Here is a 57671-nt window from a genome sequence, read left to right as displayed (position 1 = left end):
GGGGCCGGGCGCGGGCGGCGGCAGATGGCCTGAGCCTGAACTTCGTGCAGGGTGACGCGCAGACCTTCCGGCTGGAGGAACGCTTCGGGCTGGCACTCGCGCCCTTTAATGCCCTGATGCACCTCTACACGCCGGGTGAACAATTGGCGGCGCTGCACAACATTCACGCGCATCTAGCACCGGGCGCAGCCTTTGTGTTCGACCTGTATTTGCCCCATTTTGGCAAAATGAACACGGTGCGCCACGAGGGTGAAACCTTTTACGCCGCAGACGGCTCGCGCACCGACGTATTTCTGGTGCAGCGGCACGACAAGCCCCGCCAGCACATCACCACCGAGTACCACGCCGATACGGCCCACACCGATGGACGCCTGACGCGGCGGCATTACACCCTGACCCAGCGGTATTACACCCGTTTTGAAATGGAATGGTTGTTGAGACACGCGGGATTTGAAGCCCCACGGGTGACTGGCAGCTTTCACGGCGGCCCGCTGGACACCCACAGTGAAGTGATGGTGTTTCAGACGCGGGCCATCTAACACATTTTTAATAAACAGTGGGTTAATTCAAAGTCTGTGTGAGATTTATAGGAATTTTCATACATATAGATGATGACTCGGCAAGTATTTGTGACACAACTGTGACACTCGTCGTGTTAACTTAAACGTATCAGCGCACTGAATACATAGCGGGCCGGGTGAAGCCCGTGCGCACGGAAGGCTGGCCTTACCTGGGGTCGGCCTTACCTTTTTGTGGGCTAGAGCGGGTGCGGCGGCCTACGCAAGCCGCCACACCTGTTCACATAGCCTAGAAAATGCGTGGGTTGGGGGCGTCATCCAACGTCGTTTCGGGGCTGGTTTCATCAGCCCAGACCTTCATGTGGGTCAGGCGAGCGCTGCCGAACGTGGTCGAGAAGGCCACGTCGCTGGCGTCGCGGCCCTGCGCGATCAGCACACGGCCTGCGCGGGGTTTATTATGGCGCGCATCGAAGGTGCGCCATTGGCCGTCCAAGAATGCCTCGAACCAGGCGTGGAAGTCCATCGGCACAGGGTCGGGCACAATGTCTATATCAGGCATGTAGCCGCAGACATAGCGGGCCGGAATATTCAGGGCACGGGCAAACGCCACGCCCATATGTGCGAAGTCGCGGCACACGGCGCGTTTGCTGTCGAGGGCCTGCTTGGCCGTAGTCGAGGAATTGCTGCCGTAGCCGTACACGCATTCATCTTGCAGGTAGTCGCTGATGGCCTGCACCTGCGCCCAGCCGCCCTGAATGTGACCGAACCGCTCCCACGCCTCGGCACTCACGAGGTCGCTGTCTACGTAACGGCTGGGGAGTAGATAGCCGATGGTGTCGTCGGGCAATTCTTCCACGTTCATTTTGCGGAGGGCAGGCAAAATGGGATCGGGGTAGCGGGTAATTTCGGCAATCAGGTCGTGACCGATGGTGAGGGTTCCCGGCTGGGCCAACATGCGCCACACCGTATTGCCGTGAGAATCGGTGTAGGTGTGGACGCCCTGCGCCGCGCCCAGCGCCCGCTGATCGATGATGCGCTGGCGGGTTCCAGTGGGATCGAGACGGTCTTGCGGCTGCACCACAAACAGCATAGGCGTAGGAAACGGCACGTCGAAGGTTAAGGAAAAGCCCGCGCGGACGCGGACAGGGTTTTCAAAGGGGGCGACTTCTGAGGTGTTGCCTAAGGAGGTATTTGCAGCGGAGGGGTGGGCCGGGTCGTGCGGTGCCATATGCCTATAGTGTGACGGTTTTTCAAGGGGACAAGGAGGGGAAGTCTACGCTTGCCTAACGTTGCCCAAATTCACGGCCCCGGCACGGCGGGTTAGCCTGCAACTATGAACCGCCTCGCCGCCGAATCCAGCCCGTATCTGCTGCAACACGCCGACAACCCGGTGAACTGGCAGCCCTGGGGCGAAGAAGCATTTGCCGAGGCGCGGGCGCGGGACATTCCTGTGCTGCTGAGCATCGGCTATTCCACCTGCCACTGGTGCCACGTGATGGCGCACGAGAGCTTTGAGGACGAGGCCACCGCCGCGTACATGAACGCCCATTTTGTGCCGATTAAAGTAGACCGCGAGGAGCGCCCGGACGTAGACGGCGTGTACATGGCGGCGACTCAGGCCATGACCGGACAGGGCGGCTGGCCCATGACCGTGTTCCTGACCCCCGATGCCGAACCCTTCTACGCGGGCACCTATTTTCCGCCACAAGACCGCTACGGCATGCCCAGCTTTGGCCGGGTCATGGCAAGTGTGGCAAACGCCTGGGCTACCCAGCGAGAGAAAATGCTGGCAAATGCTGAGGCGTTGGGCGATCATATCCGCGAAGCGAGCCGCCCGCGTGTGGCAGAAGGCGGGGAATGGCACCTGACGCCCGACTTTTTGGCGCAGGGCGTGGACAATTTGCGCCGGGCCTACGACAGCACACACGGCGGCTTCGGCGGCTCGCCGAAGTTTCCGGCCCCCACCACGCTGGACTTTTTGCTGGCGCAGAACAGCGGGCGCGACATGGCCCTGCACACCCTGAAAATGATGGGCCGGGGCGGGATTCATGACCAGTTGGGCGGCGGTTTTCACCGCTACAGCGTGGATGAACGCTGGCTGGTGCCGCACTTTGAGAAGATGCTGTACGACAACGTCCAACTGACCCGAACCCTCCTGCGGGCCTATCAGGTCAGCGGGGATGAGGAATTCGCACGGCTGGCACGCGGCACGCTGGAGTATCTGGAACGGGAAATGCTGGCCCCGGATGGAGGCTTTCACAGCGCACAGGACGCCGATACCGGGGGCGTGGAAGGCCTGACTTTTACGTGGACGCCGGAAGAAGTGAGGGCTGTACTGGGCGACGAGCCAGAAACCGACCTGATCTTGCGTTTTTACAACCTGACCGACGTAGGCAATTTTGAAGATCCGCACCGCCCCGACGCAGGCAAGCGCAACGTGCTGCATGTCCTCACGCCGTTGGACGCTTTGGCCCGCGATCTGGGCGAGCCGGAAGAAGGGCTGCGGACACGGGTAGATTCTGCCCGCGCCCGCCTGCACGCCGCCCGCCAACTACGCCCGCAACCCGGCACCGACGACAAGCGCCTGACCTCCTGGAATGGGCTGGCCCTGGCCGCCTTTGCCGACGCTGCCCGCATTCTGGGCAATCCACATTATCTGGACATTGCCCGCCAGAACGCCGACTTTGTGCACCGGGAGTTGCGCTTGCCCGACGGCACCTTGCGGCATACCTTCAAGGGCGGCGTGGCCCGCGTGGAAGGCCTGATGGAAGACCACGCCCTGTATGCGCTGGGGTTAGTGGCGCTGTTTCAGGCGGGCGGGGACACGGCGCATCTGCACTGGGCGCGGGAGCTCTGGGTCATCATCCGGCGGGAATTTTGGGATGAGGAAGCGGGCCTGTTCTACTCTACCGGAGGCAACGCCGAACGCCTGCTGACGCGCCAGGCACAGGCTTTCGACGCCGCCGTGCTGTCGGACAACGGGGCGGGAACGCTGCTGGCCGTGTGGATGCACCGCTATTTCGGAGACGAGGCCGACGAAGCGGTTGCCCGCCGGGTTGTGGAGCGTCACCACGCCGATTTGCTGGCCGCCACCGGGGGATTCGGAGGATTGTGGCAGGCAGCAGCCTTCCTGCTCGCGCCGCATCTGGAGATTGTCATTATCGGCACGCCCGCCGAACGTGCGCTGCTGGAGCGGGTGGTGGCCGCCCACGCCCTGCCTTACGCGGCACTGGCTTTTGCCGAGGCCGGAGCTGATCTGCCTGTGCTGCAAGATCGTCCGGGCGGCGGCATGGCGTATGTGTGCGTGGGCCATACCTGCGACCTGCCCACCGGTGACCCGGAGGTGCTGCGGCGTCAATTGGTGGGGCTGGATTGAGGGTGGAGTCGCGTGTAACCCCCCCCGTTGCTGGCGCAGCCATCTCCCCTTAAAGGTGGAGACTAAGCTCTTGCGCTCACCTTCAGGGGGGATGGCTGCGAAGCAGACTGGGAGTTGACCTAGCAAGTCAGTCCTGCCGCACCAATTCCCGCACTCCGTCCAATCCCGCCACGAACGCACGTTCGGCCATGCCCAGAAAGAACCCGGTTTCGATGACGCCGAGAGTGCCTTTCAGGGTGCGCTCCAGCGCCAGCACATCGCCGGAAGTGGGCAATTGCGCGTCGAAAATATAGTTGCCGTTATCGGTCAGATAAGGCTGTGCGCCGGGTTGCCGCAGCCGTCCGCCGGGGCAGAGCGTCCGCAATCGTTCAATGGTGGACAGGAAGCCGAAGCGGGCGATTTCGATGGGCAGGGGGGCTTTTTCGCCCAACCGCAACACGATTTTGGTGTGGTCGGCAATCACGATAAAGCGCCGCGCCTGCACTTCGGTCAGTTTCTCGCGCAGGAGTGCCCCGCCCAGCCCTTTGATCAGGTTGAGATCGGGGTCGATTTCGTCTGCCCCGTCTATGGCGATGTCGAGTGGACGCGGGTCTAGAGGTTCCACTGGAATCCCCACCTGCCGCGCCAGCACGTCGCTTGCTTCGCTGGTCGCCACGCCCACAATTCCGGTCAGTTCGCCCGACGCCAGCCGCCGCCCAATTTCTTCTATGGCGTATTTGGCCGTGCTGCCCGTGCCGAGGCCCACGCGCATACCGCTCTGTACCAATGCCGCCGCTCGCACCGCCGCTTCCCGTTTCAGAGCTTCCAGGCCCGTCAGTTCAGACATGGCGGGCCTGATCAGCTTCGATGGCGGCGGCCACCGCGTCGGCGTGGCCTTCCACTTTCACGGCCAGCCACGATTTCACCAGTTTGCCCTGTGGATCGATCACGAACGTCTGCCGCTTCACACCATCGCTGGTTTTGCCGTACAGCGTTTTGGGGCCATACGAGCCGATTTCTTTCATAAACGTGGCGTCCGGGTCGCTAAGCAGCGGGAAGGGCAGGCTGTATTTTTCGGCAAAGGCTGTGTGGCTGCCCGCATCGTCGCGGCTGAGGCCCAAAATGGCCGCGCCCACCGCCCGCAGCGGCGCAGAATCGCGGAAATCGCAGGCTTCTTTGGTGCAGCCGGGCGTGTCGTCCTTGGGGTACACGTACAGAACCACATATTTGCCCGCGTAGTCGGCCAGCGCGTACGTTTTGCCATCGGCACCGGGCAGCGCAAAGGCGGGAAAGACTTCGCCGGGTTGCAGGCGGGAAATTTCGGGGGTCTCGGGAGCGTCGGGCGTGGTCATGGCCGTAGCGTAGAGCATTTGGCAAAAAGTGGGAGCTTGGTTGGGCGGCGGGAAGGCGTCTAGGGATCAAGGGTCTAAGGAAGGGCGGAAGGGCAATCGCTTTGCCTACGCGCCGTTAGCCCTCGCCCACAGGAGGCGAGGGCGGCTGCGTTAGCAGCGGGGTGAGGGGTGTGAGCGTCAGCAATTGCCTTTCTTAGACTCTTACCCTTCGACCCTCGACCCTTAGACCTAGCCCCTCTCCCCCACTCTGGGCAAGTCATTTACCTTTCTTACCCTCTGCCGCGTAACATGGGCAGCGTGAAGCTCGCCCCGTACATTGACCATACTTTGCTTAAAGCCACCGCCACCGCCGAAGACATCCGCACCCTGTGCGCCGAGGCCCGCGAACACAACTTTTATGCCGTGTGCATCAACCCCGTCTATGTGCCGATGGCCGCCTCAGAACTGGCGGGCAGCGGCGTAAAAGTCGCCACCGTGTGCGGCTTTCCGCTGGGGGCCGTCAGCAGCGACCAGAAGGCGCTGGAAGCCCGCCTGAGTGCCGAAGCCGGGGCCGATGAAATCGATATGGTCATTCATATCGGCGCGGCGCTGGAAGACAACTGGGACGCCGTAGAAGCCGATGTGCGGGCCGTGCGGCGGGCCATTCCGGAGCAGGTGCTGAAAGTGATTATTGAAACCTGCTACCTGACCGACGACCAGAAACGCGGCGCTACCGAGGCCAGCGTGAAGGGCGGCGCGGATTTTGTGAAGACCAGTACTGGGTTTGGCACGGGCGGGGCTACCCCCGCCGACGTGCGCCTGATGCGCGACGTCATCGCGGGCCGCGCCCAGATCAAGGCGGCGGGCGGCGTGCGCTCTCCTGCCGACGCACTGGAAATGATCGAAGCAGGAGCTACCCGCCTTGGCACATCGGGCGGCGTGGCGTTGGTGGCAGGCGAAAAGACCGGCGCAGGATACTGAAGTGACCGTGCCAGAGGCAATCCCTCTTGAAATCATCCTTCCCGAAGTGATTCTGGCTTCGGGCAGCCCACGCCGCCGCGAATTGTTGAGGAATCTGGGCGTGACTTTCCGGGTGGTCGTCAGTGGCGAGCCGGAAGACAGCCCCGAAACCGATCCGGCGCGGCTGGCAGCAGAATTGGCGATGCTGAAAGCGGGAGCGGTGGCCGCCCTACATCCGGACGCCGTGATTATCGCCGCCGATACAGTGGTGGCCGTAAACGGGCAACTGCTGGGCAAGCCCGCCGACGCCACCGAGAATCGGGCGTTTCTGGAAGCCTTGTCGGGTCGCACGCATCAGGTTTTGACGGGTGTGGCGGTGCGGTCTGCATCCGGTCTAAACTGCGAGGTAGAGCGCACCGACGTGACCTTCCGGCCCCTGACCGCGCAGGAAATCGCCTATTACGCGGCCACAGGAGAGGGGCTGGACAAGGCGGGCGGCTACGGCATCCAGAGCGTAGGCATGGCGCTGGTGTCGGGCATTCAGGGCGACTATTCCAACGTGGTGGGCTTTCCGCTGACGCTGGTGACCCGGTTGCTGCGGGCGGCGGGCGTGCCCGTGTGGGGCCAACTGAATTCCGCTCATCTTGCTGCCGACTCTCTGCCCCAACCTGTCGGGGTGTCCTCGGCGTGACCCGTGTGGGCATTTTCCAAGCAACATGGGCCGTTTCACATTCAGGCGCGGCATGAAAGGCTGGCGTTCCGTGCTGCTGGTGTACGGCGGCCTGCTGCTGCTGAGCATGGTCGCGACCCGCTTTCAGGTGATCATGCCCACCGCTATTTCGGGTTCGGTGGCCCCGATTACGCGCATTGGCGTGGTGGCCGCCGATAATCTGCGCCGCGCCTATACCACTGTAGTCAACGAGCGCAATCTGGCGGGAGAAGTGGGCAGTCTCCGCAAGCAAAACGACGTGCTGCGGCAGCGCAACGAATTGCTGACGCGGGAAGTCTCGCGCCTGCGCCAGGTGATGCAGATCACGGCCACCCAAGCGCCCAACGCGCTCGGCATCGCACAGGTGGTGGCCGTAGACCCGAGTCCGCTCTTGGCCCGCATTACCCTCAACCGGGGCACCGACGATGGCGTGCGGGTGCGAATGCCCGTGACCGTTCCCGGCGGTCTGGTGGGCCAGGTGACGAGCGTCAGCAGCAACCGCGCCACGGTAGTCGCGCTGGTGGACCCCGAAAGCAGCGTGGGCGTGACCTTGCAGGGCAACCGGGGCGGGCGCGGAATGGCGGTGGGCGTCTCTCCAGATCGTCTGCGGGCGCAGTTTTCGCGCAGTGTACCCGTCAAGGTAGGGGACGTATTGGTGACCAGCAGTTTGGGCGGCGTGTACCCAGTGGGCATCCGGGTGGGTACCATCGAAAGCGTGCTGCCCCTCGGCCCCAACGACGTGAACCGCACCGTGACCGTGAAGCCCGCCATAGATGTGGGTGTCGTAGAGGACGTTACTATTCTGGAAGGGCTATGAGCGCCGCCGCCGTCTGGAGATGCCCACCCACACTGCAATTTTCAGCAGCGGTGGGCGCTACCATAAGACAGGTCTATGGTTGAGCTGCCTGTGATGTCCGCCGTGTTCGGCTGTGTTCGTGTGTGTGTTGTTCGTGTTCCTATCTCCCGCTGCCCCCTGACCGACTTTCCCGGTACCACACAGGTTTTTTACCTATGATAAGACGTTCCGGCAGAAATACCGGACTGGCTCCGCGTGGGCCGGGACGCTGGGTGGGCGTGGTGGTGTACGTGCTGCTGCTGCTGATCGTGCAGGGCGTGTTGTCGCGCTTGCTCGATCCCCTCCGCATTCCGGCCCCCGACCTATTTTTGCTGACTGGTGCGGCGTTGGCGTGGCGCTTGCCCCCGGTGCAGGCGGTGGTGGCAGGCTACGGTGTGGGCCTTATTCAGGACGTACTGGGCGGCGGGGCGCTGGGGCTGCACGCGGCGGGCGTAGGAGCCGGCGCGGTGTTGGTGCTGCTGGTACGGCGTTACGTGGGCGACTCAGGCATTTTTCAGGCACTGTTTACGGTGCTGGCGGCCACCACTGGGCAATGGCTGGCCTTCTTGTTCCTCACCTACTGGCTGCGCTCCGATTTGGTCACGGTGGACACCCTGCGCCAAACGGTGCCGCTGGCACTGCTGAGTACGCTGCTCATTTACCCGTTCTGGAACCGCCTCGTCACCTGGGGGATGGGCGAACGGCCCGGCCCAGAGGACGGGTTGTCATGAGTCGGGCGCGGGCAGGAGACGTGATTGACCGCCGCAACCGTATTCGCAAAAAGGCGGGCGGGGCCGCAGTTGGCACGGGCGGGCGGGGCGGCGCAGGACGCATCGGCACCAAAGCGCAGGTCAGTGGTGCGCCCGCCGTGCAGTGGGTGGCGTTTGGCCTCAGTCTGGCGCTGGCGGGGCTGGGCTTCCGGCTGTACCAGTTGCAGATTACGCAGCATAGCCAGTTTGCGGTTCAGGCCGACAGCAACTTTCAGCGCGACGAGGTGATTCCAGCCCTGCGCGGCGAAATCCGCACGCGGGACGGGGTACTCCTGGCGACCAACCGCCTCGCCGTAGACCTGATCTATACCGGACGGCGCGACCCCAAAGACCCCGAACAAGCGTTTCCGGCGTGGGACAAAATCGTGTATCTGGCGGGCATCCAGCCCGATGTGCTGAGCGGAGGCCAACCCCGCGAACCCGACCGCACCAAAGAAACGGAGACGGTTTTGGCCCGCAACATTCCGCAGGACAAGCTCTCGGCGCTGTACGAATACACGGTGCTGATTCCCAGCCTGGAACTACGCGAGCGTGTGGAACGGGTCTATCCTGAGAATAAGTTTGCGGCGCATGCACTGGGCTACGTGCTGGAAGCCAACGAGGAACAGGTCAAAGAAGGCGGCTACACCATAGGCGACCTGGTAGGCGTGTCGGGGCTGGAATACAGTCTTCAGCAGACCTTGCAGGGCAAAAACGGCCTGCGCCGCCGCGAGGTGACTGCCAACGGCAAACCCCAAACAGACCGGGTGCTGACTGCAGGCCAAAAAGGGCAAGACGTGACTCTGACCCTGGACAGCCGCCTGCAACGCGCCGCCGAGCAAGCCCTGCGCGAAGGTTTGGCCGACGTGAACGCGGGCCGCCTGAAGTATGCCCAGCCGCCCGAACCGCTGACACGCGGCGCCATTATTGCCATAGACCCACGCACCAACGAGGTCTTGGCGATGGCCAGCAGCCCCACCTTCGATCCCAACTGGTTTTCCCGCGTACCCAGCCCCGACAACGCGGCCAAAACAGCGGCCCTGCTGTCGAGCAGCCTTGACGCCGTGATGCAAAACCGCGTGGTGCAGACCTTTGACGCGGGTAGTGTGTTTAAGCCCGCCAGTACGCTGGCCTACATAGAACGCTGGGGCAACAAGACCTTCAATTGCCTGCCCAGCATCCGGTACGGCGGCCCGCGCTACAACTGGCACCGCAGCGGCAGCCTCGGCAACGTAGACGGACGGTTGGCGATCGCCTATTCGTGCAATACGTGGTACTACCAGGCCGCCATAGACGCCGACCCCATCACCTTTGCCAACTACCTGGGCAAGCGGGCCGGAGAGTTGGGCTATGGCCGACCCACCGGGCTGGAACTGGTGGGCGAAAAGAGCGGGTATCTGCCCACACCGCTTAATTTTTCCGACACGTATAGGACGGCCAACCTGCGGCGCAAGGCTGCCGGAGAAGAACCCCTGGTGTATTACCCCGGCCAATCTCTCAGCTTTGCCATCGGACAGGACAGCCTGCTGGTCACCCCCGCACAGGTCACGTCGGTGCTGAGCACGATTGTGAATGAAGGCAAGCGCCGCCCGCTGACGCTGGTGAAAGCTGTGGCTGGCAAGCCCTCCCCCCACCCGCTGCCCGAACAGGTGCCGGGAAAACAGGCCGACTTCCGGCTGGTCAAAGAAGGCATGAACATTACGACTGCCGGAACGACCCCCTGGGGCACGGCTCAGCATGTGCTGGGGCCGCAGTGGTTCCCAGTACGCACGGCAGGCAAAACCGGAACCGCCGAAAACGGCCAGAGCTTCCGCAAGGGCTACGCCTACACCAACGCCTGGTATGAGGGGTACGGCCCCATAGACAATCCCAATTTTATGGTCGTGGCTTTTTTCCAGAACGGCGGCGAAGGCTCCGGCCCGGCCCTGAACGCCACCGCCAAAATGTTCGCCACCCGCTGGTGCCTGACGCTGGATGAGCGCAATCACGCCACCGGGCCTCAGCAACCCTGCATGGGCGAACTGGACAACATGCATAAGGTGATGAAAATTCGGGCGCAGCGGGCCGCCGCCACCGCCGCGAAGGGAACGGCGGGACAGTAGTTGGGGGAATTGGCTGTTGGGTTTGAACGCAGAACAGTCTAAAGGTCAAGGGGCGAAGAACGGCCTAGGGCAAAAGCCAGAGCTTCTCCTCTCTCCTCAGTCCCTCGACCCATTGACGCCCTTCGCCCTCCTCACGCCAACGCCTACCCCAGCCGAGTCTCCAACAGGATTTCACTGCTGATGCTGGCCGCCACCGAGCAGTATTTTTCGTGGCTCAGGTGGGCGGCTTTGCTCAGCGCGTCGTCGGTTACACCCTCCCCGCTGGCAATGTGCCGAACCGTGATCGTGGTGTAGCGCTTGGGGTCGGTGTCGGCCCGCTCGCCTTCCACCTCAATTCGGTAACTCGCCAGTGGGGTGCGGCGCTTTTTCATGATTTCCACCACGTCGTAGGCGGTGCAGGTCGCCAGTGCGCCCAGCAGGGCTTCCATCGGGGACACGCCGATTTTGGTGGGGCTGTTGTCGATCAGAAGTTGGTGGCCGCTCTCGCTGACACCGAGGTAGCGTTGCTCGCCCAGCCAAGTCACGTTCAGGGTCTTCTTCATGACCCTAGGCTAGCGTCTAGGCGGCGTGGGGCAAAGTCAGCCAGCACGCCCCGCTGCTTACGACCTACACGCCTCAGAGCATTTCTCCGAATTACAGCGTCAGAAAAAGACTCCTGACGCTTCCATTCTCCCAGATACTCGTTAAATTCACTCTCTTCGTTCGGTCAACAGCAGACACCTCTTTTGACAACTGCTCTTAAGTACACCGCATTTAACATCTAGATAAACTTTGCCCCAAGAATCTTGAGCCCAGTCATGAGCGCGGCCCGGAGCTCAGTCACGGCGTTGTCACAACGACGCGGCATCAGAATCCCCTTCAACTTCCGCCACACCTCCTCAATGAGGTTCAGAAAGGGCGCATAGGGTGGAAGATACCGAAGGAACAGCCCCTGCTGTTCCCAAGACGCGCGTTGTTCCCTGAGTTTCGCGCTCCTGTGAAAGGGCGCGTTGTCCAGGACGACGACCGTGAGCTGGTTCGGGTCACCAACCGAGGCCAAGGTATTCAGATATGCGATCACCTGATCCCCGTTGCAGCTGCCTTCCAGTTCGCGAACTTCCAGCACTTCTTCGCAGGCGTGCAGGCTGTAGGTGCCGATGAGGTTGATTCGTCCAGAGGATCCCCACCGAGTGGGGATTTCAAACTGCTGCCCAGAACCTCGCTTAAACCACGTCGCCCCCACCGACAACATCAGAGAAAGTCCGGTCTGGTCGAGATATTTCAGGGTGAGTTTGCTGTCCAGTGCCCCCTTTTTAAGATCTCCAAAGAAGCCTGATGTGGTGCGATAATTTCAGGATCGAGCGTCTGAGCGGGTGAATATCGGGCGCGTTTCCAGCGGTATCCCAGACGTTGCAGGTGATTGGCCAATGCACGAGGTCGAATTCCCACCCCAAACTGCTGTGCGAGAGCCTCGCACAGCAGTGGAGCATTCCAGAAGCGCTGTTCTCGCAGTTGCTTGTGAAGAAACTGCTCCATCTCTGGCGTCACTTTCGAGGGCTGTCCAGGTGGACACTCATCGGCCAATCCGGGAATGCCGCGCTCCTCGAAACGGGTGAAATCATGGTGGATGGCCTGATGGTTCCGGCCAAAATGCGCGGAGAGTTGTGGAATGCTCCAGCCCTGTCGATGCAGCCGAAGGATGCTGGCCCGCAGGCGAACCTTCGGGTGGGTGTGTGGACTGATCTCCAGTTCCCGAAGCAGCTCATCAGCGTCTTCGGAAATGTCAATGCGGCGAGCAGGACGAGCCATGCTTAAGTCTACATGTTAAATGCGCTGTACTTAATAGGAATATGCGTCGTCTTCCCCGTTATCCTCATCGGGCATGGGCAGGCGCACGCGGAAGGTAGCGCCGCCGCCGGGCGTGTTCAGCACGTCTATTGTGCCGCCGTGCGACGTGACCACCTGCTGCGCGATGGTGAGACCCAGCCCCGCCGAACCCGCCTCTTTGCCCCGGTAAAACTTGTCGAAAATACGCGGCTTAATGGCGTCGGGCACGCCGGGGCCTTTGTCGACCACACGCACCTCGATTTCTCCAGCGCGGGGAACGACGGTCAGGCTGACCAGATCGGCGGAACCCGACACGCGCACGGCGTTGCTGACCAGATTCACGAAGACCTGGGTCAGGCGGCCCGGATCGCCCACGATTTCAACGTCAGGCACCTCGGCCCGCACGCCAAAATCTCGGCCCACTTGCCGCAGCAGGGTGCCCAGATTCATAAAGTGCATCTCTATGTTTTGCACCAGTTCGCCCCGCGACAGTTGCAACAGGTCGTTGACGAGGCGGGTCATATTTTCGGCCACCCGCTGGGCATCTTGCAGCACCTGGCTGCCGCCTGCCTCGCGTTCGGCACGGCGCAGATACCCCAGGAGGGCGGTCAGGGGTGTGCGGAGTTCGTGGCTGGTTTCGGCCAAAAAGGTTTTTTGAAGATTCAGCGCCTCTTCCAGTTGCCGCGCCTGCACTTCCAGGCGCTGGCTTTGGCGTTCGGCGGTGTTCCGCAGGCGTTCTACCTCCAGTAGTCGGGCCTGCAACGACTGGTTCAGTTCATGAACCGCCTGCTCGGCGCGGGCACGGGAATCGCGGGCCTCGACCTCGGCAATGGCGCGGCGCACACTGGGCACCAGGCGTTCCAGGCGCTGTTTCAGGATGTAATCGGTGACGCCTTGGCGCAGGGTATCGACGGCGATTTCCTCGCCCATCGCGCCCGTAACAATAATGAAGGGCAGCAACGGATCGCGGGCATGAACGGCATGGAAGGCGCTGAGGCCGTCGTATCCAGGCAAGGCAAAGTCGCTCAGCACCAGATGCGGCGGGTCGGTTTCCAGGGCGTGAATAAACGACGCCTCGTCTTCCACACGCTCCAGGCGCACTGTCCACGGCAGGTCGTCGCCCAGATTCATCGCCACGAGTTCATGGTCGAGTTCGCTGTCTTCGAGGTGAAGGATGTGCAGGATGTCGCCGCGAGCGGGCATGGCACGTAGGGCGGGAATCGGCAGGGTCATTCGGTCTCCGGACTGGGCATAGGTGGGGATACAGCTTAGAGGGTCAAGGGTGCGGACGATGTGGAAAACAGCGGGAACGCTCAGTGCTGCGGGAAGCAAGTGTAGGAGAAGCAGGTTTGGTGCAGATCAGGCTTGGTGTAAATCAGGTCTGCGACGATTGGAGGGGCAAGATGACCTGGAAGGTCGCCCCCTCCCCCGGCACGGACTGTGCCTGCACGCTGCCGCCGTGACGCATGACCACGCGGCGCACGTTGGCGAGGCCTATGCCCGTGCCTTCAAATTCTTCGGCACGGTGAAGGCGCTGAAAGACCCCGAACAACTTGTCGGCGTACCGCCCATCAAACCCCACACCGTTGTCCTGAACCGTAATGATGGCGTGATTCTGGGCCGCCTTTTGCAGATTGACCCGGCCCGGCTGCGTGAGCGTGGGCATGGAGTCGGATGGCAACGGCCACTCGGCACTGACCCGAATCTGGGCGTCGGGTTGGTGGCGCGTGTACTTGATGGCATTGGACAGCAAATTCACGAAGACCTGAGTCAGCAGCGCGGCGTCGCCGGGTACGGTGGGCAGCGGGCCAACGGAAAGGGCAATCTCGCGGCCCTGACGGTCTGGTTCCAGCGTATTCCACACGGTGTCCAGCAGTGGCCCCAGCGGCACTGGCCCGCTCCGCAGTTCCTGGCGGCCCATCCGTGAAAACTCCAGCAGGTCGTCGATTAGGTGGCTCATGCGGTTGGCAGCGTCGGTCATCACGGCCAGGTAGCGCTGACTTTTTGGCCCTAACCCTTCTCCGGCGTCCTTTTTCAGCAGATCGCCAAAGCCCACGATGTGCCGCAACGGGGTTCTCAGGTCGTGGCTGACCGAGTAACTGAAGGCTTCGAGTTCGCGGTTGGCGTCCTCCAGTTCCAGTGTGCGCCTGTGCACCCGCTCCTCAAGCGACTGGTTCAGAGCTTGCAAATCCTGCTGGGCACTGATGGCCCGCACGCGCAGGGCGTCATTGTCGAGGGCGGTGGCAAAGCGTTTGGCGAGTTCCTGCGCGAGTTCCTGATCGCGGTCAGTCAGAGCTTGACGGTAGGTCAGGGCCAGTATGCCGCGTAGGGTTCCGTCGCGGCCCATCAGCGGAAACAGGAGTGCGCCAGTCGCGTTTACGGCGTGCAGCAGCGGATGAGACGGGATAATCAGCGGTTCTTCCAGTTCGGCCACGCGCCGCACCGCCGCCGTTGCTGCGGCCTGCATATGGGCCGCCTGCCACACTACACCTGTGCGTGACGCCGCCAACACGGCCAGTTCGGGCGGGGCGCTCCAGAGGGCGGCACTTTCGGCCAGCCTTCCGGTCAGCAGTTCCAGCGCAGCATGGTAATGCCCGGCGCGGGCGGCCAGCGGGTCTTCGGCGCGGGCGCTCAGTTGCTCGGACACGTCGGCAATCAGGCGCGAGGCCGTTTCGGCGTACACGCTGTCGTCTACGTCGGTGCTGGTGCCTACCCACTCGATGACTTGGCCCTGCGCGTCGTGGACAGGCAGGCCACGGGTCACGAAGGTTCGGTACCAGCCATCGGCCCCCAGCAGGCGGTGTTCGGCCTCAAAGGGTCGGGTAGCCTGCACCGCCGCCGCCCAACGCTGCTGGTATTCGCCCCGGTCATCGGGGTGCAGCAGGTTCAGCAGGCCCGTGTTGGCGCGTTCTTCGCCCACATATTCATCCCAGCGTCGGTTGAAATAGGTAGGCAGGCCCGCCGGATCGGTGAGCCACACGATCTGCGGCATACCCTCCAGCACGCCCCGGTAGCGTTCCTCGCTGCGCTGCGCCAGTCGCTCGGCCTCCAGGCGGTCATGAATATCGGTGGCACTCGCCACCCACTCGGCCACGCTGCCCCGTTCATCCAGAATCGGGGCCACCCGCACCACGAACCAGCGGTAAGATTCGCCCACCCGCACCCGCACTTCGGATTGGGCGCGGTCACTGATCTCGTAGGCACTGTGCCACATGTTGTCGTAGGTCAGCAGGTCGGCAGGCAGCACGGCTTCCCGCACGCTGCCTTCGCTGAGGCGCTCGTGGTGTTGCGCGTTCACGTAGGTCACGTTGCCTGCCGGACTGCTGGCCCACAAAATATGCGGAATAGCGTCCAGCACGCCCCGGTAGCGCCGCTCTCCGGCCTGCACCGCACGTTCGGCCTGCACCCGGTCGGTCACGTCGCGGATCACTTCCAGCAGACCCAACTGCTCGCCCCGCCCATCAACCACCTCGCTGCGCTGGGCCTCGCCCGAAAACACGCTGCCATCGGCCCGCTGATAGGGCGTGGTGATGGCCTGAAAGGTGGTACGGCCCTCCAGACGGCGGTCTACGTGCAAGCGGGCCAGCGGTTCTCCGATCAGAGCCGCGCTGTCCAGACCAAATTGCTCGGTCAGGGCGCGGTTGACCAGCCTGACGCGCCCGGTGTCGTCGGTAAAGGCAGCAGCGTCCTGCATCGCCTGAAAAATCGCCTCGAACTCGGCCCGGTCACGCGCCTGGCGGGCCTGCACCAGTGTCAGGCGGCGATTGATTCGCTCGGTACTCTCGCGGGACTGCACCTGCACATGGGTCAGCCGGAAGGCCAGCCCGGCCACCAACAGGCCAGCCAACAGCGTCAGTAGGGGCAAATTGGCTGCCAAATCCCGCCCAAATCCTGTGGACGCGCCGTAATTGAGCGTCCAGGGTTGCCCCGCCAGGGTCAGCTTTGTATCGGAGCGGAATGACAATGTATCAGGCAGCGGAAGTCCTTCCAGCCGTTGCCCAGCCAATTTGGTATTGATGCTGAGGCCGGTGGGAATGCCGCCTTCGTCCAGTTGGGCCAAAAACTCGTCGGAGCTTGCCACCAGATAAATAAACCCCGCCAGTGTGCGTGTGCCGCCGCCGCCATCCTGAACCTGCTCGTCGTCGGTGGGCTGCATGCCGTTCCACACAGGCAAAATGAGCAGGAATCCGAGATTGGGCGGGCCGCCCGGCGTACGCTGCAAATTCACGCGGCCTGTGGCCTGCACCGTGTTGTTCAGGCGGGCCAAATCCAGCGCGGCACGCCGGTCAGGATCGCTGTACAGGTCAAAACCCCACGCGGCCTGAGTAGCGTTGTTCAGGGGCGAAAGGGTGACAACAGGCGCACGCATGGCCTGAGTGGATGTCGGCGGGTTGATGCGGTATTCGGAGCCTGCCCCGGCCCGGATGCCCGCTTCCACATCGGCAGTATCGGCAGCGGGTATCCACGCGGCAAAACCAACGGCGGTGACGCCCGGATAGCGCCGCGTCAGATCAAGCCGGCTGACGAAATCATCAAACACAGACGGCAGAACCATGTCCTGATTGCTCATCCAGTAGGCGCGGGTCGCCCGCAGCAGGTTCTCGTAATCGCCGATCCGGTTCTTCAGGGCAAACGTGTGGGCCGTCGCCTCGCGCTCAAAGCGGGCTTGCTGCTGGTCACGCACAAAGCGGGCAATGGTGGCCGCCGTTGCCACTGTCAGCAGCAGTACCAGCAGCAGCACCGCCAACGGAATCATGCGGGAAGTGCGGGCCAACAGACTCTGATCCGGCTGCTCTATGGGCGTGTCTTTGACCGACAGGGGTGCGGGGCGGTCAGACATGCTCGGCCTCTTGGCTGGGTGCCTGAATGGGCAGCTGGGCCGCGTGCAGGGCATCCAAAAACACCCGCACCGGAACATCTACCCCAGTCCACGCCAAGAACGCCAACCGTGCTTGGTGGGCCAGCATTCCCAGCCCGTTTTCGGCCCGCAGTCCAGCGGCACGGGCCTCCCGCATCAGGCGCGTTTCGGCAGGCTTATACACCATGTCGTAGATCAGGGCCGACAGAGGCAACGGGGAAAAATCGAAATCTGGCAGCGGGGATTCGTCGGGGGCACTTAACCCAGCACTGGAAGCGTTCACGAGCAACCCGACTCCGGCCCACTGAACCTCGTTCAGATCGGCAGCCAGGCCGCCCAGATCGGCGGTGAGGCGTGCGGCTTTGGCACGGGTCCGGTTGATCACGAACACTTGACGGATCTGAGAACCCAGCTGAGAGCGCAGCGCCCACACCGCCGCCCGCGCCGCGCCGCCTGCACCTAACACCACCGCCGCGCCGTCTTTGGATACGCCAGCATCAGCCAGAGCCGCCAGCAGTCCCGGCGCGTCGGTGTTGTCCCCCAGCAGCTTGCCCTCTTGCTGAATAATGGTATTGACTGCACCGATAGCCCGCGCCGCTGGAGTCAGCTTGTCCAGAAACGGCAGGGTAGCTTCCTTGTGGGGCAAGCTCAGATTGGCCCCTAAGATGCCGGGTTGCCTCAGTTCGGCAATGGCCGCGCCCAGATCGGCGGGGGGGACGCGCACGGCCCTATACTCGCCCGCCAACCCAGCCCAGGCAAAGGCGGCGCGGTGCATGGCCGGAGACAGGGAATGCGCGGCGGGGTCTGCATATAAAAAGGCGCGGAGTGCGGCCTGCGCCCCGTCCGGATAGACGCCAGTAAAACTCACGCTGCCAAGTGTATCGCGGCCCGCGCCCCAGAAAGATCAGACAACAAGGTCAGACAGCTCAGAACTAGGCCGGCGCATGCCGCCGCTAAGCCAATTGCGCCTGGCAAGCTCGCGGCCTGTCTTCTACTCTGAATCCATGCTTGATCCCTTTAATCCCCCCAGCAGACGACGGGCCTTCAGCATTCGCTGACCCTCTGCCCAGAAACACCGCAGAATGTGCGGCGGGACACGCACCTGCCTGCTTTCCCGTCCGACAATGGGGCATCCGAATGACGAACCCACCCCCCTCCTCTCACCCGGCCAACTCGGGGAGAGACTGCGCCTGTGCGGCGTGCTTGGAGCCAATCTCTTGACAGACCAGAAGCAAGACCAGATGCCCGACCAGACGCCTGAAACACAGTCGAGCAATGCTCAGGTACCCGGTGCTCAGCTACCGAGTGCTCAGAACCAGACTGCGGGCGCACAGGACGGAACCACGCCAGCCACCAGCAATCCGGCAACGGCCACCATTACACTGACCAACCAGCGTCAGGCATTTGCGCTGCTGGGCACGGGGGACGTGAACCTGCGCCGTATGCGCGAATTGACCCGCGCCCGCCTGATCGCACGCGGCGAAACCATCACCATTACGGGAGAAGAGGCCGACGTGGTGGCCGCCGAACGCATGGTGAACGACGCGCTGGACGTGATACGCGGCGGTGGCGAACTGACGCCCGACAGCCTGTTACGCTCGGCCCGCCTGAGTGGAGAAGGCCGCAGCCTCGCCGCCGAAACACAGGTGAACGGCATGAGCCTGCCACGCGGCATCCGGCCCAAAACGCCGGGGCAAAAGGTGTATCTGGAAAAGGTCGAAAAAAGCGATATCGCCTTTGGCATCGGCCCCGCCGGAACCGGCAAAACGTACCTCGCGGTGGCGATGGCGGTGCAGGCGCTCCGCAACAAACGGGTCAAACGCATTATTCTGACCCGTCCGGCAGTCGAAGCCGGAGAGAAACTGGGCTTCTTGCCCGGAGATTTGCAGGCCAAAATCGACCCTTACCTACGCCCGCTGTACGACGCCCTTCAGGACATGCTGGATCAGGACAAGTTCGAGTCCTACCTGACGAGCGGCGTCATTGAAATCGCTCCGCTGGCCTTTATGCGTGGGCGCACGCTCAATGATGCTTTCGTCATCCTGGACGAAGCGCAGAACACCACTGGCGAGCAGATGAAGATGTTCCTGACCCGCATGGGTTTCAGCAGCAAGGTGGTCGTGACGGGCGACGTGACCCAGATCGACTTGCCGCGCCACATTTCCAGCGGGTTGGCCGTCGCCAAGCGCGTGCTGAGCAACATCGAAGGCATCGAATGGCACGAATTTACCGACGTGGACGTAGTGCGTCACCCGTTGGTGGGCCGGATCATCAAGGCCTACGAAATCGCTGAAAATGCCGAGCAGGACAAGCGGGCCGCACGCCGGGGCGAGTTTGCCAGCATTCCGGAGGTGGATACCGATCCGGTGGGCGCAGACGACTGAGCAACTGGCTCTGAACTAGAGCCATCAACAATCCAGAAACGGCGTCGGGAGTGCATCCCTGACGCCGTTTCTGATGGGGTGCGAAAGAAGCGGTTGCCTTCCCACAGACCCTTCGACCCTAGACCCCTGGCCACCGCACCCGGAGAACGCTCGCCACACCCCAACCTTGCTATGCTCCCCATGTGATCGACCTGATCGTACAGAAAAAGCCGCCTGCTGGGTTGCGTCCGGCGCTGCGGGCCTCGCTGGAAGCGGTCATGGCGCATTTTGAGGTGCAGGAGCGGGAAGTGACGGTGGTGCTGGTGGGTGACCGGGCAATTCGGGCGCTGAAGCTGGAGCATTGGGGCGAGGACGCGACCACCGACGTGCTGAGTTTTCCCGCGTGGGAACCCGGCGACCCGTTTGTTCCCCCCATTCTAGGCGACATCATCATCAGTCTGGATACGGCCGGACGGCAGGCGCAGGCGCGGGGGCATTCGCTGACGCGCGAGGTGGCGCTGCTGGCGAGTCACGGGATGGCGCATCTGGTGGGCCACGACCACCCGCATGCCGATGGATTGGGCTTCGAGGAAGGCGCGGCGGGGCCAGAGTGGAAGGTCTTCCATGACGCCTGGAACGCGGCCCGCACAGCCCTTCCCGACGGAATCTAGGCGAGGCGTGCGCTCAGACGGCTCGGCCCTGAATCTGCGCCGCTGGTGGCGTTCGGCGGGCTTTGCTTGGGCCGGAATTCGGCAGGTATACCGCTCGCAAGCCAATTTCAGGATCGAGGTCTGGGCAGCGGCTGTAGCTTTGGCTCTCGCGCTGGCTTTGCGTGTGCCACTGGCACCCATCCTGCTGTGCTGTGCGCTGGTACTGTCGCTGGAACTGATCAATACGGCGCTGGAAGCGGTGGTCGATCTGGTTAGCCCCCAAGTTCACCCGCTGGCAAAAGTAGCCAAAGATGCCGCCGCCGCCGCCGTGTTGGTGGCCAGTATCGGGGCCGCGCTGGTAGGGGTGGTGGTGCTGGGGCCAGCGCTGGGGCGGCTACTGTAATTCCTGCTCTAGCGCAGAAGAAAGCGCTGCTGGCCGGGTAGTTTTGCCCAGATTGCCCTCAAGCTGCACCTTAAGATGTCATCAATTTGAGCGTTCTGGCTGGCTCAGGCGCGTGCTATAGTGCTGGTTGCTATGGAGCCTCCGAGTTCTGGCTCTGAATCTACGCCCGGTGAACTCCGCCTCAGGGCGGGTTTTTTACTCTGGCCGAGCAGTTCTCAGTTTGACCCCGTGACCCGACAGTCACCCGAAGACCCCTTCCGGCGTCCGACGCTGCATTCTGGCAAGCCACCCGGCCCCGCCAACGCAGCGGGCAGCATGTGCCTTGCGGAACGCCGGGGCGCGGCATGGAGCGCGCCCATTCATGAATGACATCCTTGGCCTGTTGGCCCTATTCGTACTCGTGCTGATCAACGGCTTTTTCGTGGCCGCAGAGTTTTCGCTGGTGGCCGTTCGCCGCACCCGCATCGATCAGCTGGCAGAGGAAGGCAACACGGTGGCCCGCGCCACGCAGAAAGCCCTGAAAAGCCTCGACCTGTATATCGCCGCCACGCAGCTCGGCATCACGATGGCGTCGCTGAGCATCGGGTTTGTGGCCGAACCCGCCATAGAACACCTGATCAGCCCTCTGCTGGAAGGCCGCTCGCTGTCCGAAGGGCAGATCACGGCCATTTCGTTTAGCTTGGCGTTTGCGGTCAGCACCGTGCTGCACATCGTCTTTGGCGAGTTGGCCCCCAAAACATGGGCCTTGCAACGCAGCGAGCAGGTAGCCCTGATGGTCACGCGGCCCCTGCTGGCCTTCACCTTCGTGTTCAAGTGGGCCATTCGCGGCCTGAACGCCCTCGGCAACGGCGTGGTGCGGCTGTTTGGCCTGCGCGGCGTGACCGGGCACCACAGCGCCCACAGCGAAGAAGAAATTCGCATGATCGTGAGTGCATCCAGTCAGGAAGGTGTGCTGGAAGAAGACGAGAAGGAACTCGTGTACAACGTGTTCGACCTCTCGGACACCACCGTGCGCGAAATTATGACGCCGCGCAACGACATGGTGGCCGTAGACGGTTCCTCGCCCCTGCGGAGGCTGCTGGAACTGAACACCGAACACGGCTACTCGCGGGTTCCGGTTTTTCATGATATGGCCGACAACATTGTGGGCATCGTGCACACCAGCGATATGCTGCGCCACCTGGACGCGCTGGACGACACTGTGATCGCCGACGTGATGCGCCCCGTGTACTTTGTGCCCGAAGGCATGAAAATCAAGGACTTGTTGGCGAAGATGCGCGACAAGAAGAGCCACCTGAGCATCGTGGTGAACGAGTTTGGGGGCACATCGGGCCTGGTCACGCTGGAAGACGCGCTGGAAGAAATCGTGGGCGAAATTTACGACGAAACTGACGAAGACGAGCTGCCGATGGTGGAAGTCATCGCGGACGGCGTGTACCTGATGGACGCCAGCCTGACCGTGGGCGAGGCCGAGGAACGCCTGGGCAGCAACCTGGAGGACGGCGAGGGCGAGTACGACACCTTATCGGGCTTTGTGACCAATCATTTTGGCGATATTCCGGAAGTGGGCCAGAGCTTCGTGCATGAGGGCTGGGCCTTTACGGTAGAAGAAGCCGACCAACGCCGTGTGGTGCGGGTGCGTGTAGAGCGGGCCACTGAGGAAACCCTGCCCGAAGCTCTTGAGGAGAGTGTGCGTGAGTGACGTAATTTCGACGGCCCGAACCCCAGACCTGTCCAGTGACCGCCTGGGCATTACGCCCGACGCTGAACTCTTGGCAGGCGCTCAGGCCGCTTTTGCCAAGGCCTACGCGCCGTACAGCAAATTCCGGGTCGGCGCGGCCCTGAGAACCGCAGACGGACAGGTGTTCCGGGGCGCAAACGTAGAAAACGCCAGCTATGGCCTGGGCCGCTGCGCCGAACAAAGCTCGATTCAGGCAATGGCAACGGCAGGCGGGCGCGACTTTACCGACATCGTGGTGTACTCGGAAGCCACGCCGCCTGCCAGCCCATGCGGAGCCTGCCGTCAGGTGCTGTACGAATTCAGCCCCGACGCCCGAATCGTATGCGTTAACCCGCATGGCGACATCGTCAGCGGCCTCGTGCGCGACTTTTTGCCCAACGGCTTCCGGCTGGAGCAGCGGGACGACGGGCATGGAGTGGGAACGGAGTAGACGACTATTTAAACTCGGAAGTCGAGAAGGGGCGGCATTCCGCCTCTTTCGCTTGTCCCTGTTCTCGGAGATGATTGGTAGTGGTGAGAGGCCTCAGCGTGGGGAGGGCGTAACGGGTGGTTGTCATGGTGTCGCGGCGAGCGCCTGTTTTTCCGTTGCCCCAGAAATCGGTGGCGGCCACACACAGTTCGGCCTGACTCTGCTTGCCAAGCGAAAGCCAAATGCGTCCTACCACCGATTGCACCACCCAGTCCGGGCGTGGGAACTGCTGTTCTGACGCCGCCCACCAGATTCCACAGCCGAAGTGTGTTGGCCCCAGTTCCAATCAGATATTTCCCGTCGGCAGTCCAGAGCAGTTGGCTCACATCGCCTTTTGCCAGCTTCAGCACAGGCTGACCCGGACGCGCCACACTGGTTTCGCAACCTCTCCATATTTCCCGATATCCCAGCAAAAGCGCACGGCGGCCTTTTTGGTGGGTGCATACAGAGTTTGCCTGAGCGTCCAAGGATACTCGGCCCTCCCCGGGGTATTGGCTGGCCCCCTGATAATTTGCGGTGGTGAACTGGGAAACGTGATCGTGACCTGTGGAGAAGTAGGTGGGGCAGCGACAAGAGCAGTCAACAAGAGCGCGAACATGCTGCAAGGTAGCCCGCCAAATGTCAGCGGGCATCCGACGAAAGAGAGTGGAGAAGCCCGTTTAAGGCTCCCCCACTCCCCTATTCCTGTTGCTGCTCAATCGTGCGCGGCGACCAGCTCCTTGTGCGACTTGCCGAATTGCTCGGCTTCGGTGCTGCCTGCCAGGGCGGTGGTGCTGCTGTGGCCGCCGCCTGCCGCCGTTGCCACGAGGTCAAAGTAACCCGTGCCGACTTCGCGCTGATGCTTGACGGCGGTAAATCCACGTGCCTGCGCCGCAAACTCGCGCTCCTGCAATTCCACGAAAGCGCTCATCTGGTTGCGGGCGTAGCCGTAGGCCAGATCGAACATGCTCATGTTGAGGCTATGGAAGCCCGCCAGCGTGATGAACTGGAACTTGTAGCCCATCTTGCCCAATTCCACCTGGTACTTGGCGATGGTTTCGTCGTCCAGATTCTTCTTCCAGTTGAAGCTGGGCGAGCAGTTGTAGGCCAGCAATTTGCCGGGAAACTGCGCGTGAATAGCCTCAGCAAACTTGCGGGCGTCCTCCAGGTTGGGCACGCTGGTTTCGCACCAGATCACGTCGGCGTAGGGGGCGTAGGCCAGGGCGCGGCTGATGGCCTGCTCAATACCGGGTTTGACGTGAAAGAAGCCTTCAGGGGTGCGCTCGCCGGTCAGGAAATGTTTATCGTTGTCGTCGATATCGCTGGTCAGCAGGTTGGCGGCGTCGGCGTCGGTACGGGCGATCAGGACGGTGGGCACGCCGGACACGTCGGCGGCGAGGCGGGCCGCGTTCAGGGTGCGAATGAACTGGCTGGTGGGCACCAGAACTTTGCCGCCCAAATGTCCGCATTTCTTCTCGCTCGCCAGTTGGTCTTCAAAATGCACGCCCGCAGCGCCTGCTTCGATCATGGCCTTCATCAGCTCAAAGGCGTTCAGGGGACCGCCAAATCCAGCCTCGGCATCGGCCACGATGGGCGCGAAGTAGTCGATGTCGTCCTTGCCCTCACTGTGCTGAATCTGGTCGGCGCGGCGAAGGGTGTTGTTGATGCGCTTGACCACGTCGGGCACGCTGGAGGCGGGGTACAGGCTCTGGTCGGGGTACATCTGACCCGCATTGTTGGCGTCTCCGGCTACCTGCCAGCCGCTCAGGTAGATGGCTTTCAGGCCCGCTTTCACCTGCTGCATCGCCTGATTTCCGGTCAGTGCACCGAGTGCGTTCACGAAGGGTTCCTCGGCCATCAAGCGCCACAGCTTTTGCGCCCCGTGCTTGGCGAGGGTGTACTCGATGGGCAGACTGCCACGCAATTTGACCACATCGTCGGCGCTGTAATTGCGCTTGATGCCTTGCCAGCGGCCTTCGGTTTTCCAGGTCTTGTCCAAAATTTCGGCGTGGGTGCGGGGGCTGTGTGCGTCGTGGGTCATGGCGGCTCCTTGAGGGAATGAAATCTAGGGTGTGAAAAGGTTGCCTCTACGTTGCCGGAGAGGTAAGAACTGAGGTGGTGCTGGGGCGCGTTGGCCCGGTCTTGAATAAGTGCATTGTGCGGCGGGCACACTGGGCTGAGGGGTGGTGTACTTGAGGCGTGTGCGGGTACACCACTGCGGTGTGTACACCAGTGGGGCGAGTCTGAGGGTCTAGTATCTATGGCAGGTCAAGAGCAATAGCACGTGTTCGAGATTCTCTATAATTCCGTATCAGAGGCAAAAAAACCGCCCCGATGGGCGGCAATAAATTTGGATCTGGAAGGACAAGCTTCAGTTTTCGCCATTCAACCACGCAGTCAACTCTGCCTCAAACTCGGCGTGCCGCTCATGGTGATACAGGATGCCGTGAAAACCAAAAACGTTGGCCGCGTCAATGTTTTCCTGCACGTCGTCTACAAAAGCCACAGCCCCGGCGGGGTGTTGCATGGCCTGTTCCAGTGCCGCAAAGGAATCGGCGTGCGGCTTTTTCTGGCCCAGCTCATTGCTGAACACGAGGGTATCGAAGCGGGCAAAACGGGGGTCGCGGCGCAGGTGGTCGCTGACGACAGGGTAGTTGTTACTGAGCAGGCCCACGCGGACGCCCGCAGGCAGGGCCGCGAGGCTGGTGTACATCGGCAGATTGTCCAGAATGCTGCTCAGATACAGCGTCTCGAACTCAGCGTAGGGCATCTGCACGCCCGTTTCTTGCTGCATCACCGTCCAGAATTGGGGCAGTGTCCACGCGCCGACTTCCAGCTGCCGCACATGCCGGAAGTAGCTCTCGCGCACCCGTTCGACTTTGACGCCGCTGCGGTCGGCCACATTCTGCGTCGAGCGGCCATCGAAGGTGCCGATAGTGAACACGCCGCCCCAATCGAAGGCGACGTGGCGGGCGGGGGTGGGGGCAGGATCGGTCATGGGCCGCACTATGCCGCAGCCGGGGCGGTGGGGGCGGCGGGCTGTTCAGATAGGGGGCAAGTCGAGGGGAGGCTCAGATCCGTTCGCGTTCATCTGAGGCAATGTCCAGCAGCAGTCCCCGGCGTGTCCACGCCGCGACATTCAGGGCGTACACCGCCTGCCACGCCCGCACCCAGCCCTCGGCGGCATGTTCGGTGGGGGTCAGTTTTTGGCCGCGCCCATGCCTCAGCACATGCGCCCGGTGGATGTCCAGCAGGGCGGCGGCGGTCAGGTCAGGGTGGCGGTGTAGGTCTATTTGTTCGCTGAGGGTCGGCGTGGGCGGCTCGGCGGCAGCAGTCGTGAGCACACAGGCGACGCCGCTGGCCCGGTCTTTAAGCCAAGTCACGGCCTGCACAAATGGCGGCGGTGTCTGCCCGTGCGGGCTGTGGGTGGTGTCGGGCGTTTCACTCCAGCGCAGGGCCAGGGCCGTATCGGGTTCCAGCAGGTACGCCCGCTGGTGGCGCGCTCCACTGATCAGCGGCGCGTAATGTACGCCGAGTTCCTGTGCCCCCAGCCCGCGCAGGGCGGCGTCTTCGGCAGCCAGCGCCCGCGTCTGCTCCGGCGAGGCTCCCCAACCGCGCTCCGGCAGAGGCGCAAACGTCAGCGTCATCTGAATGTCTGGCCCCGGCAACGTCCGGCCTTCCAGTCGCGCCCGGCTCACATCCGGCAGCACCGATTGAGCCGCATTGACGCCGTAAAGAACCTGAAGTTCCTCAGCAGTTAACGCGGCCAAATTGAGGCGGGCGGGCACACCGATCAGGATAGCGTGTACGACCCAGCATCCGAGCGGGCCACCCCCAGAGTGCGCCCTCTCACCCCACACCCGTATACTTTTCTGATGACCAGTCCGATGAATTCAGAAACCGCCTATGCCGAAGGTGTGGCAGCCATCGTGCTCCTCCTCCGCGCCCACAGCGGTCCAATAGTCGTGTTGGCCCACGAAGGCCCGGATGGAGACGCCCTTGGCAGCGTGCTGGGACTGGCGCGTGCGCTGAGAAGCCTCGGCAAGCAGGTGACCGCGCCCATGGACGTGCCGCGCTACCTGTCGTTCTTGCCCGAACCCGGCGAACTGAGCGCCCCGCTGGAAAGTTGGCCCGCAGACGCGCTGGCGGTGGTGCTGGACGTAGACAACAACGATCCTGCGCGGGTGGCCGGGGCTGACTTGGCTGTATTCGAGGGGCCAGTCATCAATATCGACCATCACGGCACCAACCGCAGGCAGGCAACCGCCCTGTTGGTCGACCCGGCCCGGCCCGCCGCCGCCCTGATGGTGGCCGACGTGGTAGACGCGCTAGGCGTGACCTGGACTGAGGCGATTGCCACGCCGCTGATGCTGGGCCTGAATACCGACACCGGCTCGTTCCGCTTCAGCAGCGTCACGCCCGCAACCTTCGAGTGCGCCGCTCGCCTCCTGACCCACGGCGCACGCTTGGGTTGGCTAAACGATTCTATGGCTCAGAATCCGCGCACCTACTACCTGTTGCTGCGCGAAGTGCTGACCACGATGGAGTTCCTGCACGGCGGGCGCGTGGTGCTGGCCCGCGTAGACGACGCCATGCTGGAGCGGGCCGGAGGCAGTTGGGAAGATGTGGAATCTTACGTTGGCATGCTCCGCGCCTCGGAAGGGGCTGAGTTGGCCGTGATGGTCAAGGATTTTGGAGAACGTGTGAAGTTGTCGCTGCGTTCGCGTGGCAAGGTGAGTGCCCAAAATATTGCTGTAGCGTTGGGCGGCGGCGGCCATGTGCCCGCAGCGGGCGCGACGGTGGCCGAACCTTACGCGGCAGTACGCCCACAGCTGGACGCGGCCATTGCAGCAGAGTTGGCGCGGGCTGACGGGGCGAGGGCGGTCTGAGGGGCGGAAGTCTAAGGGTCGAGGGTCTGAGGGTTCAAGAACGGCAACCGCTCCGCTCATCCTGTTCTAAGCCTATTGCTCCTTTTTCCCCAGCACCACATCTATTCCGGCATTGATCCACGCGAAGGCGCGGCGCGTGTTGGGCAGGGTGTAGCTCTGGTCGGCCCCGTGCTGCATAAAGGCGTACACCAGATGCCGCCCATCTTTGGTCTGCACGTAACCGCTGTAGGTCAGGATGCCCCAGCCATTGCCGCCTTTGCCGCCAAACCATGCCACGTTGCCCCGGTGCTGCGCCTTCAGGGCAGAGCGGCCAAAGCCTGTCGCCATCACCTCACGCTGCCACTTCTGGGCGCGGGGCGAGAGGCCAGGCTTCAGGAACTCGGACGCCAGCAAAGTGCCCCACTCATAGGGCGTACTGAGGTTATGAACCCGCAAATCGTCGCTGCGGTCATAGCGGGTTTCAAAGTAATCGTTGAGCTTGCGCTGAAGATAATCGGCGCGGTACTTGCGGGCGTCGGTGTCGATCTGGGCAGCCAGCTTGATCCGGTCAGCGCCCTGCGCGGCGGCCCAGCGTGTGGTGCCGTTAAACGTTGCCGACAGGCCCGCCTGCGCCACCCACCAGTCGCGGGTGGGCAAGATCAGGCGGGTATGGCACAGGCCCAAGTCGTCGGCCACCGCCTGAACACTCTGTAGCCCGACCCGGCGGTGCAGGATGTCGGTGGCGGTGTTGTCGCTCTTTTGAATCATGCGTACCGACAGGTCTTTGATGGATGTGCCGTCAAAGGGGTAATTGCCGAGGCTCTGGTTGTCGCGGGTCACATTAAAGCGCTCGTTGGGCTGTATGGTTCCCGCGTCAAACTGCCTCAGGACGGCCCACAACACCGCCTGTTTGTAGGTGCTGGCGAGGGGAAATACGCTGTCTGGATTGGTGGCGACGGCCCGGATCGGCGCGAGTGTCACCGGATCGACTTCGGCCACCCACAGACCAAGGCGCCCACTGAGATGCAGGGGCGGCGCGGGAGCCTTGGCAACGGCGGGCGCGGCATCCAGGCAACCGCCCGGCAAACGCAACACCCCCAGTTCCACCCGGCCTTCCGGGGCAATGACCACCCGCTTCAGGCTGATATTCATTTCTGCACTGGGTGTGTTGCGGCAAGCTCCCAGTACACCCGCCAGCAGTAGCAAGCCCAAGCGGAACAAGCCGCGTCGTTGGTGCCGACTCACATTCAGGCGGTCAGCGGTTCCAGCGTCGCGCCCATCGTGCCGGGGCCAGCGTGCGTGCCGACCACTGCGCCGATGGTATGGTCGCCCAGATCGTCAAATTTCAGGTCGCTGAGGCCTGTACGAACCTCACGGATGTAGTCCTCGCCGCCCACCGTACACAGGAACGAGACCCGCGCCCCGCCGTGCTGCGCGACGTACTTGCGAACATAGTCCATGATGTCCTGCATGGCCTTTTTGTGGCCGCGCACCCGACCGCCCGATTCCACCTTGCCGTCCTTGACCACCAAAATCGGCTTGATGTTCAGCAGGCCGCCGAGGAGTGCCTGTGCACCGCCGATACGCCCATTAATCCGCAGAAAATCCAGCGTATCCACTGTGAATCGGATGTCGGCTTTGGTGCCCACGCGCTCTAACTCCGCCACGATCTCTGGCACGCTTTTGCCCGCTTTGGCGAGTTCTGAGGCGCGGATGGCCCGCATGCCAAGGCCCATGCTCACCGATTTGCTGTCCAGCACCGTAACTCTGTTGCCAAATTCCTGCGCGGCCAGCCGTGCGCTGCCTACCGTGCCCGACAGTTGCCCGCTGATATGCACGCTCAGCACCTCGTCGGCGCTCTCCAACGCCTTGCGGTACACCTCGCCAAATTCGGCGGGGCTGGGCTGCGACGTGCTGGGCGTTTTCTTGCCTGCCTTCAGGCCCGCAAACAAGTCGGCGGGTTTCAGATCGATGCCGTCGCGGTGCATTTTGCCGTCGAACAGCACGTACAGGGGCACGCTGGTCAGGCCGTACTTCTCGCACAGTTGCGGGTTCAGGTCGCTCGTCGAGTCGGTGACGATGGCAATGGTCATAGCATGATAGTAGCGTGACTCAACATTAAATAGGGCGCGGCGAGGGTGATGTTCAGATCAGCCCCCGCCGCAAAGCGGTTGATTCAGTTCAGCGCGATGTGCTTACTCCTTTTTCTTGGGAACCCACTTTTTGCGTGCGCCCGTTTCCGGGGCAGATTGGCCCGCTTCAGCGGGGGCGCTGGTGGCCTGTGCGCCTTCTTCCAGCGCATTTTCGCCCACTTGCTCCAGTTTGATGTGTTCGGTAATAGGGGCAAGGTGTTCTACAGCTTCGGCGGGCGCGGGAGCTGAGGCGGCGGCTTCCGCCTGAACAGGTTTCGATTGAGCTTGCGCTACAGCCTCGACATTGGGGGCGATAGGTGCGGCGGCAGCTTTAGGCGTCCACTTCTTCCGCTCCGGCGTGGCGGTTTCGGTGCTTAGGACGGGGCTGGATTCGGCCTGGAGAGGCTGCACGGATTCAGTCTGAGCGGGCACGGGAGCGGCTTCGGCAGGAGCCACAGCCGGGGCCGCGCCCTTCGGCGTCCACTTCTTGCGCTCACCTGTGGGGCTGGCCTCTGCCGTCTCTACCGGGGCGACTTCAAGGGGCGTCACCACTTCTGCCACACTTTCAACACCTTGACTGTCGGATGCTGGGGCGGCAGCTTTGGGCTTCCACGCTTTGCGGGCGGGAGTGGGTTCGGTGGCAACTTGAATGGGTGCGGCGGCCTGTGTCTGGACTGCTTCTGCAACAGGCGCGGGACTGACATCATCGCTGGACTTGGCATCCCCACCTTTCGGCTTCCAGGCTTTGCGGGTCGGGGCAGCTGGTGCGGGTTCGCTGGGGCTGAGCGCTTCTGCCACGACTGGGGCCGGGTTCACGTCGTCTGCAGGTGTAGCGGCGTCTTGCCCACTCTTAGGCTTCCACGCTTTGCGGGCGCTGGGTTGGGCTTGCGACTGCTCTGGCTGTACTGATTCTGACGGTACTGCTTCTGGCCGTACTGCTTCCGGGTGCGCCGCCTGCGCTTCGGGCTGGGTTCCAGCATTGGCGGTGGGACTACCGGGTTGCGCGTTGGCGACATCGGCAGCCGTTTCGCCCACCACAGCAGCGGGAGCGTCCGCCGCAGGCATCTCACCCGTGCGTTCCATAGGCAATTCGGCATTGGGTACGGGCACGGGTTCGGACACGGCAGGCGCGGCTGTTGGTGCAAATCCGCCTGCCTTCTGCACGCTCTCAAACATCAATTCCGCCACGTCTTTCACCACGATGTCGTCCCGCTTCTGCTTTTCGGGCGTGGAATTCATCATGGATTTGCAGAAGGGGCAGCCCACCGCCAGTACTTTGCCCGCCTGCACATTGTCCTTGGCTCCGTCCAAGCGGGCCTGAATCTCGCGGAAGCGGTTGTCGCTGATGCGCTCGCGGCCTTCTTCCTCTTCTTTCCAGAACTGCGCCCCGCCAGCACCGCAGCAAAATGAGTTGTCGCGGCTGCGCTCCAGTTCCAGCACCTCGCCCGCCATCTGGGAAATCAGACTGCGGGGCGCGTCGTACACGCCGTTGTGGCGGCCCAGGTAGCAAGGATCGTGGTAGGTGACGTTCTGATCCAGTTGCGCCAGCGGCAGTTTTCCAGCGGCCACCAACGTTTCCAGGTACTCGGTGTGATGAACCGTGCTGTAGTCGCCACCCAACTGTTTATATTCGTGGCCGATGGCGTTCATGCAGTGCGGGCAAGTGGCGACGATCAGCTTGGGGCGCACGCTGTTCAGGGTTTCCACGTTCTCCTGCGCCAGTGTCTGATACAAAAATTCGTTTCCGGCGCGGCGGGCGCTGTCTCCGGTGCAGGCTTCCTTTTTGCCCAATACGGCGTAATTGATGCCTGCTTTGTCCAGCAGTTGAACAAAACTGCGGGCCACTTTTTGGGCACCGGGATCGTAGCTGGCCGCACAGCCAACCCAGTAGATCACGTCTGGTTCGGGGTTTTCGTCAATTGTTGGAACCTTCAGCCCCTCGGCCCATTCCATGCGCTTGTCGCGGGAAATGCCCCAGGGGTTGCTGGTGCGCTCCATGCCCCGGAAGGCGGTCTGCAACTGCGGCGGGAATTCTCCGGCCACCATGACCTGATGACGGCGAATATCGATAATGTCCAGCATTTGCTCGTCTTGCACGGGGCACACCTGCATGCACGCGCCGCAGGTAGTGCAGGCCCACACGCTTTCCTCGTTGATGGTGAATTCCAGCAGCGGGTGAGCGGTGCTTGCGCCCGACTCGAAGGACGTGGGCCGCAGCGTAAACGGGCTGGGGTGAGGTGCGCCCGCCGGAGCCGCCAAGCCCTGCGCGGCGAGGCCTAAAGTCGTCGGCCCGCCTGCCAGCACACTGCTTTGACTCTGACCACTTTGACTCTGCACACGTGGCCCACCCGTCAACACATTCAGTTCCATGCGCTTGTTGATTTCCAGCGCGGCGGGACTCAACGCCTTGCCCGTGGCGTTGGCGGGGCACACATCCTGACAGCGGTTGCACTGAATACAGGCGTAGGCATCCAGCAGGCGCGGCCATTCCAAGTCTTCCAGTTTCTCTGCGCCCAGACGGGGTTCGTCGGCTTCCATCGCGGCTTCCAGACCCTTCATGGGGGGCAGCACGCCACTTTTCGCCTCACGCTTGAGGGCATAGTTTAGGGGGGCCATAAAAATATGGATGTGCTTGGTGTACGGAAAGTAGGCGAGGAAGGCCAGCACGCTACCGAGTGCGCCCCAGTAGCCGAAAATGCGCCAGCCTTCCAGTGCCGCGTCTGAAGCGCCGCCAAATAGCACACGCCCCAGTGCAGAAGACACGGGTTGAAAGCCGTCAAAGCGGCCATACTCGCGGGCTTCTACCACCATTTTGGCGGAGTTGCCCAAGATTCGGCTGCCCACATGGAAGAAAATAAAGGCCGAGACGAACAGGCTATCGCGCAGGATGTAGTTTTGCTTGAGGAGCGGGTGCAGCAACGTCTTTTCGGTGAAGCGGAAGTCGCGTTTGCTGGGCGTATACAGGCGGCGAACCACCAGACTGACCACGCCGAACAGCACCAGAAAGCTGAGAATGTCGGCCAGCAGGTTGTACACGGCCCCCAGCGGGTTGCTGGACAGAATGCTGAAATGGAAGTAGCCTTCCAGGCCGTCTATGACGTTGACGAGCAGATAGAACACGAAGCCGTAGAAGATAAAGCTGTGCAGCACGCTGATGACGGTGCGGCGGCGGAAGGTGCGCTCCTGCGTCAGCGAGGTTCGGACGGCGTAGGCGATGCGCTGGCCCAGCCGATCAAAGCGGGCTTCATTGGACGGGGCACCCCGGCGAACGCGCAGGTAGAGGCGGTAAAAGCCCCAGACGCCGTAGCTTCCGGCGAGCAGGGCGAAGATGAAGAACAGGATTTTGTGGATGTCGGGCAGCACAGGCAGGGCCTCCGGGCAGGACGAGGGAGCGAGAAAGGAATATTGAACTGAGTCAAAGTATAACGGGGTCGGCAGCCCGATTTTCTATCTGGATTCGGTGGGCCGGAAGTGCGTGCTGCACGGAGAGGAGAGAAAGCCAGAATACGCCCTCGCCCCGGCCCCAATGGTTCACCGGGTCGCTGTGGCCCACTGACCATCCGGCAAGAATCCGGCCCACGCGCTACGCTCGGACTCTGCGGCGTGTTCAGTTGCCGCGCCCGTCCCGTGAGCATTGGTCATCAATAACAGCCCACACCCGACAACCTAAATCCCACACCCCAAAGGAGCACTGCCTTGAGCCTCACCCCCACCGAACTGCAAACCTACCTCGCGGCTCTGACGCGCGGCCAACTGAAACTTGCCACCATGATCTGGGGGCCGCCCGGCGTGGGCAAAAGCAGCGTGGTGGCGCAGGTGGCGCGGGCGCACAGCCTCGATTTTGTAGACGTGCGGCTGTCCCAATTGGCCCCCACTGACCTTCGCGGACTCCCCGTGCCGCAGGCTGACCCGACGGGCAACGGCGGAATCAGCCGCTGGTTTCCGCCCGAATTCCTGCCGCGTGGGGGCAACGGCATCCTGTTTCTGGATGAGGTGAACATGGCCCCGCCGACCATGCAGGGCATGGCGCAACAACTGATTCTGGATAGGCGCGTGGGCAGCTACGAACTGCCCGACGGCTGGTTTGTGTGGGCGGCAGGCAACCGCAAGGAAGACCGGGCCAGCGTGTTCGACATGCCCGCGCCCCTTGCCAACCGCTTCCTTCACCTGACCGTGCGGCCTGATTTTGATGCGTGGCGGGCTTACGCGTTGGGCCGCAGCCTGCACGAACACGTGATCGCGTTTCTCACCTTCCGGCCCGAACTGCTGCACCGCCTCGACCCCCAACAGCCCGCCTGGCCCAGCCCGCGCTCCTGGGAAATGGCCGCGCAACTGCACCGCGCCGGGCTGGATGTGTCGCCCGCCATTGGGGAAGCGGCCGGGGCCGAATTCAGCGCCTTTGTGCGGCTGTTCGAGCAGTTGCCCGATCTGGGAACAGTACTGAACGGTCAGGGCGGCGGCCTGAAACTGCCCGACGAACCCAGCGTGCGCTACGCCGCCGTGGTGGGGTTGGCTGCCCGCGCCGCCGACGCAGACGAGGCTTATCACGCCTTCCGCTGGCTCAGCGAGTCGGCTGGCCCCGAATGGCTGCAACTGTATGTGGCGACCCTGGTCACCAAATTTCAGGCGATCGGGCAACTGGGCGAACTGGCCGGACTGCTGGGCCGCGATGAGCGGTTGGCAGAACTGGTGGCTGGAACGCTGGCGCTGAGTGAGGGAGCGTAGTGGAGGGTAGAAGGTGGACTGTGGATCGTGGGTTGGTCTTGTTCTACGATCCACAATCCACGATCTGTTTGTCTAATCCGCCGGGAACACCATGACGCCGCCCCCCGACTTCCAACGTCTGATCTCCGGCTCGCGCCTGCGCATTCGCAATAAATCTGCCTTTTTTGCCACGCTGTTGCTGCACGCCGAATTCGTGCCTTCTCAGGAAGTGGCTGCTGCTGGCACAGACGGCGAGCGGGTGTACGTGAATCCGGAAGTGGCCGCCAGCCTGCCGCCCGATGTACTGGACGGCCTGCTGCTGCATGAGGTCTTGCACGCCGCCCTGTCGCATGTGCAGCGGCGCGGCCCCCGCGAGAAGAAACGCTGGAACCGGGCCGCCGACCTGATCGTGAACGGCATGGTCACGGCGGCGGGCTTGCCTGTGCCGCCGCAGAATTCGGGCGCACAAGCGCCGCAAGACGAACATCTGGAAAAACTGAGCGTGGAGGAGGTATACACATCGCTGGAGGGCGAGGAACACCCCGGCGACGAGGACAGCGACGACCTGATGGACGGCCCGCCCGGAGATGCGCCGCCCAAAAATGGCAAGTCTGGTCAGCAGGCGGCCAAGCAGTGGTCACAGGCGTTGGCACAGGCCCGCAGCGTGGACGCCATGAGCGGCGGCAAGGGCGACGACCCGCTGGGCATGCACCGCGAATTGATGCGGCTGGCCCCAGCGCGGCTGGACTGGCGGGCGCACCTGTGGCGCTTCTTGGCCCGCACACCAGTGGATTTTGGGGGCTTTGACCGCCGATTCGTGGGGCGCGGCCTGTACCTGGAGGCGCTGGACGACGAAAGCCTCAGCGCACTGGTGGCCGTGGATACATCGGGCAGCGTGGACGACGAGGCGGTGCGGGCGTTGGTGAGCGAGGTTCAGGGCGTGCTGGGCGCGTATCCCCACGTCCGGGCCACCCTGTATTACGCCGACACCGAAGCCTACGGCCCCTTCGACCTGCGCCCCGGCGACCCGGTTCCCCCACCACAGGGGGGCGGCGGCACCGATTTCAGGCCCATCTTCAGGCTGCTGGATGCCCACGAACCCGACGTGCTGATCTACCTGACCGACGGCTACGGCGACTTTCCTGATACGCCGCCGCGCATGCCGACGCTGTGGGTGGTGCCGCCGGGCGGGCTGGAAGACGAGGGCTTCCCGTTTGGCGAAGTGTTGCGGCTGGAGGAGTGAGGGAAGGGAGTCAAGGGGTCTAAAGGTCTAGGGTCTAAGGTGCTGGGGCAGGTACCCTCACTGGCGGCTCCTTTCAGCTCCAGAAGTACTCCGATTTCACAACTGGAGGATGCGGTGAATCAGCGGGAACGCAGGCAAAATGAGCGAAGCAATTGTCCTTCTTAGACCCTTAGACCCTCGACCCGTAGACGCGTTCTCGAATCTCGTGACCCCCGCCCCGATCTGCCATAGTGCAGCCCATGACGTTTTCTGAACTTGATCCACGCTCCCTGACAGCTCTTGGGCTGGAGGGGGCGCTGGAAGCGGCGGGCCATACGCGGGCCACGTCCGACACGTTATCGGGACTGTCGGCGCACCCAGATTCGCGGGTGCGGGCCTTGGTGGCACGGCATCCCAACACGCCGCCCGAAATCCTGGGCACGCTGGCTGCAGGCTTTCCACGTGACGTGCTGGACAACCCCGGCCTGCCGTTGATCCGGTTGGCGCGGCCCAGTTTTCTCAGCATGTTTCCGCCAGAAGGAGTCATTGCGCTGCTGGGCGTGCCGGACGCTTCCAATTGGGTACTGGACGGCGCGGCCCGGCACGAGGATTTTGGCGTCAGAACGGCATTGGCCGGGCGGGTGGGTCTGAGTGCCGAACGGGTCGCCTCGCTGGGGGCCGATGCAGGCTGGCAGGTACGTGAAGCCGTAGCCAAACGCCCGGAATTGCCCGCCACCCTGGTACGCCAACTGGCCGCCGATGACGACTACGACGTCAGAAAAGCAGTGGCGGTGCGGCCCGACCTGCCCCCAGATACCCTGCGCGAACTGGTTAAAGACCCGCATGGCCTGGTGCGCTCCAGCGTGGCGCGGCGGCTGGATTTGCCGCTGGATTGTCTGCTGACCCTGACGCTCGACAGTGACCCGGATGTGCTGGCAACGTTGGCCCGCCGGATGGATTTGCCCGGAAACGTGCGGGCCTGGCTGGCCTCGCACGAGGAACCGCTGGTGCGGGCCGCCGCATTGCAGGCCTGGCGTGTGCCTGCACCCTGGCTGGGCCGCGCCGCGCTGGACGCCGACCCAGACGTGCGGGCCGCCCTCGCCCGCCGCCCAGACCCCACGCCGGAGACCCTGACGGCCCTCTCGAACGATGAGTCGGAAGGCGTGCGCCGCGCCCTGCTGGAGCGCAACGACCTGCCCGAAGCCGCGATTGTGTCGCTGCTGCGTTCGCCTGAGCAGGATATCCGGCTGCATATCGCCAGCGCAGAAGGGCTCTCTGATGCCGTGCTGAACACACTCCTGACCGATTCAGACCCCAGCATTCGCACCCTGCTGACTGTCCGGCCCGACATAGGCGCAACACGGCTGGCACGCCTGGCCGCCGACGACAACGCCGAGGTGCGCCGCGCCGTGGCCTATGCCGAAGCTCCGGGTGCAGATGTGCTGACCGGATTGGCCGCCGACCCCAACGCGGGAGTGCGCCGCGCCGCTGCCCTGCACGCCCAATTACCCGCCGCATTGCTGCCTGCGCTGGCCCGCGACCCCGATGGAGGGGTGCGAATGATGATTGCTGGACGCGCCGACCTGCCCGATGAACTGCGTACCCAGTTGCAGGCCGACCCTGACCCCAGTGTGCGCTTGGATGCAGGCGGCAATTAATGACCGACTTCAGTCCTGATCCGGTGGATATCCGCCTGCCATTGGGCGGCCTGACCTTCAGCGTGCGGGTGGCGATTTTGTGCGTGCGGAACGCGCAAACGCCCGACGCCTGCCTGCTCGCCAACACGGAAGACAATCTGGGATTCTGGTACTTACCGGGAGGCGCACTGGGTACAGGCGAGACCAGCGAAAGCTGCGCCGCCCGTGAGTGGGCCGAGGAAACGGGCACGCCGCCAGGTGGAATGCAGTTGGTGGGAATAGTGGAAAACCACTTCGGCCCACCTGATAGCCGTGCCCACGAAATCGGATTTTTCTACCGCATGGAAGCGCTCGCCGAGTTACCCGCCGAATCCTTTCCGGTGCTGGACAACGTGAATGTGCGCTGTGAGTGGATTCCGCTTGATGAACTGGAGTCGCGGCTCGTGTATCCACTGAACATAGATGAGCTTCTACGCGTACCAGCAGGCGAAATCCGTCACTGGGTGGTCTGGGACGGATAGGGTCGGAAGCTCAGGCCAAACTTAGATTCGCAAATTTCACCAACAGCTTCTTGGTGCCTACGCTGGGAAAATGCACCGTGACTTCCTGGCGCTCGTCCATGCCCGCCACCGCCAGCACCTGCCCCGCGCCAAATTTGGGATGCGTGACCTTTTCACCGCCCCGGTAGGCCATCTCGGCGGTCATGCTGCTGGTGTTTTTCACAGCGCTGGGATGGGTGAATGTGGGTGCGCTGGGGCGACCCGGCACAGTGGGACGGTACTCTTTCCAGGTTTTGGCGCGGTACTCGATGACCTGCCCATACGGGTCTATGGTGTCAAAGTCGCCCTCGATTTCTTCCAGAAAGCGGCTGTCTTCAGCGGCATTGGTCTTGCCGAACTGCATCCGGTTTTGCGCGGCGGTCAGAAACAAGCGATCCATGGCCCGCGTGATACCCACGTAGAACAGGCGGCGTTCCTCTTCTATGCCGCTCGCCTCCAGCAGCGCGTTTTTGCTGGGCAGCAGGCCTTCCTCGGTGCCCACGATAAACACGGTGGGAAACTCTAGACCCTTGGCGTTGTGCAGCGTCATCAGCGTCACGGCTTCCTCGGGCACGTCGCGGTTTTCCTTCTTGGCCCGCATGTCGTCCACACTGGACAGCAGAGCTGCGTCATCCAAAAAGTCGCCGATGGTGCCGTCATTGGTCTGAGACCATTCCTCGGCGGCGCTGACGAGTTCCTCCAAGTTCTCCAGCCTCACCTGGCCCTCCTGCCCTTCCTGACGCAGCAGATCCAGGTAACCGCTGTTTTCTATCACGAAGCGGAAAAACGGCCCTGGCAGGTAGTTGTCGGCGGCGTCGCTCAGGGCGGACATCAGATCGGCAAATTCCTTGGGTTTCTGTGCGCCCCGGTCAAGAATTCCCTGCTCGACGCAGTTGGCGCAGGCCGTCAGGATGGAGGTCTGGTTTAGACGTGCCCAGTCCATCAGCTTTTCCAGCGCTGTATCGCCAATGCCGCGCCGGGGCCGCCCGATGATCCGGCGCAGGGCCACATCGTCGTCGGGGTTGATGGCGAGGCGAGCATAGGCGAGAATGTCGCGGATTTCGCGGCGGTCGTAAAAGCCCACGCCGCCCACGATTTTGGCCGGAATCTGCACCCGGCGCAGCGATTCTTCTATGACGCGGGATTGGGCGTTGGTGCGGTACAAAATTGCCATTTCGGTCAGCTTTTGCCCCTGCCCATGCAAGCGCGTGACCCACTCGGCCACAAAATCGCCCTCAGCGCGGTGATCGGTGGCGCGGTGAAACACCACTGGGTGTCCATCATCTTTAACCGCCAACAGCGTTTTCTCCAGGCGTTCAGAGTTGTTTTCAATCAGACGGTTGGCAATTCCCAGCACTTTGGCACTGGAACGGTAATTGTGCTCCAGCATATACACCTTGGCGTCGGCGTAATCCTTCTGGAAGTCCAGAATATTCTGAATATCTGCACCGCGAAACTTATAGATGGATTGATCGGGGTCTCCCACGACAAGCAAATTCCGGTCTCTGGATGCCAGCAGGCGTGTCAATTCATATTGCGCCTTATTGGTGTCCTGGTACTCGTCCACATGAATAAAGCGGGCGCGGTCTTGCACCCGGTCAAGCACGCCTGGCACTTCTTTAAACAGCCGAACCGTTTCTGTAATCAGGTCGCCAAAGTCGATGGCATTCTGGCCCTTCTTGCGGGCCTCGTAGCGGCGGTACACCTCGGCGGCGGTTTCGCGGGGCAGGCCGCTGATATAGGGTTCAGGCCAGCGTTCCAGATCGGCAGGCACCTGAAGATTGCTCTTGGCCCGGTCAAGAATGCCGCGCAGCACACGGGGATTGGTATCGGGGCCAATGCCCGGCACCGCGCCCATGATCTCCTTCAGAATGTCCATCTGATCATCGTCGTCGTAAATCACAAAGCCGCGCCGCAGCCCGATATGCTCACCATACGCCCGCAGAATCCGCACGCCCGCGCTGTGGAAGGTACTCATCCAGAGTTTGTCGGCCCCAGTCACCAGATGTTTGGCCCGCTCACGCATCTCGGCGGCGGCCTTGTTGGTAAACGTCACGGCCAGAATCTCGCCGGGGTCTGCGCCGTAATGCTGAATCAGGTGGGCAATCCGGTAGATCAGCGTGCGCGTTTTGCCGCTGCCCGCGCCCGCAATAACCAACGCGGGGCCGGTGTAGTGGTCGGCGGCCTGCGCCTGATTGGGGTTCAGCTGGCTCAGCAGATCAGAAGCGGGCAGGTTGGAAGAGGCAGAATCCGGCACAGTCACCGAACAAGTGTATCAGGCCGCGTTATGTGATGGGCGTAATGACTGCCATTCTGGCATCGCCTCTTGTGTTCCCGCTCCGGGCACCGTTTTCGCCGCGCCTAACCCTGTTAGCCTACAGCCGATGACCTCTGGCCCACTTCCTCTGCCGCCCGCGCCCCCCACGTCCCTGATCCGCATCGCGGCCTTCAGCGTGGTGGTGGCGCTGGTGGTGTTGGGCCTGAAATTCGTGGCCTACTTGCTGACGGGCAGTGTGGCGCTGTATTCCGACGCGCTGGAAAGCGTCATCAACGTGGTCGCAGCGGGCGGAGCGCTGCTCGCGCTATGGGTGGCGGCACGTCCAGCCGATGCCAATCATCCTTATGGGCACACCAAAGCTGAATACCTGAGCGCGGTGGCGGAGGGCGTGCTGATCGTGCTGGCAGCAGTCAGCATCCTGCGGGTCGCCATTCCAGACCTGACGAGCCCCAAAGTGGTGGACGCGCCGTTTCTGGGCCTGGGTGTAAATCTGGTCGCCAGCATCATCAATGCCCTGTGGGCGGGCGTCCTCATTCGTGTCGGACGTTCTGCCCGCAGCCCGGCGCTGCTGGCCGATGGACGGCACGTGTTCAGCGATGTGATCACCAGCGTCGGCGTGCTGACCGGCGTACTGCTGGCAAAGTTCACGGGCTGGCACGTGCTTGACCCGGCACTGGCGATTCTGGTGGCCCTCAACATCCTCTGGAGCGGCTGGAACCTGATGCGCGAAAGCGTGGGCGGCCTGATGGACGCGGGCGTGAATCCTATGACCGAACGCCGGATTCGCACCGTCATCAGTGAGCAGGCCGAAGGCGCACTGGAAATCCATGACCTCCGCACCCGGCACGCGGGCCGCACCACCTTCGTCGAGTTTCATCTGGTGGTCGCCAGCGATATGACCGTTAGCGACGCACACGCCATCTGTGACCGCTTGGAAGACGCGATTCGGGCCGAGATGGAAGGCGCACACGTGACCATTCATGTGGAGCCGCAGGACAAAGCCAAGCATCACGGCGTATTGGTGCTGTGAGACAGCAAAAAGCCCAAACCTGAGTCTGGGCTGAAGCGTTCTGCGTTATCGAATCGTGGTAATTCAGTCGTGACCGGGATTGGCCTGCATGCCCTGCGTCATATCGGCCCCATCTTCGGGCGCGAAGGTCATGCAGTGGGCCATCTGTGCGCCCATCTCGCCCATCACCATCTGAACTTCAATCTGTCCGGCGTGGCACTGCATATCTTCGTTATAGCGGCAAGAAGTGGCGTCGCAACGGCTAACTAAAGATTTAGAGGTGTCATTCATGGTAGTTCTCCTGTACATGCAGGATGAACTGACCGCCTAGCAATCATCGTAATCTGGCCTGCAAAATGAACATCAGCCTACAATTCCGACTGTCCCGCGTGGTTTTCTACGCCAGCCCAGAATAAGAGCCTCCCAGACAGCATTCACGCTGATTCTGTTTCCAAATGATGCAGAATTCAATGAGACCAAGCCCAACCCGAATGCTTAGTTCAGGAGCGTGCCGCGAATACTCTGGGCGCAAGAAATTCGATAGGCTACGTCGCGGGCGTCCAGTTGCCCCAGTTCGCGTAGGCCTGCTGCCACCACTTCTACTTCTGCCCACGAGCGGCGCAGCAACACACGCGCACGCGCTTCCAAGACCGATAGGTACGCGGGCAAGACGGCCTGTTCTTCGGGTTCGGTCAAAGCCAATGCCAGCAACTCGCCTGCACTCCGCTGGGATTCAGCGATCCCCGCCGCAAGACCCAACAAAACGCCCGCCGCTGCCTGCGCAGACGCCACCAGCACGACTTCTTCGGCCAAAGCGCGGTTCAGGCGCAAAGCATCGGCATCGGGCGCAGTTGCATAAGCAACACCCTCAAAGGTGACCTGCGCCAATCGCAACGGAGCGCGTGGGTGGAGGTGCGCCAACACCGCTTCAGCCGCCAGCAACAGCGAGCGATTGTAGGTGTCGGAGGGGGCGGAAACGGTGGGTGTGGTTTGGAGTTGGGTCATTAATCCTGAGTCCTATGGTCAGGATAGGGGCAACCTCAAGGTCATGCAAGGGCGAATGTCAGACAAGTAGGCCTTCATGGTGGCTACTGGGGCAGAGACACGCCGCCACAGAACAGCAAAAGCACGCGCCCCAAGCCGAAGCCGGGGCGCGTGCTAGATGAATTGTTGCTTACTTACGCATGCTCGGGTTCAAGACCTTTTTCCGCAGACGGATGCTCTGAGGCGTCAGTTCCACGAGTTCATCGTCGCTGATGTACTCCAAAGCGTCTTCGAGGCTCATGCGCTTGGGCGGAATGAGCGTCAGGGCGTCGTCGGCCCCGCTGGAGCGCACGTTGGTGAGCTTCTTGTTCTTGCAGACGTTCACGTTCATGTCCTGCTCGCGGGCGTTTTCGCCTACGATCATGCCCACGTACACGTCAGCGCCAGCGTCGATAAAGAAGTTACCCCGGTCTTGCAGTTTCCAGATGGAGTAGGCGAACGCGGTGCCGTCTTCCATGCTGACCAGCGAACCGTTCTGGCGGGTTTTCAGTTCTCCGGCCCAGGGCGCGTAGCCGTCGAAGATATGGCTCATGATGCCTTCGCCCTGCGTCATGGACAGGAAGTGGGTGCGGAAACCGAAGAGGGCGCGGCTGGGAATCTTGAATTCCACGCGGGTGCGCTTGCCCTGAGGCTCCATGTTTACCATCTGGCCCTTGCGGGAGCTGAGGATACCGATGACGGCGCTGGAGTGATGCTCAGGCACGTCGATTACGAGATGCTCGACAGGCTCATGCTTCTCGCCGTCAATGTCGCGGATGATGACCTGAGGCGATCCGACCTGCACTTCGTAACCTTCGCGGCGCATGGTTTCCAACAGAATGCTGAGGTGAAGCTCGCCGCGTCCGCTGACTTTAAATTCGTCGGGGCGCAGTTCTTCCACTTTCAGCGACACATTGGTCATCACTTCGCGCTTCAGGCGGTCATTCAGGTGGCGGGAGGTGACGTACTTGCCTTCCTTGCCTGCAAACGGGCTGGTGTTGGGCTGGAAGGTCATCGACACGGTGGGTTCGTCCACCGTGATGATGGGCAAGGCCTCGGGATCGGCAAGATCGGCGACGGTTTCTCCGATCTGCGCATCCTCGATGCCAGCAAGCGCCACGATGTCGCCCGCGCTGACGCTGTCGGCCTCGATGCGGCGCAGACCCATATGGGTAAACGGCTGCACGATGCGCGACTTGGTCATGGTGCCGTCTTTGTGAATCAGTTGGACGAATTCGCCCTTCTTGACGGTACCGCGCTGAATGCGGCCCAACACGATGCGCCCCAGGTACTCGGAGTAATCGAGGTTGGTGACGACCATCTGGAACGGCTCGTCCACTTTCACGGGAGGGCTGGGAATGTACTCCAGAACCATCTCGAACAGTTCGTGCATATCTTCCTGCGGGCTTTCCAGATCCTTATAAGCCTTGCCTTCACGGGCCACGGCGTACAGGATGGGGAAATCCAACTGGTCGTCGCTGGCACCGAGTTCGGCCATCAGGTCAAACGTCAGGTTGACGACTTCTTCGATACGGGCGTCCTGACGGTCAATCTTGTTGATGACCACCACGATTTTCAGGCCCAGTTCGATAGCCTTACGCAGCACGAAACGGGTCTGGGGCATAGGGCCTTCGGCAGCGTCCACCAGCACCAACGCGCCGTCCACCATGCCCAACACGCGCTCCACTTCTCCGCCGAAATCGGCGTGTCCGGGGGTGTCTACGATGTTGATTTTGATGCCCTTGTACTCCACGGCGGTGTTTTTCGCCAGGATGGTAATGCCACGCTCTTTTTCAAGATCGTTGCTGTCCATGGCGCGTTCGGCAATTTCTTCACCGTGACCGAGTTTCAGGGTTTGCTTGAGAAGTCCGTCTACCAGCGTGGTTTTGCCGTGATCGACGTGTGCAATGATCGCAATATTCCGGTATTCCATGTTCATTCTCTCCCCCGCCCGCAAGCGCACCAGCAACGGGCTGGAGGCGAGGGCGGAACTTGGTGCATGTCCGGAGCGCTGGCCTGACAGTTCGGTCAGGATATGCCCTGTTAGAAGCCCAACGGCCCCGGCATGAAAAGGCCCGCCACACATCACTGGTGGGCGGGACACCCAAACATAGATTCTAGCAGATCAGTAGGGCGTCAGGGCAGGGTCAAGCAAATTCACAGTGGGGGGAGCCATGACCAGCCGCCGATGTCGTGCCTGCCTGCACGCAAAGCAGCCTGCAAAGAGCCTTTATTACCGACGTGAATCGTGCCCATCATCACCCGCTCTTGTTCTGGAAGATGTTCAGCCAGCATCGGAGTCAGGAACGCGCCGAAGCCGTTGCCCCGCGTACTGGGAATTAAAATGAGTTCCTGCACCACATAGGCGGGCAGGCCACAGAGGGTTTCAACTCTCGCCCCCACGTACCCCACCCACTCGCCATCTCGCAGCACGTCGAACATAGTTCCCGCCTCAATCGTCTCTTGCAAATCTTCTTCAGACAAGATGCGGGCCTGACCGGGATGCGCCGGATGCAGGCGGTCTACATCGGCATAAGCCTCACGCGCCGTTTCCAGTTGGGAGCTATCCAGCGTGGGCCGCAGCGACAATTCTGGCGGAGTGGATCGGCCTTGCAATTCGCGCACGGGCACGGCCAGCACACGCATGTCAGGCTGTGTGCCCCCAAAAGCTCCCGCTTCGGCAGATGACCAGAACCGGAGACGCTGGGGAGTAAACGCTGCATAAGTGTGGTGCGCCAAAGCAGATAGCGTGGGCAGATCGGCGGCCAGCACGGGGCGCGTTGTGGCGCTCACATCCACAAAAGGCTTAGCGGGATTCGCGCCCTCAAACCGGATGCTGAGCATGGCGTCAAGGTCAGGCCGTACCGAGAGCCACTGATTCAGGAACGCTTCTGGCGGCTGCGAAATGTTCATCCACTGGGCGCGGTTAGCCGCCAACTCCAGATCGGTTGCCAGTTGCAGATCGAAGGCGTGTTCGTCGGCCAGATTGCTCAGGCGCTCTGATTCCGAACACCACCCCAGACTGACCGGATGCTGGGCGGCAAGGCTGAACTGGGCGAGGGCTGAGGTGGTAGGCAGGGTTGGTGAAGTCACTGAACTCAGCTTAAAGAGGATCGACGGCGGCAGCATGGGCTGAATGGCTGAGGCTCTGGTCTGCTAGGCTAGAGACCACCTAACGAGCGTTTGTTTTTTAGTCTTCCCCACCCCGGAGGTTTCCCCATGACCCAGCCCCCCAACGCCCGCCGAAGCACCAAGAATGAATGGCTGCAAAGTGTATATCAGCCCGCCGTTGCCAAACACCCGGAGCGCAAATACAACCATAAAAATCTGTCGGATATGGAACCCGACCCGATTTATACCGAAGACGATCTACATGATTGGGATTCACAGCGCGACCTCGGCTATCCGGGCGAATTTCCTTATACACGTGGCGTGCAGTCCAGCGTGTACCGGGGCAAACTCTGGACGATGAGGATGTTTGCGGGTTTTGGCAGTGCCGAACAGACCAACGAGCGTTTTCGTGCACTCTTGCGGGCCGGACAAACAGGCCTGAGTACGGCCTTCGACTTGCCCACGCTGATGGGCTACGACTCCGATCATCCATTTAGCAAAGGGGAGGTGGGCAAATGCGGAGTCGCCGTTGCCAGCCTTGCCGATATGGAAATCTTGTTTCAGGGCATTGACCCAGAACAGGTCACCACGTCTATGACCATCAACAGCCCCGCCAATGCAATCTGGGCCATGTACATTGCCAACGCCCAAAAGCAAGGTAAAGACCTGACCAAAATCGGCGGAACCATCCAAAACGATATCCTCAAAGAGTTTATTGCTCAGAAGGAATTTATCTATCCGCCCTCGCCCAGCGTGAAACTGGTCATCGATACCTTTGAATGGGGCCCCAAAGTGGTGCCGAGATGGAACTTTATTTCGGTCAGCGGGTATCACATCAGAGAAGCGGGCGCGACGGGCGTGCAGGAGTTGGCCTTTACCTTGGCCGACGGCTTTCACTATGTAGAGAAGGCGCTGGAGCGCGGGCTGGATATAGACGAATTCGCGCCGCGCATCTCGTTTTTCTGGGACATTCACAACGACTTTTTTGAAGAAATTGCCAAGTTGCGGGCGGCCCGCCGTATCTGGGCGCGGCAGATGCGTGACCGCTACGGCGCAAAAAATCCCAAATCGTGGATGCTGAGAACACATTCCCAGACCGCTGGAGTGAGTCTGCCCGCACAGCAGCCGCTGAACAACATTGCGCGGGTGGCGATTCAGGCACTCGCCGCTGTGCTGGGCGGCACGCAAAGCCTGCACACCGACGCCTTCGACGAGGCACTGGCCCTACCCACCGAAGAAGCCGCGACTATTGCTCTCAGAACGCAGCAGATCATCGCCTACGAGACGGGTGTGGCGGGTGTGGTTGACCCATTGGCGGGCAGCTATTACGTGGAAAAATTGACCAATGACATAGAAGCTGCCGCGCTGGGCTACATCGAACAGATTCGCGCGATGGGCGGCGTGGAAGTCGGCATCGACAACGGCTTTTTCCAGCTGGAAATGGCTGAGGCGGCCTACCGCTACCAGCGCGAAGTGGAGAAAAAGAGCCGAATCATCGTGGGTGTGAACGACTTTGTGCAGGACGCCGTGCAGGTGCCGCTGCAACTGATCGACCCGGAAGTGGAGCGTGTGCAGGAAGCACGGCTGGCACGGGTTCGGCGCGAACGCGACCCGGCCCGCACCGCCGCAGCGTTGGCCGCTCTGAGGGACACCGCCGTCACCGGAGCCAATTCCATGCCTGCGTTTCTGGAATGTGCCCATGCATATGTGACGCTGGGCGAGCAGATGGACGTGCTGAAGGGCGTGTACGGGGAATACGTAGAACCCGCGATGGTGTAAAAGCGTGCGTGGAGTGTGGATCGCAGATCGTGGTTTATCCACTGCCTACGATCCACACTTCATCTTTTTCGACCACCTATGTCCTACAGCCCCGAATTAGGGTTTTACGCCAAACACCGTCACTGCGTTCAGGGCGTCCAGCAGGCCCGCGCCAACCGTCAATCTGGCATTGTCTGGCGACCAAGACAAGAAGGCGGGGGCATGGGCAAGAGGCGGAGTGCTGGCGGCGACTTTGCCTGTGGCAGCGTCTATCAAATCAATGCGGAAGCCGCGCTCATCGGCGTTCACGAGGGCCAGCAAGCTGCTATCTGGACTCCAACGGTGCTGGTTCTGGCGGGTGGCGTCCGGATTGGCCTTGATTGTGGCGTAGGGACGGGGTTCGCCGGAGCGGTACAGGCCGACTTCTGCCATGATGCTCTGGGCCACCTGATCCACAGTCACAGAACCCAGTGCCAGCGCACCTTTGCCGCTGATCTGGAGTGAGGTATAGGACAGGTTGGCGCTTTGATCCACAACCGTCATTGGGGCGCGTTGGCGGGTGGCGAGCGTGTACACGAACGGCGCGGCGTTGGGGGCAGCAGGCAGCACGAACAGGCGGGCAGCGTCGGGCGAGAGCGTGAGCACGGAGGCGGCCAACACCGCCGGGGCCAGGTTCAGCGCACTGGGCTTGAGGGTCGCCACCATCTTCCCGCTGGCCTGCGAAACTGCAGTGACACCCGCCGCACTCCACGCCAGCGTGTGATTGCCCCAATGGTTCACGCTCAGGCGGGCTTGTGCACCCTCCGCCGCCGCTACAGAGGTCAGCACCCGCACTGTACTGCCCGATACTGCGCCACCCGACAACAGGCCCACTTCCTGCCGCTCCTCCGAGAGAACGCCGAGCGTCCAGGTGCTTTTGTTCATGGTCTGCACCGCCGCAAAGCCGCCTGATACCGTTTTTGCACCCGCCCGCAGTTCGCCGGAAGGCAGCAGCGCCGCGCCCTCTCCCCCACCGAGCAGGACGGCGGGCAGGGGCACACGCTGCACGTCACGGAAGGTGAGATCAGCGCTGAGCAGGTCGCCGCTGTCTGTCAGGGCCGAGATCCGCCCTGGCCCGGAGAGGCTGACGGGCTGGGCCAACACGCCCTGAAGGGGCAACTGCCTTTCCCTGCGCCCCGTTTGCAAATCGCGGGATTCGACGTTGCCGTCTAAAAATGTCAGCACCGAGGAATCGGGCAATGGGAACCCGGACGCTGGAGTAGAGACAGACAGGCCGCGCACGACGGTAGAACTGGGGTAGCCCTCGCGCAGAGACAGCAGCACAGACCCGGCCCTCACCGCAGCCGTGCGGCCATTGACACCGAATTGGGCATTTTGGGGCACGCAAAGGGCGTCACACATGGTTCCAGACAGCACCGCCAGCGTGGTCGTGTTGATCAGTTGCACCCGCCCGCGTCCGGCGGCCCCTGTACCGACCACAGAACCCACCACCGCCCGCACCCCATCCGGGGCCACGAACAGGGCGGTCACAGGGGTGTTCTGAACCACTCGCCGCGCCCCGGTCAGCACGTTCAGGCGGTCAATTCCAGTTGAAGTCGCCAGCAACAGGTCGCTGTCTGAGGCGAACCCAGACCCACTTAGAGGCCCGGTGGGATGTTGGGACACGCGCACGCCGTCGCCCAAGCGCCAGATGTTCACTGTGCCGCCCGCCGAGGTTGCCGCCAACGTTCCAGCCAGATTCACGTTCAGGCTTTGGCAGGCCGCTTGTCCGGTGGGGATGAGACGGGACACCTTGCCCATACCGTCCAGCACAAGCAGGCGGTTGCCCAGGCACAAGGCACGCGAGCCGCCCGGCAGCCACGCCAGGCCACCCACTGCGGCGGGGCCAGTGACTTTAATCTGGCTCTCCACCGTGAGGGTTAGCGCCCCAGCAGGAGCCGCGCCAAGAGCAGCAGTCAGGAGGGAAAGGGTCAAGGACGTGCGGAATTTCACGTTGCTCAGTCTACGGGGGCATCAATGAAGGGAGCGTCACAGCCGAAATGAGATGGAGATAACCACAGCAGAGGCAGGCGCACTTATGCCGATGCGCCTGCCTCTGCTGTGGGGCTGAATTCAGTTCAAGCGGAATTTAGAACGTATAGCCTTTAGAGACCACCACGACGCCGCTATCGGTCATGGTGAAGCCCCGTGCCAAGTCGTCTTCGCGGTTCAGACCGATCACGGTTCCGGGCGGAATGACCACGTCTTTGTCCACGATCACGCGGTTCAGGCGGGCGTGGCGGCCCACTTCCACGTCATCGAACAGCACGCAGCTTTCCACCACGGCGTAGCTGTGCAGGCGCACATTCCGGCCCAAGACGCTGTCTCTAACCGTGGCCCCGCTGATGATGGTGCCCCCGGCCATGATGCTGTTGAACGCCTGCCCAGTGCGCCCATCGGACTCGTGGACGAACTTGGCGGGCGGAGAAAACTCGCTGCTGGTTCGCAGCGGCCATTCGGGGTTATAAATATCGAATTCCGGGTTGACCGTGACCAGATCCATGTTGGCTTCGAAGTAGGCGTCCAGCGTTCCCACGTCGCGCCAGTACAGGTTGGGGCCAGCCTGACCGGGGATGGGATTACGGTGGAAATCGTAGGCCATGACATTATAGCCGTCCGATAGGGCACGCGGAATCACGTCGCTGCCGAAGTCGAAGCCTTCCTCGCCGCCCGACATGCTGGTTTCCAGCAGTTCATCCAGCGCCTTGCGGCTGAAAATATAGTTTCCCATGCTGGTCAGGCTCACGCCCTCCCGTCCGGGAATGCTGGGCGGGTCTTTCGGTTTTTCCAAAAAGTCGGTGACCTTCCAGCGCTCGTTCACGTGCATCACGCCGAACTGGTGCGCCTGACTCTGGGGCATCGGGTAGGCCGCGATGGTGATGTCGGCGCGGGAGTCGATGTGGGTCTGAAGCATGTGCTCCACGTTCATCTTGTAGATGTGGTCGCCGCTGAAAATCGCCACGTAGTCGGCGTCGTAGTTGTCGATCAGGTGCATGTTCTGGTACACGGCGTCGGCGGTTCCCCGGTACCACACGGGGCCGAGCTCTTCCAGGCGGTACATCTGCGCGGGCACCAGCGTAATAAAATAGTCGCTGAGGAAGGTGCCGAAGCGCCAACCCCGCTGAATATGCTCGGTGAGGCTCTGGGCTTTGTACTGAGTCAGCACGTAAATGCTGAACATGCCCGAGTTCATAAAGTTGTTGATGGCGAAATCGATGATGCGGTACTTGCTGCCAAACGGCACGGCGGGCTTGCTGCGCTTTTGCGTGAGCGGCGCGAGCCGTGACCCCTGCCCACCCGCCAAAATCATGCCCAATACTCTCGGCTTCATGTGCTTTCCCCCTAATGCTGGTGCTGCCGGAACGCGGCCCCGGTTTCAGGCCCGCGCAGGCGTGTGTGAGAACCGGCTGACCAAGAGGCCAGCTGGCCCCCCGGTTCCGCTAACGTACCGCCTGAAAATGAGGTGTAACTCACTTCTGAGTTTAGCCTGTGCTGCGGTGGAGCGGGGCACACGCTTAGGCAGGGCGGCCAACACTGAACAGGGTGTAAAGATTTCGTGGCTCGCTGAGGCTAAATCGGACGTGCTGGACGCCACTGTGCGGTAGGCCACTGGGCCAGCTGAGCCGTCAGCGACTCGGCGGCCTGTGCAGGCGTAATGGGTGGGGCGGCCAACTGCGTGCGTGCCCAAGTCAGTTGACGTTTGGCATATTGGCGGGTCGCCAGCGTAATGACCTGTTGCGCGGCCTGCACGGTCAAATTGCCCTGCGATACGGCCAATGCCTCGCGGTAGCCGAGGGCTTGCCACGCGGTAGGCCGGGGCAAGATTTCTGGATCGAGGTGGGAGGCCAACCATGCCGCTTCTTCGGGCCAACCCTGCGCCAGCATTGTGCCCACGCGCCCGCTGATGCGTTCTTCTAACTCGGCGGCGGGCCGGGTAAAGGCAGTGACCTGGTAGGAAAATGCTGGCTGCGTGCGGCCAAACTCGCCGGGAAAGCGCCCAGTGTGGCGGTACACTTCCAGCGCCCGGACGACGCGGCGGGGGTTGCGCTGCATCCGCACGGCCTCAGCGGGGTTGGCAGCGGCAATATCGGCCAGAAGCGCGTCCAACCCGCGTGCGGCGAGGTCAGCTTCTACCTCGGCCCGCATCTCTGGCTCGGAGGGCGGCGTGAGCGGCAATCCCCGCGTCAGGGCGCTCAGGTAAAACCCAGTGCCGCCGACGATGAGCGGGATATTTCCCCGCGCCAGCACGCCACCAATGGCCGCCTCAGCATCGTGCACGTAGCGGCCCACGTCATACTCTTCCTGCACGTCAGCCACATCCAACAGGTGATGCGGCGCGGCCCCACGTTCGGCGGCGCTGGGCTTGGCCGTACCGATATCCAGGCCCCGGTACACGGTAAAAGCGTCGGCGGCGATAATTTCCAGATCATGCTGGGCCGCCAATTGCAGCGCCAGTGCCGTTTTTCCGGCAGCGGTGGGAGCGGCCAGAATGGGCAGAGCAGGAAGGTGCGGGACAGGCGGGACAGACATCACACCCAGAAGTCTAGTAGCGTTGGGCCTATGAATGAGCCTGTGCTTGCCCGCCTGCAACAGCTGATGAACCTGCGCGAAGAGGTGGAGACGCTGGGGAGCGCCCGCCCGTGGACGCCTGCCGCCGACTGGATAGACGGCGATTCTCACCTGATCTTGCTGCTGGACGTGCCGGGCGTGAATCTGGATACGCTGGCCTTGTCGGAAGAAGACGACACCGTGACCATTCAGGGCGAGCGGCCCGCGCCCGACGCCGCGCTGGGGCGGGTGCTGAGCGCCGAGCGTTCGGGGGGCAGATTTACGCGCACGCTGACATTTCCGGAAGCCGTGCTGCCCCAGAGCGGCGAGGCCCGCCTGAGCGCCGGAGTGCTGACCATCCAATTTGAAAAGCGCCACCCCACGATTGACGCCACCGCGCAGGAGCTTGCGGACGAGACAGAGAGCTAGACCCGCTTTACATCCCCATCCACAGGCCACACGCTGCGGGGCTGCTCGCCGTGCTTGAGTTCCAGAAATTCCAGCCGCACCCGCGCAGAATCGCGCTGATAACGCAGGTCATGATTTTGCTGCGCCAGCGTCAGCACACGCGCTTCGGCCACTTGCAGGCGGGCTTCCGTTTCGGCCAATTGCTGCTGGGTGTCATGTTCTTTTTGCTCGGAAACGCTGCCGCCGCGCCACTCACGAATGACGTGCGACAGGCCGAACAGCAGGGCGATAACGACAGTGGCCGCCCCACTTTTGGCGATCAGCGGTAATACGGCGGCGAGGTCTGTTCCGGTCATGGCTGGCTCCTCTGTGCTGAGTGATGGGCTGGTGAATCTTATTCTTGAAGTGTTCCCAAGTCTGCGGCTAAATTCTCCGACTATCACAGATTGACAGACCCATTAAATCGGCCAACAAGGACTGCCCACCGCTTGGATTGATCTGGGAATAGAATAAGACTGTATCTACCATGTGTCAATCTTAATATAATCCCAACTTGGGCGGGAACTCTACCCAATTCGACGTCGATCATTTACACTCCTGGCATGAATGCACCAGACTGGGTTGGGAACAGATTCGGTGTCAGGGCGGTTACGGATGACGATTGCTAAGGCTGCTCCCATCTCCAAATCCGTGCGGGAAGCCGATCCGCGTGCCACAGAGCATGGACGACTCGTTCAGGGGCGGCGCTTGGAGTTAGGGCTGAACCGTCCGGCGTTCGTGGCGCAGATGGAGAAGCACGGCCAGCACATCACGCCGGATTATTTGAACAAGCTGGAACGGGGCACGGCGGCACTCTCGCGGGCGTCGTTGGAAGTGCGGGAAGCCGTGCGCGCGGTACTGGGATACTCGCTGGAAGAGTGGCATGAACGCACCGGATTATTTACGCCAACCGCTTCACCTACTGCGCCGGCACAGGCATTCAGCGCAGCGGCGCGGGGGTACCGCAGCGTGCCCAAGCCTGTGCCGGAACCCCTGCCCGACGCACTTCAGGAGGCTGTGTGCCTCTACAGCGGTCAGCCTGAATTCGCGGCGCTGGCCGAACCGCGCTGGCCCCGTTATCTGCACCGTCTGCACCACAAACACCGCCCCACCACGCCCGACGGTTGGCTGGCCCTCTTTCTGCGCTACCGCCACGAGTTCGATCCACCGGAGTCAGAGTGATGCAGGAGTCAGGGTGATGGATGACGTGCTGCACGATCTGTTCATGTATCACGTCGCTCGCCATGCCGAGGCAGAATTTACCCCAGAGATGCCCGAACTTGCCCGCCGATTGGGGATGCACTACCGGGTCGGCCCCGACAGTTTGGCGACGCCCGAACGGGTGGTCTATGTGCGGGCCGACGCCTCTGCGCCCCAGCGCCGGAGCGAGGCGGCCCATGAAATCAGTCACTTGCTGACGGCAGAAGCCCAGTCCGGCGACCCCAGCTACGAAGACATTATTCGCTGGTATCACGCGAGTGTGCCCGATATGCAGGCGCACTTGGAGGTCTTGGCCGATCATGGAGCAGACCGCCTGCTGATGCCCGAAGCCTTGGTGCAGGCCATCTTGGGACACTGCGGCTATTCCGGGCGGGCGGTGTGGGAACTGGCCCGCTTTGCCGATGTCCCCACCGAAGACGCTCTTCGCCGCCTCGTGTATTTCGATGATTCGGTGCGAATCGGCGGCTTCATTTCGCACGGAGGCTTTATCCAGTCTGCTTTCTCCAAGCGTTGGCGGCTGCCGTTTTGGGTAGGCGACCGCGTGCCAGAGCCTCATTTGCTCTTAGATGAAGGTGTGTCGCTGTTTGCCGTGCCCCATAAAACCCGCCAGTTTATCGGGGTGACGACGGTAGGCGAATTTGACGCTGCCTGAAGCTCCGGCCCTAATACGCCGAGTCGTTGGGCCGGGTCGTCAGGCGGGCCTGTGTCCAGAACACCACAAAATCTTCAATCTGGGTCAGGAAGGCTTGGAACTCTACTGACTTGACCAGATAGGCGTTGGCATGGAGCGTATAAGCCTTGCGAATATCCTGGGGCGCAGAGGAACCGCTCAGCATGACCACTGGAATCGGACGAAGATGTGGTTGCGCCTTCATCGCTTCCAGCACGGCGAACCCGTCCATACCGGGCATATTAATATCCAGCAGCACGACATCTGGCCGAATTCCGTCTTTATCCATCAGGGCGGCCAGCGCGTCGTCACCGCTTTCCATCATCGTGACTTCGCAGGGTTGCCCGGACAACGAAAAGGCTTCCTCGGCCAGCCCACGTGCCGCCGGATTGTCATCGACCAATAAAACTTGGAGAGGGCGCATCAGGCTCCAGCACAACGGCTGGAACGGAACCTGAGCAAGGCGGGAGTGAACATAGGTCAAGTTTAACGCGTCAGACTTAGGTGCTGTAGATGATTCTACATTAATTAACCTAAAGTCACCTTTAAACTGAGTAACTCTGACGCTCAGCGGCGATGGCCTTGGCGAAGTGCTCAGTCGCATGTACTCCCACTATCTATATGAACCCGTAACTGTGTTTCAAGGGACAGGCTTCACTTATACGCTAAATATGGCGTGTCAATATACCAATCTTGCATATAGATTCAGGCTATCCGCTTCCGTAAGACCACAGCTCGACCAACTAATCAGGTTGGATTTTAGAGACGTCGATCAATTATTTATCTATCGTAGGCCGACAATTGAAATCAGTTGAGTGCTCATTTAGTTGGCAGAAATGCTCATTCTAAATGGCACGCGACAACAACTATTGCGTGAGCTGCCCAATAATGGCAAACATCGGCAAGAACATACCCGCCACAATCGTACCTACAATTCCACCCAGGAATACAATCATTAGAGGCTCAATAGCGGCTGTCAAACTGTCTACTGCCTCATCCACTTCGCGATCATAAAAATCGCCTACCTTACCCAACATGGTATCAAGAGCGCCTGTCTCTTCTCCAATAGATACCATGCTAACGACCATAGGGGGGAAGACTTTACTGGTTGCCAAACTTGAACTCATCTGCTCGCCCACCATCACCACATTCTTGGCATTTTCAATCGTTTCTTCAACGACAGCATTGTTGGCTGTTCCCTTGGTAATTTCAAGACTCTCAATAATATTAACTCCGCTCCCAATAAGCAAACCAAATGTACGAGCAAAAGAACTGATCGCACTCTTCTTGATCAGCGGGCCAAACACAGGAAGACGCAGCTTGATGTCATCGATGACCATGCGACCTTTCGGAGTCTTGTAATACCAGCGGTATGCAAATGCGAAGGCTGCGATGAAGACAAAAACGAGCAAGCCACTATTGCGGAGAAAATCAGAAACTGCCATCAAGAGTTGAGTGATTAGGGGAAGGGGGGCGTCCAATTGTGCCAGGATTCCCGCAAACTGCGGCACGATGGTCGTCAGCAGGAAGTAGGTAATTCCCAGAGCGAAGACCAACACCACGACTGGGTAAGTCAAAGCGCTCTTGAGCTTCCCTCGCAGGGCCAACTCTTTTTCCTGAAAGCTGGCAATTCGTTCCAAAACGCTGTCCAGCGTGCCGCTCGTCTCACCCGCACGCACAAGGTTGATATACAGTCGGTTAAAAATTTTGGGGTGCTTGGCCATCGCTTCGCTCAGAGGCGTACCGCTTTCTACGTCATTGCGCAAAATTTTGAGAATGGCTTGAAAATTCTTACTTTCAATTTGACGCTGCAAAATAGCAAGCGACTGCACCAGGGGCACGCCTGCATTGATAAGTGTCGCCAATTGTTTGCTAAAAATCGCCACTTGCTTCAGTCCGGGTGGACGGTCAGTGAGTCCGGGGATCTTGATGTCGGCGTTGATGCCGCTTTTGGGAGCTTTGATCTCCACAATCATCAGGTTTTTAGAGCGCAGCGTATCGCGCACCTGATTGAGGGTTTCGGCTTCCATCTGGGACTTTAGGACCTTGCCACTCTGGTCCCGGACGCGATATTCGAAGACCGGCATATAGGATCAGTATAGTCGGGAGGGTCTTGCCCGTACCTTACAGAGCTGCGCGGCTTAGAATCCCAAGAACAAAAGGGCCATGACAGACAACCAGGTGGAGCCTGAGGGGATGAAGACCGGGCCTGCTGAATTTGGAAAGGAACCAGACGATGCCGCAACCACACGCCAACCCTCATTTAAGCCTCTCGCCGGAGTATTGGCAGGCCATCCTCGCCCTGGAAGCGGGGCAGATTGTCGGCTATCCCAGTGAAACCGTCTGGGGATTGGCGGCCCACGCAGCGCGCCCGGACGCGGTACAGGCGCTGACGCTCCGCAAGGGCCGGGAGAGAGGCAAGCCTATTCAGGTGTCTTGTTCAAGTCTACGAACGGTGCAGTCAGTTGCCCATTGGAATGCCGGGCTTGACGCAGTGGCCGCCTTTTGGCCCGGCCCGCTCACGGTGGTGACTGCGGCGCGCTCCACTTGCCCGCCTGACCTCGCACCTGGCGGCTGGGTGGGGGTGCGCGTGCCCGATCACCCTGTAATTCAGTCGTTGCTGGCCCAATGCGGCGGCCTCCTCGCCACCACCAGCCTCAATCCCAGCGGGCAACCTGCCGCCCGCACTTTTGCCGAGGCACAGGCCTACGCATTGGCCGATCTGCTGCTGCCCGGTAGCGATCAGGACGGCCATTCCAGTTCAGGTCAAACCGCCGGGATCGCCAGTACCGTCATTCAGTTGCCTGCCGAACCGCAGCAGACGGCGCTGGTGCTGCGTGAAGGCGGGCTGCCTTACCCGCTGCTGGCCGAAGCTCTGGCGCGGGTCGGCATACATCTGGCTTCTCCGACATGACTGGCCCCAATTCTTCTGGCCCCACCCCTTCTGCCCTGATCGGCGCGGCGTTACTGGCCGCCGGACGCCCCGTAACAGTGGCGGAACTGGCCCAACTGCTAACCCTTCCCCCCGAATCGGCGGTGCAGGCCATGACCACCTACAGGCAGGCTTTGGCCGACGCCGACGCCGGATTTACCGTGGAAGCGGTGGCGGGCGGCTACCGTCTGGTGGTGCTGCCCGCCCTCGCCGCGCACCTCGCGCCCCTCCTGTCGCCGCCGCCGTTGCCTGCTCTTAGCGCCGCTGCGCTGGAAGTGTTGGCTATTGTCGCGTACCGCCAACCCGTCACGCGGGCCGAAATAGAAGCCATGCGCGGCGCGAGTGCCGGAACCGTGGTGACCTTGCAAGAGCGCGAACTCGTAAAGGTTTTGGGCCGCAGCGACGCCGTTGGTGGGCCGCTGCTGTACGGTACCACCGACAAGTTTTTGCTGGAGTTTGGCTTATCCAGTGTCAAAGAACTGCCCGAACTGGAAGGAGCAGACTTTTCGCACCTCCTGCGGGGCTGAATTCATGCCATCACCAAACAGGTTCTAGTTGACTGGGGGAACTGCCAGGCAGTTTAAGCCTGTGTTCAAATTTCAATTTGGCGTGTTGCACGAGTCTTTTGCCTGTATTCGGCTGTCTGGGCGTCCCTGTACACATTTACCGAGGTGTCCCAACTGGCAATGTCAGGGAAACGTGAGA

The 57671-nt window shown here is 61.8% G+C and carries 51 protein-coding genes (1 of these 51 only partly in view); 25 read left to right on the top strand and 26 right to left on the bottom strand.

The window, feature by feature from the left end; genetic code table 11:
- Window positions 1-539, top strand: partial view of a trans-aconitate 2-methyltransferase gene (locus tag M1R55_RS13755; RefSeq protein WP_249392306.1) — the 3' portion only. It extends 202 nt beyond the left edge of the window; only the last 539 of its 741 coding nucleotides appear in the window; its start codon lies beyond the left edge, outside the window; it ends in the stop codon at window positions 537-539.
- Between the two features lie 268 nt (window positions 540-807).
- On the opposite strand, the gene M1R55_RS13750 is transcribed toward M1R55_RS13755, so the two are convergent.
- Complete coding sequence (locus M1R55_RS13750) at window positions 808-1746, bottom strand: transglutaminase family protein (protein ID WP_249392305.1); 939 nt, start codon at window positions 1744-1746, stop codon at window positions 808-810.
- Between the two features lie 105 nt (window positions 1747-1851).
- Between M1R55_RS13750 and M1R55_RS13745 the strand changes: the two genes are divergently transcribed.
- Complete coding sequence (locus M1R55_RS13745) at window positions 1852-3894, top strand: thioredoxin domain-containing protein (protein ID WP_249392304.1); 2043 nt, start codon at window positions 1852-1854, stop codon at window positions 3892-3894.
- A 127-nt stretch (window positions 3895-4021) separates the two neighbouring features.
- Here the strand turns inward: M1R55_RS13745 and rpiA are convergent, their stop codons facing one another.
- On the bottom strand, window positions 4022-4720 hold the full coding sequence (gene rpiA / locus M1R55_RS13740) for a ribose 5-phosphate isomerase A (RefSeq protein WP_249392303.1): 699 nt from the start codon (window positions 4718-4720) through the stop codon (window positions 4022-4024).
- The gene (locus M1R55_RS13735; protein WP_249392302.1) at window positions 4713-5225 is read right to left on the bottom strand and encodes a peroxiredoxin; all 513 of its coding nucleotides are present in this window, start codon (window positions 5223-5225) and stop codon (window positions 4713-4715) included. The genes rpiA and M1R55_RS13735 overlap by 8 nt, the downstream gene beginning before the upstream one ends.
- Window positions 5226-5522: 297 nt before the next feature.
- On the opposite strand from M1R55_RS13735, the gene deoC reads away from it, so the two are divergent.
- From deoC to M1R55_RS13710, 5 genes are all read left to right on the top strand, one after another.
- Window positions 5523-6185: a deoxyribose-phosphate aldolase gene (deoC, locus tag M1R55_RS13730; RefSeq protein ID WP_371827112.1), complete on the top strand. Its 663-nt coding sequence runs from the start codon at window positions 5523-5525 to the stop codon at window positions 6183-6185.
- Between the two features lie 46 nt (window positions 6186-6231).
- Window positions 6232-6855: a Maf family nucleotide pyrophosphatase gene (locus M1R55_RS13725; protein WP_249394219.1), complete on the top strand. Its 624-nt coding sequence runs from the start codon at window positions 6232-6234 to the stop codon at window positions 6853-6855.
- 25 nt (window positions 6856-6880) lie between these two features.
- Window positions 6881-7690 carry a rod shape-determining protein MreC gene (mreC, locus tag M1R55_RS13720; RefSeq protein WP_249392300.1) on the top strand — a complete coding sequence of 270 codons (810 nt, stop codon included), beginning with the start codon at window positions 6881-6883 and terminating at the stop codon, window positions 7688-7690.
- A 194-nt stretch (window positions 7691-7884) separates the two neighbouring features.
- A complete protein-coding gene (mreD, locus tag M1R55_RS13715) occupies window positions 7885-8439 on the top strand; it encodes a rod shape-determining protein MreD (RefSeq protein ID WP_249392299.1) in 555 nt (184 codons plus the stop codon).
- Complete coding sequence (locus M1R55_RS13710; protein ID WP_249392298.1) at window positions 8436-10559, top strand: penicillin-binding protein 2; 2124 nt, start codon at window positions 8436-8438, stop codon at window positions 10557-10559. Before mreD ends, M1R55_RS13710 begins: the two co-directional genes overlap by 4 nt.
- A 143-nt stretch (window positions 10560-10702) precedes the next feature.
- Here M1R55_RS13710 and M1R55_RS13705 read toward each other — a convergent pair whose 3' ends face one another.
- The 6 genes from M1R55_RS13705 to M1R55_RS13680 all read right to left on the bottom strand — a co-directional run bounded on the left by M1R55_RS13705 (window position 10703) and on the right by M1R55_RS13680 (window position 17998).
- Window positions 10703-11101: an OsmC family protein gene (locus M1R55_RS13705; protein ID WP_249392297.1), complete on the bottom strand. Its 399-nt coding sequence runs from the start codon at window positions 11099-11101 to the stop codon at window positions 10703-10705.
- A gap of 218 nt (window positions 11102-11319) precedes the next feature.
- Window positions 11320-11790, bottom strand: a complete 471-nt coding sequence (locus M1R55_RS13700; RefSeq protein ID WP_249392296.1) for a transposase — start codon at window positions 11788-11790, stop codon at window positions 11320-11322.
- 29 nt (window positions 11791-11819) lie between these two features.
- On the bottom strand, window positions 11820-12347 hold the full coding sequence (locus M1R55_RS13695) for a helix-turn-helix domain-containing protein (protein ID WP_249391473.1): 528 nt from the start codon (window positions 12345-12347) through the stop codon (window positions 11820-11822).
- 30 nt (window positions 12348-12377) lie between these two features.
- A complete protein-coding gene (locus M1R55_RS13690) occupies window positions 12378-13598 on the bottom strand; it encodes a hybrid sensor histidine kinase/response regulator (protein WP_249392295.1) in 1221 nt (406 codons plus the stop codon).
- 142 nt (window positions 13599-13740) lie between these two features.
- On the bottom strand, window positions 13741-17205 hold the full coding sequence (locus tag M1R55_RS13685) for a PAS domain S-box protein (RefSeq protein WP_249392294.1): 3465 nt from the start codon (window positions 17203-17205) through the stop codon (window positions 13741-13743).
- Window positions 17198-17998 (bottom strand): shikimate dehydrogenase, encoded by an 801-nt coding sequence (locus M1R55_RS13680; RefSeq protein ID WP_249394218.1) that lies wholly within the window; start codon window positions 17996-17998, stop codon window positions 17198-17200. Before M1R55_RS13680 ends, M1R55_RS13685 begins: the two co-directional genes overlap by 8 nt.
- A 442-nt stretch (window positions 17999-18440) precedes the next feature.
- Between M1R55_RS13680 and M1R55_RS13675 the strand changes: the two genes are divergently transcribed.
- The 6 genes from M1R55_RS13675 (at window position 18441) to cdd (ending at window position 22810) form a co-directional block, all read left to right on the top strand.
- The gene (locus tag M1R55_RS13675) at window positions 18441-19607 is read left to right on the top strand and encodes a PhoH family protein (protein WP_249392293.1); all 1167 of its coding nucleotides are present in this window, start codon (window positions 18441-18443) and stop codon (window positions 19605-19607) included.
- Between the two features lie 182 nt (window positions 19608-19789).
- Window positions 19790-20257 (top strand): rRNA maturation RNase YbeY, encoded by a 468-nt coding sequence (ybeY, locus tag M1R55_RS13670; protein WP_249392292.1) that lies wholly within the window; start codon window positions 19790-19792, stop codon window positions 20255-20257.
- A gap of 7 nt (window positions 20258-20264) precedes the next feature.
- Entirely contained in the window at window positions 20265-20639 is a 375-nt protein-coding gene (locus tag M1R55_RS13665) for a diacylglycerol kinase (protein WP_249392291.1), read from the top strand.
- A gap of 228 nt (window positions 20640-20867) precedes the next feature.
- Window positions 20868-21008 (top strand): hypothetical protein, encoded by a 141-nt coding sequence (locus M1R55_RS13660; RefSeq protein WP_249392290.1) that lies wholly within the window; start codon window positions 20868-20870, stop codon window positions 21006-21008.
- Window positions 21001-22341 carry a hemolysin family protein gene (locus M1R55_RS13655; RefSeq protein ID WP_249392289.1) on the top strand — a complete coding sequence of 447 codons (1341 nt, stop codon included), beginning with the start codon at window positions 21001-21003 and terminating at the stop codon, window positions 22339-22341. Before M1R55_RS13660 ends, M1R55_RS13655 begins: the two co-directional genes overlap by 8 nt.
- Complete coding sequence (gene cdd / locus M1R55_RS13650; protein WP_249392288.1) at window positions 22334-22810, top strand: cytidine deaminase; 477 nt, start codon at window positions 22334-22336, stop codon at window positions 22808-22810. Before M1R55_RS13655 ends, cdd begins: the two co-directional genes overlap by 8 nt.
- 733 nt (window positions 22811-23543) lie before the next feature.
- Here the strand turns inward: cdd and aceA are convergent.
- The 3 genes from aceA to M1R55_RS13635 all read right to left on the bottom strand — a co-directional run bounded on the left by aceA (window position 23544) and on the right by M1R55_RS13635 (window position 26616).
- Entirely contained in the window at window positions 23544-24869 is a 1326-nt protein-coding gene (aceA, locus tag M1R55_RS13645) for an isocitrate lyase (RefSeq protein ID WP_249392287.1), read from the bottom strand.
- A 330-nt stretch (window positions 24870-25199) separates the two neighbouring features.
- Entirely contained in the window at window positions 25200-25826 is a 627-nt protein-coding gene (locus M1R55_RS13640; RefSeq protein WP_249392286.1) for an HAD family phosphatase, read from the bottom strand.
- Between the two features lie 73 nt (window positions 25827-25899).
- The gene (locus M1R55_RS13635; protein WP_249392285.1) at window positions 25900-26616 is read right to left on the bottom strand and encodes a hypothetical protein; all 717 of its coding nucleotides are present in this window, start codon (window positions 26614-26616) and stop codon (window positions 25900-25902) included.
- Window positions 26617-26703: 87 nt separating this feature from the next.
- Here M1R55_RS13635 and M1R55_RS13630 point away from each other — a divergent pair, with 87 nt between their 5' ends.
- Window positions 26704-27717, top strand: a complete 1014-nt coding sequence (locus M1R55_RS13630) for a bifunctional oligoribonuclease/PAP phosphatase NrnA (protein ID WP_249392284.1) — start codon at window positions 26704-26706, stop codon at window positions 27715-27717.
- A 72-nt stretch (window positions 27718-27789) separates the two neighbouring features.
- Here the strand turns inward: M1R55_RS13630 and M1R55_RS13625 are convergent, their stop codons facing one another.
- The 3 genes from M1R55_RS13625 to M1R55_RS13615 form a co-directional block, all read right to left on the bottom strand.
- Window positions 27790-28848 carry a serine hydrolase gene (locus M1R55_RS13625; RefSeq protein WP_249392283.1) on the bottom strand — a complete coding sequence of 353 codons (1059 nt, stop codon included), beginning with the start codon at window positions 28846-28848 and terminating at the stop codon, window positions 27790-27792.
- Between the two features lie 95 nt (window positions 28849-28943).
- Entirely contained in the window at window positions 28944-29789 is an 846-nt protein-coding gene (locus tag M1R55_RS13620) for a DegV family protein (protein WP_249392282.1), read from the bottom strand.
- Between the two features lie 102 nt (window positions 29790-29891).
- Window positions 29892-33191 (bottom strand): heterodisulfide reductase-related iron-sulfur binding cluster, encoded by a 3300-nt coding sequence (locus tag M1R55_RS13615; RefSeq protein ID WP_249392281.1) that lies wholly within the window; start codon window positions 33189-33191, stop codon window positions 29892-29894.
- Between the two features lie 333 nt (window positions 33192-33524).
- On the opposite strand from M1R55_RS13615, the gene M1R55_RS13610 reads away from it, so the two are divergent.
- The 4 genes from M1R55_RS13610 to M1R55_RS13595 all read left to right on the top strand — a co-directional run bounded on the left by M1R55_RS13610 (window position 33525) and on the right by M1R55_RS13595 (window position 37912).
- Window positions 33525-34553, top strand: a complete 1029-nt coding sequence (locus M1R55_RS13610) for an AAA family ATPase (RefSeq protein ID WP_249392280.1) — start codon at window positions 33525-33527, stop codon at window positions 34551-34553.
- 91 nt (window positions 34554-34644) lie between these two features.
- Window positions 34645-35775, top strand: a complete 1131-nt coding sequence (locus tag M1R55_RS13605; protein WP_249392279.1) for a VWA-like domain-containing protein — start codon at window positions 34645-34647, stop codon at window positions 35773-35775.
- A gap of 239 nt (window positions 35776-36014) precedes the next feature.
- On the top strand, window positions 36015-37412 hold the full coding sequence (locus tag M1R55_RS13600) for a hypothetical protein (RefSeq protein WP_249392278.1): 1398 nt from the start codon (window positions 36015-36017) through the stop codon (window positions 37410-37412).
- Window positions 37412-37912 carry an NUDIX domain-containing protein gene (locus tag M1R55_RS13595; RefSeq protein ID WP_249392277.1) on the top strand — a complete coding sequence of 167 codons (501 nt, stop codon included), beginning with the start codon at window positions 37412-37414 and terminating at the stop codon, window positions 37910-37912. The genes M1R55_RS13600 and M1R55_RS13595 overlap by 1 nt, the downstream gene beginning before the upstream one ends.
- Window positions 37913-37922: 10 nt before the next feature.
- On the opposite strand, the gene M1R55_RS13590 is transcribed toward M1R55_RS13595, so the two are convergent.
- Complete coding sequence (locus tag M1R55_RS13590) at window positions 37923-40193, bottom strand: ATP-dependent helicase (protein WP_249392276.1); 2271 nt, start codon at window positions 40191-40193, stop codon at window positions 37923-37925.
- 121 nt (window positions 40194-40314) lie between these two features.
- Between M1R55_RS13590 and M1R55_RS13585 the strand changes: the two genes are divergently transcribed.
- Window positions 40315-41238, top strand: a complete 924-nt coding sequence (locus tag M1R55_RS13585) for a cation diffusion facilitator family transporter (protein WP_249392275.1) — start codon at window positions 40315-40317, stop codon at window positions 41236-41238.
- Window positions 41239-41301: 63 nt separating this feature from the next.
- Here the strand turns inward: M1R55_RS13585 and M1R55_RS13580 are convergent, their stop codons facing one another.
- From M1R55_RS13580 to M1R55_RS13565, 4 genes are all read right to left on the bottom strand, one after another.
- Entirely contained in the window at window positions 41302-41508 is a 207-nt protein-coding gene (locus tag M1R55_RS13580) for a DUF1540 domain-containing protein (protein ID WP_064014539.1), read from the bottom strand.
- 204 nt (window positions 41509-41712) lie between these two features.
- Window positions 41713-42222, bottom strand: a complete 510-nt coding sequence (locus tag M1R55_RS13575) for a hypothetical protein (protein ID WP_249392274.1) — start codon at window positions 42220-42222, stop codon at window positions 41713-41715.
- Window positions 42223-42391: 169 nt separating this feature from the next.
- Window positions 42392-44173 carry a translational GTPase TypA gene (gene typA / locus M1R55_RS13570; RefSeq protein ID WP_249392273.1) on the bottom strand — a complete coding sequence of 594 codons (1782 nt, stop codon included), beginning with the start codon at window positions 44171-44173 and terminating at the stop codon, window positions 42392-42394.
- Between the two features lie 224 nt (window positions 44174-44397).
- A complete protein-coding gene (locus M1R55_RS13565) occupies window positions 44398-45333 on the bottom strand; it encodes a GNAT family N-acetyltransferase (protein WP_249392272.1) in 936 nt (311 codons plus the stop codon).
- A 126-nt stretch (window positions 45334-45459) separates the two neighbouring features.
- On the opposite strand from M1R55_RS13565, the gene M1R55_RS13560 reads away from it, so the two are divergent.
- Window positions 45460-47130, top strand: a complete 1671-nt coding sequence (locus tag M1R55_RS13560) for a methylmalonyl-CoA mutase family protein (RefSeq protein ID WP_249392271.1) — start codon at window positions 45460-45462, stop codon at window positions 47128-47130.
- A gap of 96 nt (window positions 47131-47226) precedes the next feature.
- Here M1R55_RS13560 and M1R55_RS13555 read toward each other — a convergent pair whose 3' ends face one another.
- The 3 genes from M1R55_RS13555 to miaA form a co-directional block, all read right to left on the bottom strand.
- Window positions 47227-49101 carry a hypothetical protein gene (locus M1R55_RS13555; protein WP_249392270.1) on the bottom strand — a complete coding sequence of 625 codons (1875 nt, stop codon included), beginning with the start codon at window positions 49099-49101 and terminating at the stop codon, window positions 47227-47229.
- Between the two features lie 136 nt (window positions 49102-49237).
- The gene (glgC, locus tag M1R55_RS13550; protein WP_249392269.1) at window positions 49238-50479 is read right to left on the bottom strand and encodes a glucose-1-phosphate adenylyltransferase; all 1242 of its coding nucleotides are present in this window, start codon (window positions 50477-50479) and stop codon (window positions 49238-49240) included.
- A gap of 239 nt (window positions 50480-50718) precedes the next feature.
- The gene (gene miaA / locus M1R55_RS13545; protein WP_249392268.1) at window positions 50719-51678 is read right to left on the bottom strand and encodes a tRNA (adenosine(37)-N6)-dimethylallyltransferase MiaA; all 960 of its coding nucleotides are present in this window, start codon (window positions 51676-51678) and stop codon (window positions 50719-50721) included.
- Window positions 51679-51708: 30 nt separating this feature from the next.
- Here miaA and M1R55_RS13540 point away from each other — a divergent pair, with 30 nt between their 5' ends.
- Window positions 51709-52125: an Hsp20/alpha crystallin family protein gene (locus M1R55_RS13540; protein ID WP_249392267.1), complete on the top strand. Its 417-nt coding sequence runs from the start codon at window positions 51709-51711 to the stop codon at window positions 52123-52125.
- On the opposite strand, the gene M1R55_RS13535 is transcribed toward M1R55_RS13540, so the two are convergent.
- Complete coding sequence (locus M1R55_RS13535; RefSeq protein WP_249392266.1) at window positions 52122-52460, bottom strand: hypothetical protein; 339 nt, start codon at window positions 52458-52460, stop codon at window positions 52122-52124. The genes M1R55_RS13540 and M1R55_RS13535 overlap by 4 nt on opposite strands.
- A gap of 298 nt (window positions 52461-52758) precedes the next feature.
- Here M1R55_RS13535 and M1R55_RS13530 point away from each other — a divergent pair, with 298 nt between their 5' ends.
- Complete coding sequence (locus M1R55_RS13530) at window positions 52759-53325, top strand: hypothetical protein (RefSeq protein ID WP_249392265.1); 567 nt, start codon at window positions 52759-52761, stop codon at window positions 53323-53325.
- Between the two features lie 16 nt (window positions 53326-53341).
- A complete protein-coding gene (locus M1R55_RS13525; protein ID WP_249392264.1) occupies window positions 53342-54016 on the top strand; it encodes an ImmA/IrrE family metallo-endopeptidase in 675 nt (224 codons plus the stop codon).
- 10 nt (window positions 54017-54026) lie between these two features.
- Here the strand turns inward: M1R55_RS13525 and M1R55_RS13520 are convergent, their stop codons facing one another.
- Entirely contained in the window at window positions 54027-54458 is a 432-nt protein-coding gene (locus M1R55_RS13520) for a response regulator (RefSeq protein WP_249392263.1), read from the bottom strand.
- A 442-nt stretch (window positions 54459-54900) separates the two neighbouring features.
- Window positions 54901-56121: a type II secretion system F family protein gene (locus tag M1R55_RS13515; protein WP_249392262.1), complete on the bottom strand. Its 1221-nt coding sequence runs from the start codon at window positions 56119-56121 to the stop codon at window positions 54901-54903.
- 149 nt (window positions 56122-56270) lie between these two features.
- Between M1R55_RS13515 and M1R55_RS13510 the strand changes: the two genes are divergently transcribed.
- Window positions 56271-56948, top strand: coding sequence for an L-threonylcarbamoyladenylate synthase (locus M1R55_RS13510; protein ID WP_249392261.1), 678 nt, complete (start codon window positions 56271-56273; stop codon window positions 56946-56948).
- A complete protein-coding gene (gene scpB, locus M1R55_RS13505; protein ID WP_249392260.1) occupies window positions 56945-57493 on the top strand; it encodes an SMC-Scp complex subunit ScpB in 549 nt (182 codons plus the stop codon). Before M1R55_RS13510 ends, scpB begins: the two co-directional genes overlap by 4 nt.
- The last annotated feature ends 178 nt before the right edge of the window (window positions 57494-57671 follow it).

It is taken from the genome of Deinococcus sp. QL22, from assembly GCF_023370075.1.
GTDB lineage: Bacteria > Deinococcota > Deinococci > Deinococcales > Deinococcaceae > Deinococcus.
Note: the sequence above shows the minus strand (reverse complement) of the source record. Positions and strands in the feature narration are given on the sequence as shown.

What these genes read in the sequence shown, in the direction of transcription:
- M1R55_RS13705 (WP_249392297.1), bottom strand. Translation starts at nt 11,101, where the DNA reads ATGAAGAAGACCCTGAACGTGACTTGGCTGGGCGAGCAACGCTACCTC.
- M1R55_RS13535 (WP_249392266.1), bottom strand. Translation starts at nt 52,460, where the DNA reads ATGACCGGAACAGACCTCGCCGCCGTATTACCGCTGATCGCCAAAAGT.
- M1R55_RS13695 (WP_249391473.1), bottom strand. Translation starts at nt 12,347, where the DNA reads ATGGCTCGTCCTGCTCGCCGCATTGACATTTCCGAAGACGCTGATGAG.
- M1R55_RS13620 (WP_249392282.1), bottom strand. Translation starts at nt 29,789, where the DNA reads ATGACCATTGCCATCGTCACCGACTCGACGAGCGACCTGAACCCGCAA.
- M1R55_RS13515 (WP_249392262.1), bottom strand. Translation starts at nt 56,121, where the DNA reads ATGCCGGTCTTCGAATATCGCGTCCGGGACCAGAGTGGCAAGGTCCTA.
- M1R55_RS13735 (WP_249392302.1), bottom strand. Translation starts at nt 5,225, where the DNA reads ATGACCACGCCCGACGCTCCCGAGACCCCCGAAATTTCCCGCCTGCAA.
- glgC (WP_249392269.1), bottom strand. Translation starts at nt 50,479, where the DNA reads ATGAAGCCGAGAGTATTGGGCATGATTTTGGCGGGTGGGCAGGGGTCA.
- M1R55_RS13580 (WP_064014539.1), bottom strand. Translation starts at nt 41,508, where the DNA reads ATGAATGACACCTCTAAATCTTTAGTTAGCCGTTGCGACGCCACTTCT.
- M1R55_RS13745 (WP_249392304.1), top strand. Translation starts at nt 1,852, where the DNA reads ATGAACCGCCTCGCCGCCGAATCCAGCCCGTATCTGCTGCAACACGCC.
- M1R55_RS13600 (WP_249392278.1), top strand. Translation starts at nt 36,015, where the DNA reads ATGACGTTTTCTGAACTTGATCCACGCTCCCTGACAGCTCTTGGGCTG.
- M1R55_RS13595 (WP_249392277.1), top strand. Translation starts at nt 37,412, where the DNA reads ATGACCGACTTCAGTCCTGATCCGGTGGATATCCGCCTGCCATTGGGC.
- scpB (WP_249392260.1), top strand. Translation starts at nt 56,945, where the DNA reads ATGACTGGCCCCAATTCTTCTGGCCCCACCCCTTCTGCCCTGATCGGC.
- M1R55_RS13710 (WP_249392298.1), top strand. Translation starts at nt 8,436, where the DNA reads ATGAGTCGGGCGCGGGCAGGAGACGTGATTGACCGCCGCAACCGTATT.
- M1R55_RS13685 (WP_249392294.1), bottom strand. Translation starts at nt 17,205, where the DNA reads ATGTCTGACCGCCCCGCACCCCTGTCGGTCAAAGACACGCCCATAGAG.
- typA (WP_249392273.1), bottom strand. Translation starts at nt 44,173, where the DNA reads ATGGAATACCGGAATATTGCGATCATTGCACACGTCGATCACGGCAAA.
- M1R55_RS13575 (WP_249392274.1), bottom strand. Translation starts at nt 42,222, where the DNA reads ATGACCCAACTCCAAACCACACCCACCGTTTCCGCCCCCTCCGACACC.
- M1R55_RS13655 (WP_249392289.1), top strand. Translation starts at nt 21,001, where the DNA reads ATGAATGACATCCTTGGCCTGTTGGCCCTATTCGTACTCGTGCTGATC.
- M1R55_RS13560 (WP_249392271.1), top strand. Translation starts at nt 45,460, where the DNA reads ATGACCCAGCCCCCCAACGCCCGCCGAAGCACCAAGAATGAATGGCTG.
- rpiA (WP_249392303.1), bottom strand. Translation starts at nt 4,720, where the DNA reads ATGTCTGAACTGACGGGCCTGGAAGCTCTGAAACGGGAAGCGGCGGTG.
- M1R55_RS13540 (WP_249392267.1), top strand. Translation starts at nt 51,709, where the DNA reads ATGAATGAGCCTGTGCTTGCCCGCCTGCAACAGCTGATGAACCTGCGC.
- M1R55_RS13690 (WP_249392295.1), bottom strand. Translation starts at nt 13,598, where the DNA reads ATGACCCTGCCGATTCCCGCCCTACGTGCCATGCCCGCTCGCGGCGAC.
- M1R55_RS13750 (WP_249392305.1), bottom strand. Translation starts at nt 1,746, where the DNA reads ATGGCACCGCACGACCCGGCCCACCCCTCCGCTGCAAATACCTCCTTA.
- mreC (WP_249392300.1), top strand. Translation starts at nt 6,881, where the DNA reads ATGGGCCGTTTCACATTCAGGCGCGGCATGAAAGGCTGGCGTTCCGTG.
- M1R55_RS13520 (WP_249392263.1), bottom strand. Translation starts at nt 54,458, where the DNA reads ATGCGCCCTCTCCAAGTTTTATTGGTCGATGACAATCCGGCGGCACGT.
- mreD (WP_249392299.1), top strand. Translation starts at nt 7,885, where the DNA reads ATGATAAGACGTTCCGGCAGAAATACCGGACTGGCTCCGCGTGGGCCG.
- aceA (WP_249392287.1), bottom strand. Translation starts at nt 24,869, where the DNA reads ATGACCCACGACGCACACAGCCCCCGCACCCACGCCGAAATTTTGGAC.
- M1R55_RS13640 (WP_249392286.1), bottom strand. Translation starts at nt 25,826, where the DNA reads ATGACCGATCCTGCCCCCACCCCCGCCCGCCACGTCGCCTTCGATTGG.
- M1R55_RS13630 (WP_249392284.1), top strand. Translation starts at nt 26,704, where the DNA reads ATGACCAGTCCGATGAATTCAGAAACCGCCTATGCCGAAGGTGTGGCA.
- M1R55_RS13510 (WP_249392261.1), top strand. Translation starts at nt 56,271, where the DNA reads ATGCCGCAACCACACGCCAACCCTCATTTAAGCCTCTCGCCGGAGTAT.
- M1R55_RS13680 (WP_249394218.1), bottom strand. Translation starts at nt 17,998, where the DNA reads ATGCACCGCGCCGCCTTTGCCTGGGCTGGGTTGGCGGGCGAGTATAGG.
- M1R55_RS13700 (WP_249392296.1), bottom strand. Translation starts at nt 11,790, where the DNA reads ATGTTGTCGGTGGGGGCGACGTGGTTTAAGCGAGGTTCTGGGCAGCAG.
- M1R55_RS13605 (WP_249392279.1), top strand. Translation starts at nt 34,645, where the DNA reads ATGACGCCGCCCCCCGACTTCCAACGTCTGATCTCCGGCTCGCGCCTG.
- M1R55_RS13625 (WP_249392283.1), bottom strand. Translation starts at nt 28,848, where the DNA reads ATGAATATCAGCCTGAAGCGGGTGGTCATTGCCCCGGAAGGCCGGGTG.
- M1R55_RS13525 (WP_249392264.1), top strand. Translation starts at nt 53,342, where the DNA reads ATGGATGACGTGCTGCACGATCTGTTCATGTATCACGTCGCTCGCCAT.
- M1R55_RS13530 (WP_249392265.1), top strand. Translation starts at nt 52,759, where the DNA reads ATGACGATTGCTAAGGCTGCTCCCATCTCCAAATCCGTGCGGGAAGCC.
- M1R55_RS13585 (WP_249392275.1), top strand. Translation starts at nt 40,315, where the DNA reads ATGACCTCTGGCCCACTTCCTCTGCCGCCCGCGCCCCCCACGTCCCTG.
- miaA (WP_249392268.1), bottom strand. Translation starts at nt 51,678, where the DNA reads ATGTCTGTCCCGCCTGTCCCGCACCTTCCTGCTCTGCCCATTCTGGCC.